Source organism: Sporosarcina sp. G11-34 (assembly GCF_026931025.1).
This window is the reverse complement of the sequence record NZ_JAHNZW010000014.1, coordinates 1-57,671: the sequence shown is the minus strand read 5'-3', so window position 1 is coordinate 57,671 and position 57,671 is coordinate 1. Positions and strand designations below refer to the sequence as shown.

Here is a 57,671-nt window from a genome sequence, read left to right as displayed (position 1 = left end):
ACACAACAACTGATTAGCGGAACACATATAAAACACCTTAATATGTCTGACGAGACGACACAAATGATTATCGATGCTTATTTCGGCCTATAATTCAAAAATTAATAATTCCAAATGACTTTTTCAGAACTTCTATGTTTAAAATGTTGTAAGTCTGGGTATTCTATACTCTATACGTGAAACAATTTGGAGGCGTTCATATGACTGGAAAGAGTTACTCTGACAAAGCAAGTGGCGAAGAAGGGACTACTCCCAATTGGAGTGAAATTGCCGACAACGCTGCAAAAAGGGCAGAAGATGAATTAGCTAAAATCAAACGTGAAGCACGACAAATGGTTAATGAGGGTAAAGAAAGCTTTAACAACCCAGACGAATAAAAAAGGTCCAGCACATTTTGTGCTGGACCTTTTTTACTCTCTTACCAAATGAAATGGAACTTCCTCGGGCCAATGTGAGAAATCGGTAATAATCCCGTCTACGTTATATCGATATGCTTTATCGACTAGTCTTGGTGTTTTGACAGACCATACTAATACTTTCCCGCCGTAATTATGTATTTGATCGACAATGCGTTCATTGACATATAAAATATTAAAATTGATATATGTAGCAAATGACGTCAAATCTTTAACCCTTTGTAACGAGGGAGGAATAGCAGATGCCTTCATAAGTATCGCTATTTGTAACTCTGGAACTAAATGATGCATTTTACGCATCGATTCTATATCAAACGATTGAACAATGACTCTGTTTAGATTCTCATAGTTTTCCAAGAGTAATGCTACTTTTTCTTCTATTCCGGGATAGAGTAATGGTTTTTTAATTTCGATTAATAAACCGATGTGACCGTAAAACTCTTCAAGCAATTCATCTAATGTAATGATTGGTTCCCCAGTAAAATCCCTATGAAATTTTCCACCCGCATCTAGTTTTCTTAACTCTTCAAGTGTGAAGTCTTTTATAAATCCTTTTCCATTGGTCGTTCTATCCACTTTTTCATCATGCATAATTATAAGCTGTCCATCCTTTGAAAGATGCACGTCGCACTCAAGTATATCTGCCCCCAGTTCAAGCCCCTTTTGAAAGGCAATCCTTGTATTTTCGGGTGCGTATACTGCTGCCCCACGATGTGCAATACTTACGAGCCCCTCCAATTTCGCATGATTCATAGGATACTCTTCTTTATACCCTACAAGGAGAAGTAAACAAGCTGTTACTAAGCTGAAAATCTTAAGCTTTCTTTTATTCCAGGAATTATCCATATCTTTAACCTCATCTTTTCCCTTGTAACTGATAATTACATTTATTGTTCTTCTATTCATCCTATCATATGTGAAAGCGCTTGTAACCGTTATCTTTTGGAATTATTATCGTTTGAGTAAATCAAAAAAGTTGCCCCACATCACAAATTCGTGACATGGAACAACTTTTATTTCACAACTTTAGAACTCGCCGTCTTCAGTAATGTAAATTGGATTCCAACTATCAGATTCAAATAAGTCGGTAATAGTAATTCGTTCCCCATGTCCAAAAACAACTTCATCTTGGTCAATTACAACGATCATTGCTTTTATTCCATTGTCCAAGTTTATATACATGTCACCAAGAGAAGGTCTAATTGCTGCATTTTTCTTTGTTTGTTCTAGCAACTTTTTATCTTCTTCTTGTTGATGCTCCGTTATGATTGTGTCATCGAAATAAGATATATTTTTGCTTCCCGGTTCTTCTTTAGGAACCATTACCAAAAACTCTTTCTCCCCGACTGTATTGTTAAGCGTAGTATATACGCTTCCATCTTTTAGTTTATCTACTTTTTCAAATTCGTTCAAAGAATAGTGATCCAAATACCCCGGGTCAGGTTTGGTAATTATAATATAGCCGTCTACAACAGCCTTTTGATCTTGCCGAAGTGTGTACATCGCCCCCATAAACATAAACGAATCCATATGCTTCGGTTTATATAAATCAATCTCATCCGCCCTGCTTACTACTTGTTTCATGTCTTTGATGCGATACATCTGAACAGATTTCTTAGAAAGTGGTTTTATTGAGTAAACTTTATGGAGTTCATTTTGATAGTAAACAAACTGACCTTTCCTTACTTGAAGTAGCTTCATTTTTATCTCTCCAGTACGTATATAATAAGTGCCTTCATTCTATAAGATAGGGGCTTAGAAGTCCATTTACTGATTTAAGTAAATAATTTTCACTCTCTGTTTCCTAGGCTATTCCAATACTTTATTTTCAAGTAATACAAATTCAAATCCTTTTTCGCGTATGATTGATACGGCTTGTTGAACCCCTTCGGCTGTACCGCTTTGGGGCTGATTCATATGTAGCAGTGCTATTGATCCTTCTTTGGCATTTAATAATGCATTTTTTACCTGTCCACTTGAAAAAGTAGCTCCTGCATCGCCAAGTACATCAAAGTTCACAACTTGATAACCAATTGCTTCTGCTAGCTGAACAGCTATTTCATCATAAAAGGCTGTACCTGATCTAAATAATGTCATTTCCCGACCTGTTAGCAACTTAACGGTTTCATGATTATCCATAATCTCGTCATGTGCCTCTTGCGGTGACGATGTCGCTTGAATCCCCCATGCTTCTCCCCCCGCTACTGACAGAGGCGAGTGATGCGTACCATGATTTTCAATTTGAAATAAGGGATCCGCTGCAAGCTCCAGGAACAGTGCTTCATTCGATTCAATCCAACGTTGGTTTATAAATAATGTAGCGGGCACTTTTTCTGCTCTTAAAAAAGATATCAACTCTTCATCATAGCCGCTTCCATGGGCGCCGCCACACGCATCAAATGTTAATGCAATTTGTTTTTCCTCAGTTTTCATCCTTGTCTTTACACCATCAACATATTCGCCCCACTCTGTTGGTGTATGGCTGAATTGACTTAAATCCAGTGGCTCTGGATCCTCTACTCGTGTTTGTGTTGGTGCTTTAACGTCTGCTGGCTCTGCAACCACTTCTTCCACAACTAGTGCAGGTTTTTCAACCGCCTTCTCACCACACCCTTGAAGGATCCCTAACGTAAAACAAATACAAACTAAGAAATAAAACTTATTCATGAGCATTACCCCGACTTTCGAATTTATATACGTTGAATTAAAGATTCTAACCTGAAAAAGTCCAATGATGACCGCTTTACCGAACCTTTGATTTCCGTTCCGAGCGGACGCTTTCCGCTACAATCAGCTAAAGAATGTGAATAACAGCGAGGCGAATTTGACAATTTTCTTTATTGTAGCGTATCTAATTGATTAACTCTTCACCCTATTATACAACAGAATAGAGTAGCGACGAGGAAACTTGCAACGGAAATCAATCGGATATTTTATACTTATCTTTGTAGAATGTTGAATTATGAGATCGATTTATGTAGGCAAAACAAAAAAAGTACCCGTTCACAAAACAATCCAACGTTGTTTTGTGAACGGATACTAACTTGCTATACAAAGCGGCGGGATACTTTGTTTCCCCCATACGAATAGACAATTTTCTTTCCTTCTACGTACGTTTCCAAATGGACAATTCGCCCCCATAATCGTTGGAGATACGGCAAGACATTTTCCAAATAATGAATGTCTAATTCCGTTTCTTCATAGCTATGCACTAAATACAGTTCTCCGTTTCGTAAATAATCGCCATCTTCAACGTAAAGATATGGAAAACCACCATTCACACGCATAGAAACGAGTTGGTCCCTTATATTTTCATAGTCTTTGTCCGTAACTTTATATTCCCGACCCTTTTTTTCAAATAAATATAGGTCCTCCTGTTGAATCAATTCTTTCGTTAAATAGTTTCGAATAAAAGATATATCCGATTCTATCTCTCTTACTTCAAAAATCTTTTCTCTACCTGTATTTCGCTCGATACCAAATTTCATCATTTCTTCTGTCGGATCATTATATCTTTTTTCAATGTCTTCATATATTTTCAACCCAAGATGATATGGATTGATGCTCGTTTTTGAAGGTTGCAGAACGCTTGCATTTAAAGTGGCGAATTCAATTGTCTCATGTGAAGTTAAATCCAATGCTCTTAACATTTTTTGGTGCCAATAAGATGCCCAACCCTCATTCATAATTTTCGTCTCAAGCTGTGGCCAAAAGTACAACATTTCTTCACGCATCATCGTTAAAATATCTCTTTGCCACTCTTCAAGTTCACGGCTATTTTGTTCGATAAACAGTAAAATATCTTTTTCAGGTTTTAAAGGTATTTTTTTTCTTGCTCGGCTTGTTGATTCTATTTGAGGTAGTTGTTTTTTATCTATATTCCATAAGTCGTCATAAGGAGTTTTTCGTACAAAATCTTTGATTTCTTCATCTGATTCATCATTAGCTTGTTTACGCCCTAATATAGAAGGATCAATATGCTCCTGGACTGCTAGTACAGCATCTAAAAAGTGTTCTACTTTTTCCTTACCGTAAATCATTTCGTAACTTGCAATGCGTTCGGCTGTTGCTGTCATGCTTTCTACCATATCCGGCCGCGTATTAGAAAACCGGACATTATTTTTGAAAAAATCACAGTGAGCAAGAACGTGGGCAATAATAAGCTTATTTTGAATCAGACTGTTCGTATCAAGTAAAAACGCATAACATGGATTTGAATTGATCACAAGTTCATAGATTTGGCTTAATCCAAGGTCATATTGGAGCTTCATTTTATGAAACTGCTTTCCAAAACTCCAGTGGCTGAACCGAGTAGGCATGCCATATGCACCAAACGTATAAATAATATCGGCCGGGCAGATTTCATAACGCATCGGATAATAATCGAGGCCAAATCCAGTTGCAATTTCTGTTATTTCTTCAATTGCATAGTGAAGCTCCTTCATATTTGTCAATCGAACCCCTCCGATTTATTTAAGAAAAAGCTTTTCAAGGCAAAGTATACATCTCGATTTTCTTTTAAAATATAGTGACGGAATTTTGGATCGTTAATTGTTTTATAAGAAGACATCATTGTGGAAAAACGATTGTATGCATTGACTTCTCCGTAACCGAACATATTCGAAACATCCATTAAACTTTGAACGAGCTCCATGCACTTCTTATTATCGGATGCCATATTTTCGCCATCTGAAAAGTGAAATGGATAAATATTAAAGCTCGCTGGATTGTACTTTTTATCAATTAGATCTAGCGCCACTTCATATGCAGAGGAACATCTTGTACCTCCACTCTCTCCTTTTGAAAAAAAGTCCTCTTCCGTAACAATTTTTGCTTCCGTGTGATGCGCGATAAATTCAATTTCTACCGTTTCGTATTTGGAGCGTAAAAACTTTGTCATCCAGAAAAAGAAACTTCTTGCGATATACTTTTCAAATGACCCCATTGATCCGCTCGTATCCATCATTGCAAGAACGACTGCCTTGGATTCGGGATGTTCCACTTCGTTCCATGTTTTAAAACGTAAGTCGTCATTGTGTATAGGTGTGATTTCAGCTTTCCCTTTGATCGCATTCCGTTTAATGGCCGTTAAAATTGTCCGTTTCTTATCAATATTTCCGATGAGGCCTTGTTTTCGAATGTCATTGAATTCAATTTTCTCATCAGTTATTTCAGCTTGTTCTTTCTGTTCCAAATTCGGTAATTCAAGTTCTTTAAATAACACTTCTTCTATTTCAGTCATCGAAATTTCTGTTTCACTATAATCTTCGCCTGGTTGATCTCCCGCTTCATTGCCTTTTCCAGGACCTTTTTTCCCTTGGCTGCCATCGCTTGCGACCACGTCGCCTACTTCACTATCGCCGTCTCCTTGGCCCACATGTTTCGACTTATCCGTATTGTAACGAATTTTGTATTCATCCAACGAACGTATCGGAATTTTGATCACTTCGCGACCATTTGACATAATAATGCTTTCTTCACTTATTAAATCAGGTAAGTTACTATGAATCGCCTCTTTTACCTTCTCCATATGGCGTAGCTGGTCTTGATGGCCTTTGCGATGGAGGGACCAATTTTCCCGCGAGACGATAAAACGCTCATTTTGTTTGTCATCCATTTTTATCCCCGCCTATCTCGTCAAAGCTTTTTACAGATATTCCATTCATCATATGCACTTGGACGCTTATTATTGCTATATATAAGTGGAAACAAAGATTCTTACTAAAAGAAAATCGTTGAAACGGCTCCCTTTCCGCGGGCATTGCCTTAGTCTCCTACTCTATGCTGCGGGGTCTTCAGCTAATAAAGAGGGCGGTGAACTTTCTCCCTCTATCTTGGCTATGCTATTCCCGCTGGAGTGTCGCCTTATTCAACGATTTTCAGATGTGCTGAAATAAGGCGTTCCTATTAAAATAACTTCTGTTCACCTTCAATATTCAGGTTTGAATCTTTAGTTCAACCTATATAGTTAATTTAGATAAAAAAACAAGACCAATGCTTTATCAGTCTTGTTTTTTTACTGTTCCTATCGGTTAAGCAAGCTACCAACGTATCGTAATAATTCATTCGCTGAAATAGAGTTATAGCCATATTCATCAATGAGGCTCGCCACGACTTCATTAATCTTTTTAAGATGCGACTCGTCGGGTGTTTGGGTAGAAGTAGTAATTTTAACGATATCTTTCAAATCGGCAAACATTTTCTTTTCAACGGCTTCCCGTAAACGTGCATGAGAGTTGTAATCAAAACGTTTTCCTTTTCTCGCATAGGCAGAGATTCGAATTAGAATTTCTTCTCTAAATGCTCTTTTGGCGTTTTCAGAAACACCGATTTGCTCTTCAATTGAGCGCATAAGTTTTTCGTCCGGGTTCATTTCTTCACCTGTTACAGGATCTCTCATTCTGTTTTTATTACAATACGCTTCCACGTTGTCCAAATAATTATCCACTAATGACTTTGCAGATTCCTCATACGAGTAAACAAATGCTTTTTGAACTTCTTTTTTAGCAATTTCATCGTACTCTCTTCTAGCAATTGCAATGTAATTGATATACTTATCTCTGTCCTCCTGCGAAATAGATGCATGCTGATGGAGCCCGTCTTTTAAAGAGCGCAAGACATCCAATGCGTTAATCGCAGGGACTTCTTTCCGAATGATTGCCGAAGAAATTCGGTTAATGACATACCGCGGGTCAATTCCATTCATCCCTTCGTTCGGAAACTCCTTCTTCAATTCTTCTACATTTATTTGATTAAACCCTTCGACACTTTCCCCATCGTATAGTTTCATTTTCTTAACAATATCGACCCCTTGTTTTTTAGGGCTTTCTAATCTTGTTAATACGGAGAATATAGCTGCCACTTTAAGTGCATGCGGGGCAATATGAACATGTGCCATATCACTTTCGTTAATCATTTTTTCATATATCCGTTCTTCTTGGTGTACTTTTAAATTATAAGGAATCGGCATTACAATAATCCTTGAGTGAAGGGCTTCATTCTTTTTATTTGATATAAAGGAGCGGTACTCCGTTTCGTTCGTATGGGCAATAATAAGTTCATCGGCACTAATTAACGCAAATCGACCTGCTTTGAAATTTCCCTCTTGCGTTAGTGATAATAAATGCCAAAGAAATTTCTCGTCCAACTTCAACATCTCTTGAAATTCCATTATCCCTCTATTGGCCTTATTAAATTCACCGTCAAAACGGTATGCACGTGGATCTGACTCAGACCCAAATTCGGCAATCGTAGAAAAGTCGATACTTCCCGTCAAATCGGCGATATCTTGCGACTTGGGATCGGAAGGCGTAAACGTTCCAATACCGACTCGTTTATCTTCCGAGAAAAAAATACGTTCCACCAGGACATCTTCTACCCGACCATCATATTCTTGTTCAAGACGCATCGTATTCAGCGGCGACAAACTACCTTCCAGACGAATTCCATACTCTTCGAAAAAGGCCTTGTGTAAATGCGTAGGTATTAAGTGCAGTGGATCTTCATGCATTGGACACCCTTTAATGGCGTAAACCGCGCCTTCATCTGTTTTGGAATATTGTTCAAGACCACGCTTCAGCAATGTCACAATTGAAGATTTCCCACCACTTACGGGACCCATTAATAAAAGAATTCGCTTGCGAACATCGAGCCTTTTCGCGGCAGGATGAAAGTATTCCTCCACAAGCCTTTGGATAGACTCATCAAGTCCAAATATTTCTTTCCCGAAAAAGTGATACATTTTAGCTTCATTTTTTTCAGTTAAACCTGAACTTTTAATCATATTATAAACACGTGAATGTGCAGTTTGTGCGACTTCTTTTCTTTCTCTTACAATGTCCAAGTATTCCTGAAAAGTGCCTTCCCATTGAAGCCTGTTTTCTTCTTCTCGAAAGCTTTTCACTTTATTTAATATGTCCATTGAATCCCTCCATCTAGGGCGCGGTTTTTATATAGTATGCACAGGGACACCTTATCATTCCGATCCATCCACTTGAAAAGTCTAGTTGTCCATTTTAACGACAACAAAAAAAGCAGATAGAAAGCTTTTTCATAGCATTCTGTCCGCCTCTTGTCCTCGTAAAGTCTTATTCAGCTATCAAAACGATTGTTTCTTCTACATTTTTTAAAAGTGTATCCATATCTTCTAATCCAAAGTAGCTTACGTAGATGACGCCTTTTCCTTTTCCGGCAAATACTTCTTTGAATCCATCGTCTTCACGAATGATAAGGATATCAAAAACTTTACTCTCCAGCCTTTCTACATCCTCTTCAGCAAAGAAAACATCATTTTTAGCAATCAAATCTGAAATCAGCCCTTCTTTCAGCGAAGGGAAACGAAGTTTGTACATAAGCGTGGTCACACCAGGTGAATATGTACTACCATCTTTCCAAACTTGGTCAGGAACAATACCATGTTCGTTTGTTTCATATTGAATCGGCGCAAGCAGGCTCCAATTGTACATAATACGATTTCCTATATCCACACTTCTAGAATCAAGGATTTCATCTCGGACGAAGCTGGAATTTTGCTCAATGTCCGCGAGTCGGACAATCGGGAAGTCTACTTCTCCTAAAGGCAACGTTTCTTCCTTTTGCATGATGAGTTGTACCCAAGGAAGCACTGCGGAAACAGCGGCGATAGCAAGAATTGTAGTTGTAACGATTTGATTGATTCTGTAATGCTTTTTCCAAGGGGCTTTATGGTTGATTGGGCTTCCTGCCAAAAGCGTTGCCCTCAATTTCCGTATAGACAAAGTCCCCCGAAGCATCACATACATTCCGTAGGCATACACGAGAAGTGAGCATACGTAAAGAACCCCTTCTCCTTCAACCAAAGCAAGCGTAGGCGCCTTGTAAAAAAACCAGAGCATCGAATACACCGCTAAAGCAAGCGCGCTCAATACGGCAAGAATATATGTATTTGTCCGCAACTTTTTGTCTAAATTCTCTAGCGTATAAGATTGTTCAGCCGGGTCCGTATGTAATTCGGGTACATGTAATTCTGCTGGGGATGAAAACACATTAAATTCACCAAAAGTTGAAATATGTTCCCAGCCATTTTCCTTATAGAACTCTTTTTCCTCTTCCGAAACGGTTTTATTTGATGATGTATCAATTCTATATCTTGTATCTTTAGGTTCACCTTTTTCAAAATGGGCAAATAATAAGCCTACTTTCTTCAAATGTAGTCCGTCCAGTGCCATATTTGAAAACCAATTTTCATGCTCCCCGATACGCCAACTATCACCAGCAAGAAATTTTCGAACCGTCCTACTCATTCATTTCACCTTCTTTCAAAACTTTTCCGTCTTTTATTAATGCCTGCAACCGACTGTATTCATGGCGTAGAGCTTGTTCACCGCCGGATGTAATTTCATACGTTTTTCGCCTGCCATCACTTTCCATCAATACTATGAGCCCTTCTTTTTGCATGCGTGCAAGAACCCCGTAGAGCGTTCCAGGGCCCATATTCACTCTTCCATTAGAAACCTCCGCAATTGCATTCATCAGCCCATAGCCGTGACTCGGATTCATAAGCGTTAATAATACATAGTACATCGCCTCGGTCATTGGCCCACCCGTATACTTCATCACAAACACCGCCCTTTTTAAACAGTTCACTATTACGCATTGCGATATAGCGTATGACATAACACTAAAATATTTTCAAGGTACTGTCAAGATGCAAATAAAAAAGTATTACAAGCTAAAACAATATCGTTTTAGTTGCAATACTTTTATTTTCAACTTATTCGATCAATCGGTTCTTTTCCGGTTAATACAGCTACCGTATTCTCGGCAGCACGCATAGCCATCGCTTCTTCTGTTCTTGCTGTCGCTGACCCAATATGAGGGACTGCAACGACGTTTGGCATTTTCAGTAATGGATTATCCACTTCAACAGGCTCTAGTTCAAATACATCCAAACCTGCACCGTATATCTCTTTGTTTTCCAAAGCTTGAATAAGTGCATTTTCATCTACAGTTTGACCACGAGATACGTTTATGAAAATTGCCGATTCTTTCATCAGCTTAAATTCCTTTGCACCTATGATTTGAAATGTTTCAGGCGTTAGTGGCGTCATTAAAACGACAAAATCAGAGTGTGTTAATAATGATTCCAAGTCACAGTACTCAGCACCGAACTTTTCCTCAGCCTCTGGTTTTCTATTCCGATTATAATAAAGGACATCCATATTGAATCCGAATTTTGCTCTTCTCGCAATCGCTTCACCAATTCGTCCCATACCGATGATGCCCAGTGTGGAGCTATGTACGTCCTTCCCATATGTCTCTTGATACTTTGTATCCGATTGCCAATTGCCTTCTTTTACGTAACGATCTAATTCTACGATACGTCTCGCAGTCGATAGAATTAAAGAAAAAGCCAAGTCCGCAACTGTTTCATCCAATACTTCTGGCGTGTTGGTTCCAATGACTTCGTGTTTGTTCATCGCTTCTACATCGAAATGATTGTATCCAACAGATACGGTACTTATAACTTTTAAATTGGGCGCATTAATTAGTAGTTCCTCGTCAACAACACCGCCCGTATTACGTGATGTATATAACCCTTCCACATCTGAAATTTCTTTTAAAAGAAGGTCCCGGGGGATTTCCCCATCTCCTTCCCACTTCTGAACGTCACAACTTTTCGAAAGAAATGCTTCGACCTCATTTGAAATTGGATATGTTACATATACCTTTGGTTTCATCTAATTTCCCCCTAGAAATTATGGTTTTCGTCGTGCTTGGACATGTTGTTCAAATGCATACGCGTAACTAATTAGCTCAAGTTCAGAAAACGCTTTTCCTGAAAATGTAATGCCGAATGGTTCCCCTGATTCTGAATACGCGGCCGGCACAGTAACCGATGGATACCCAGCAGCGGCACCGAAACTACACCCATGATCCTGTGGAAATGCGAGCACTTGGACATTATGTTCATCCAAGGCTTTTCCAAGTGCAATTTCTCCCGACAAATGGCGATTTCGGGTAAGCGCTTCGATATATGCCCGTTCCGTTAGCTTTCCACTTGTCCGCTCCACTCTCTCCAACATTGCCTGTCCATACTTTAGTGCTTCTTTCGGGTGTTCATGATTATATCGAATTACATCTGACAACTGACGAATTGGATTTGTTGCTGGCGTTTTCCCCAAATACGCATTCAAAGCGGCTTTAAATTCGTATAGCAGGACATTATAACCAAGGTCATTTTCCATCGTTTGAAGATCAATAGGATCGATAATAACGGCACCCGCCGCTTTAAGTTTTTGAAGTGCGGCTTCGAAGAGCATCAAACGTTCCGTAGATGCTTCCCTTTCAAAAATGCTTCGCGCTACACCTATTCGGACATCTTTAAGCGCTTCTTTATTAAGAACTTCGTCCCAATCAATGACATCAAACTTCGATGAACCCATCGTTACGGGATCTTCGGGATCAACACCAGTTAGCAGACCAAATGTAAGCGCGGCATCTTCAACAGTTCTAGCCATTGGACCCGGTGTGTCTTGCGTAATAGAAAGGGGAATGACTCCCGTGCGGCTAATAGACCCGACTGTCGGTTTAATACCGACGAGTGAATTTTGTGCAGATGGATTGAGTATAGAACCCGTCGTTTCCGTCCCGATTGCTACCGCCGCCATATTTGCCGCAATACCCGCCCCAGCACCGGAGCTTGAACCTCCGACATCAAACAACCCATACGGATTATTCACCTGTCCACCTCGTGAACTCCAGCCATTTGTCATACGATCTGACATGAAATTTGCCCATTCTGTCATATTCGTTTTCCCAAGAATAATCGCGCCGGCAGCACGTAACTTTGTCACTAGAAACGCATCTTTATCCGCGTAATAGTTTTCCAATGCTAATGAACCACAACTTGTATGCATCATATCCTTCGTACCAATATTGTCTTTCAACAGTACTGGAATACCATGCAATAAAGACCGTGGCCCTTTTTCTTTTCGTTCCACATCTAAACTTTTAGCAATTTGCACCGCTTGAGGGTTAAGTTCTAGCACAGCGTTGATGTTCTGATTACGATGCGAAATCGTTTCCATATACATAAGTGTCAATTCTTCGGCTGTTAACTCACCTGTTTTCATTTTCACTTGCATCTCTTGGATTGTTGCTTCGTCAAGCCATCCCATACGCAACTTTTCTAGTTTTTCATTCAATGCCCATTCCTCCTTCCACTTATTTTTCCCCTCTTCCCCAATTTAGTCCATACTAACAATTACTAATTTAGCATAGTTATTTTGTATTATTCCACTACATATTCATATTATCTCATTTAATTGAATAATGGAATCTTGTAACTTATTCCTATGTTTATTCTATCCAAATCACACCGTAATCTTCACTAATTAGCTGTTCCATTTTCTATGATAATAATAAATCGTCAGCAGTACGATGAATTCCGACATAGGTATAGCTAGCCAGACACCTGTCACGCCAAGTAGTTTCGGTAGGATAGCAAGAAGGATAAGCAAAATGACAATTTCTCTAGATGCAGTGATCCACGTTGCCATCCGGATTTGTCCGATGGATTGATAGTACGTCATCATAACAAAGTTCATGCCCATGAACAGATAAGCGATAAAAAATAGTTTGATTCCCGGAATGGCAAGAGCCATCACTTCTTCTGGGAAATCACCGAACAAGCCCGCAATCGGTGCGGATGCAAATAAACCGATAAGGAAAAAGAGAATACCCGCTCCTACTGATGTTTTAAGCGCCATTTGTAACGTCTTCCTCATTTTCTCCTTATTTCTTGCACCATAGTAGTAACTGATTAACGGCTGAATTGCTGCCCCCATTCCTAAAAATAGAAGAAGCATAACACTATGAACATAATTCAAAATCGTAAATGCAGACACACCAGCGGTTCCGGCAAGTCGTTCAAATGTGATATTATGCGAAACTGTAAAGACCGAAAATCCAATTTCGGCGAGAAAACTTGGGAATCCAATAACTAATATAACTAAGAAAAGCTTCCGATCGAACTTGAAGCGAACGAAACGCAAGTTACTTTTCTTCCCGAAAAAATGTGTACTCAAGATAAGAAGTCCGACAAATGCACCAATGACTGTCGCTGCAGCCGCACCCGCTACTCCATAATCAAGCACGAACAGGAATACATAATTCAAAACGATATTAACGATCGATGTTGTAATAAGTGCAATCATTGATAAGTTTGGTCCACCGTCATTCCTCACCAAAATGCTAAATGCATTTTCTATCGTGAAGACAAATCCAAACAGTAACATGACCTTCATATAGTCCGCAACATACGGAAATGTATCCGCATTCGCACCTAATAAATACGCAAGTTTTGTCCTAAAAAGAAACGCAAAAAGCCCAATAATTATCGTCAAAACAAATATAGATACCACCGCATGTGAAAATATAACGCGTGCTTCTTCTGGTCGTTTAGCCCCCATCGCAGCGGAATAGCGCGTCGCCGCACCGATTCCAATCCATAGCGACATCGCTACGAATAGCGTATAGACTGGAACCGAAATACCAACCCCACCAAGGGCGACTGGGCCCAAACGGTTTCCTACCATGATTCCGTCGATTACGATATTGATAGCCATTAAAAGCATCCCAATCGTCGAAGGGATTAAATACCTCATAAATGATTTTCCGACGGATTCCGTATCTAGGCGGTTTACTGATTGTTCTTTCCCCATAATTATTCCTCTTCCTCAGCTAAATCGTTTCCTGAAACAAGGAAACGGTTTTAGTTTTTATAGTTTATTTCGTTATAAAAATAGACTGGCATATAATGTGCCAGTATGTCGACGATTATTCCCTCTTCACAATCCCCATTAAAAACACTTCTACAATGGTCTCAAACGCTTCTGTTACAGATATACTATGATCTAAAAAAAACTGCCTATCGAGCGTTGCATTTGCAGCATCGATAATAAGTTTTAAGAGCAAGTCAACGTTTCTGTCTACAATGAGCCCCGTATCGATGCCTTCTTCAAGAAGCCCCCGTAGTTCTTCCCATTGGTGCAGTTCCCGATCCACTCGTTCCCACTGCGCGGGATACGTTCGTTTCAATTGCTCCAAAATACGGAGATCGTAAAACTCATTATATTTTGGCATGACAACAATTACTTTACTTATTTTTTCCAACAGTGTAAGTTCGTTATTTTCAATAATACGGCGTGCCTGTTCATCAAACTCTTCAAGTGTTATATCGATAATCGAATCAAGAATATCGACCTTGGATGAATAATGCTCATATAACGTACGCTTACTAATTCCAAGCCGCCTGACTAAGTCATCCATCGTGAACTTAATGCCATTATTTCGCGTTTCTTCAATGAATGCATTTATGATTCTCGTTTTCAATTTATAACCTCCTCTAAAACTATAAACACACTTTTAGTTTCATTCGTTTCGTTATACAACATTCGTTGGAATTATGTCGATAAAAAGATTAAAAAATGCCAGGTATGCAAACAAATTTAACGTGTTTGCATAACTAGCATTTTCGCTTTAAATAATGCCAAGCGTATTCAAAAAGACAATGATAATTGTAGCAGGTACTATCCATTTCATTAAAATCGACCACGTTGAAAATAACACAGGCGATACTTTACTACTTAAATAGAATTCCTCTTTTATAAGTACTTGGTCCATCTTATGAACGATGAATATGGCGATTAACAAGTTGCCAAATGGTAACATCAAGTTACTTACAAGATAATCCGTTCCGTCAAATATACTTTTGTCGAAAATTGTAAACCCAGAAAGACTACTTGAAGACAAAGCCGCCGGAATCGCTGCAAAAAAGATGACTAAACCCGTCAACCAAGCTGCAAATTTTCGTGACCTTTTGCCACTTGCCGTAATCGCTGCAACGATAATTTCATATAAACTGAACGAAGAAGTTAAAGTTGCGAATAGGAACAGCAGTAAGAATAAACTTAAAAATAATCCGCCTAATGGCAACTGAGAAAAGACTGAAGGTAAAACGATAAATAACAAACCAGGCCCTTCTGCCGGTTCATATCCGAAAGCGAAAACAACAGGAAAAATTGCAAGACCTGCCAATAATGACACAAAAATATTCAGCCCAACAACAGTCCCTGCGGAAGAGGTAAGGCTTACATCTTTCTTTAAATAGGAACTGTATGTAACCATACAAGAAAATCCAACAGCAAGTGAAAAGAACGATTGTCCCAATGCATATAATATTGATTGACCTGTTATATTCGAAAAGTCAGGTGATAGGAAAAACTTGACCCCTTCCATAGCACCTTCGAGCGTCAAAGAACGCACAACAAGGATGATAAAGAATACAAATAACAAAGGCATCATATATTTATTTGCTTTCTCAATCCCGTTTTGAACTCCCGAAGAAATGACAAGCACATTTGCAAGTGTAAACACGAGTAGCCCCAATATCGTGATCCACGGTGAACCGATGATTGAGCCAAATAATTCCGGGTAGTTTGCACTTTCACTAATAATTTTTCCAGGAATTGATAAAACACTATATATTAGCACCCATCCGCCTACAACGCTATAAAAAGATAAGAGCAAGAAACAACCAACAACTCCAAGACGACCTACCCAAACCCATAAACTATCTGGAGCAAGTTTTTTGTAAGCGCTAATTGCTTCTTTACCCGATCCTCTTCCAATGATGAATTCAGATATAAGCATCGGAAGCCCGATTAATAATGTAAACGCGACAAAGATAAGGAAAAAGGCTCCCCCGCCACTCATCCCTGTTACGTATGGAAACTTCCATATTGCGCCTAGCCCGATGGCCGCCCCCGCCGAGGACAAGATAAATCCTAATTTCGATGACCATTGATCTTTTCTTTCATCCATCAGACATCCCCCACTTCACACCCGTTTTTTTATGTAAAATCCACCACCAGCTACCCCTAGTCTGGCGATGAATTCCATGCTTACTTTTATAGTTTTGTTCGTAAATCCCAAAGTTCGGGGAAGAACTGATGATCCAATACTTGTTTCAAATAGTTCACGCCTGAAGAGCCTCCAGTTCCTACTTTGAAACCGATAATCCGTTCTACGGTTTTCATATGACGGAAACGCCATTGTTGTAACCAGTCTTCCACATCGACTAACTTTTCGGCAAGCTGATACAACTCCCAATGTTTATCGACATTTCGGTATACTTCCTCCCATGCCGCTGCGACAGTCGGATCCCCACTATACGTCTGTGAATAATCACGCGTCAATAATTCGGGGTTAATGGAAAATCCTGCTCGGGCAAGTGCCTTAATGGCAACGTCATAAATACTTGGTGCATGGTATGCTTTTTTCAGTATTTCATGTACTTCGCGGTCTTTCTCATATATTTTAAGAATATGAGCTGTTTTATAGCCTAATGCAAATTCAATCTGTCTGTATTGATACGATTGGAAACCAGACGCTTTCCCAAGGTCATCACGGAACTCCAAGTATTCAGCAGGTGTCATCGTAGACAACACGTCCCATGCCTGAATAATTTGTGACTGAATCTTGGTCACACGTGCCAACATTTTAAATGCCGATTGCATCTCTCCCGCTTCAATTGCCTGAATAGCTGCATTCATCTCATGTAAGGTAAGTTTCATCCAAAGCTCGCTTACTTGATGAATAATGATGAACAGCATTTCATCATGATGCCCGGAAAGCCTATTCTGACTGGATAACACCGAATCCAAGTTTAAATACTCGCCGTAAGTCATAGTATCTTTAAAGTCGGTATGGATATTCTTTTCTGCTTCGAGCTTTTTATGAAGGTTTGCGATTGATTTTGACATGAGTAATGCCTCCTTTAAATATAAAGATGCTTGTGTACTTGTCAATAGGTTCTTTAGAATTAGTTACAAGTACTTCTCCCCGTAGGCAAGTTGCATCTTAACTTATGCGACTACGTCACGCTTGTTCTCAAATTTCTTGTATTGTTCTTCATTCATAATCGTTTTTAGAATTTGAACGACTTCCCATATTTCTTCAAACGTATTGTAAAGCGCAACGGGCGCAAGACGAATGCCGTTCGGTGTGCGGAAATCTGGAATGACATGATTTTCTTTTAGTGCCTTACAGATTCGAGCGGCTTCTGTATGCTCCAAATAGATATGAGCGCCTCTAGTCACTGCATCCCTTGGGTTTGATACGACAAATCCATAGTCACTTAACTCCGCATCGATCAATGTCATAAAGTAATCCGTCAGTTTTAATGATTGTGTGCGAACCGCTTCAATTCCTACCTCATTGAAAATAGCTAAGGAGCCTAGAAGTGGAGCCAAGCTTAGTACATGCGGTGTTCCCATTTGATAAGCACCTGCATCCGGGGCGGCAGTTAGTGTATGTTCCATATCAAATTGCTTATCTTTTTTCGAACTAAACCAGCCGGCAAGTCCAGGAGCTGTCCCGAAATGTTTGTTATTCACATAGAGACCCCCTACAGATCCCGGTCCACCATTTAAATGTTTATATGTGCACCAAAAGGCAAAGTCTACATCCCACTCACTTAGTGAATGAGGAATTGAGCCCACCGAGTGACACAAATCAAAACCTATTAAAATTCCACGTTGGTGCGCTTCTTCTGTTAGTCTTTGAATATCCAATAGTTGCCCGCTACGATATAATACACTCGGCAAAACAATAAGTGCAATGTCGTCTGTCATTGCTTCAATAATATCATCTTCCTGAAGCGTCTGACCATCCCGGCTTTTCACTTGAACAAGATGTTCCTCTGGGCTATAGCCATGTAACTGCAACTGGCTTTTCAATGCATAAATATCCGATGGGAAATTTAATTCATCTGCTAATATTTTAGTTCTTTTTCCTTCAGGTTTATAAAACGTGGCGACTAGCTGATGCAAGTTTGCTGTCGTAGAACCTGTCACAACGACTTCTTCTGGCTGTGCGCCAACAAGTGGAGCGTTTGATTTCCCCAAACTTTCCGACAGATAAAACCAAGGATGATCCCCATTTGTCCAACCGTCAATTCCGTACCGCTTCCAGGAATCGAATAATTGCAACAACGTTGACTCTGCCCGTTTGGATAGTAAACCAAGGGAATTCCCATCAAAATAAATGGTATCCGGTTGGATGTAAAATTCCTCACGATACGCTTTTAACTCATTTTTTTTGTCCAACCTTTTTGCATATTCTTTCGTTAGCTGTTCATTTACTGCCACTTTCGTCCACTCCCCTACTCCTAAACTTTCCTTATATTGCTACTGTAACAGGGCACGCTATTATTCGTCAATGACATCATGTCACTGACACTATATCATTGACCGAATTGCCACTATTGTTTTTATACGTTAAGCTACAAAGAACAGAATTTTAACTAGAAAGGATGATGAGTAATGGAAAAGACGGCCCCGCCTTCCAAACGGCAACTCAAAGCACTGCAAACTCGGGAAAACCTGTTACTCGCTGGTCGCATAATTTTCTTGAAGAAAGGGTTCCAAAAAGCGACAATGACACAAATTAATGAGTATGCAAAAACGGGCTATGGCACAGCCTATTTATATTTTCGTAACAAAGACGAACTGTTCACCGTACTAATGGAAAACATTATGACACAAATGTATGAAGTGGCGGATCTTCCTTTTCATCCGCAAACTAAACAAGAAGCCTACGCACAAATAAACAGGCAAACCCGTCTATTTTTACAATTAGCCATCGAAGAAAAAGACATGATGCGCCTCATAAATGAGGCAACCGGTGTGTCTGCAATCGTTCACGAAAAGTGGAATCATATCCGCACACGATTCATTACCGGCATTACAAAAGACATTACATATGTACAGCAAGCTGGTCTAGCTAGAAAAAATGACGATGCTTCCCTCCTAGCAAGGGGATGGTTTTATATGAATGAACAACTTATGTGGGATCTAGTACTAGACGAAATTTCGGGCGATATCAACAACATCGCCACTACACTCACTAACCTGTATACCGAAGGCGTTTACAGATAAAATAAGGACAAACCATTCGCCATGACAAGGCAAACAGTTTGTCCTACTGTTAATAGAAATTTATTAGTTATCTACATTGCTGTTCCTTTTAAGAACAGTAGTACTTTTGCAAGTAATAATTATTCTGATTTGGAACAATCCTAAACCATAGTTTGAAATGCCATTCAACCTAGATCTATAACGGTTTAGAACACTTTATTTTAAAATGACATTGCACGTCCATGTCTTTCTAAATACTTTTCCTTCTCTTTATAATCTGGCATAATACTTCCGACACGTCTCCAAAATGATCGATCATGATTCATATGAAGTAAATGACATAGTTCATGGATGATCACATAATCGATGACTTCAATCGGAGCCATCGCTAGACGATAATTAAAGGTTAGCTTTTTATCCGAGCTGCAGCTACCCCACTTGACTTTAGACTCTACTATTTCAATGGTTTTAGGCTTTACTTTCAGTTGTTTTTGATATATTTTTATCCGTTCTTCTACAATCGTCTTACAGCTATTAATATAAAACTTCTTAAGATCTCTTTTAAGTGCCTCTTCATTTAGCTCACTGCCATCTATTAATTCATGAAGAAAATACTCTTTCCCAAGGTACAAGAACTTCCCTTGTGCATGATATTCCCTTGCCTGTGGGATTTCTCGAGCTACTCCAATTTCATGGATTTTCTCTAGTATCCATTTCCCTTTACTTTCTATTGCACTGACAATAACTTCTTTACTCGTGTCTTTGGGAACTTTAACAGTCACGAAACCAAACGGGTCTATATGAATCGATAGCTTCTTCCCTTTTCCATACTGAACATTAAATTCGATTATTTCATTTTCAATTTTAACTTTCATAACTAACACCACTTTTGTACATTTAGTTTTAAATAAATCCCGTCAAATCAACATTCAAAAAAATGTCTCTACTATTCGTAGAAACGCTTTGAATCTAGCCTGAAAAAAGAACCGTGATACGCAGCCTTGGCATATTAACGATTCTAATTAAAGGATTGGATAAGAATGCTATCCAACTGTTTCTATTATGTTAACTGCATTGTTGTGATACAAGTATTGTCGCCTTCAAAAGTGGAAATCTCAGATTCGACTGTTTTTCCGTCATACTCGATTTTCACTTGATATGTTTGATCACGTGGTAACCACAAATCAATAAATCCATTTTCTAAAGATGCAATCGTTTCATCCATCACTACATTGCCTTCTTCATCTTCAATATACACATCGAAATCTTTTTCTACTAATTCTCCTTGGCATCCTGTTAAGCTGTGGATCGCACATTCATGTGTGACTTCAACAAACGGTGCAATTGAAACGAAAAACTCTTCGCTTGGAAGGTTAAATGAAGTCTCCTTCCCATTATCCGTCACAACCAGTTCATGTGATGTAATGGACGCGGTTACCTCTCCAAAATCACCAACACTATACTCATGGACTTTTTCCTTAATGTCCTGTGCTCCCTCTTCACTGGGCACACTATTATTGTTACAAGCAACTAACATAAGGCTAAGCAATAATCCGAACGCTATAAGCAAACCCTTTTTCATAAACTTTCCCACTCCTATTTTATTCTCATATTGACTGACTCCAAGCCATAAATGATATCCGTACTAAAATCATATACTAACTTTTACAGCTTGAACGTTTACAAGTTCAACAATTTGATGAATATTTGGGCTCTTCGCCAAAATATGTGCTTGACAAGCAAATACTAATCTAATCCACCGTTGATTTCCGTTGCAGGCGGTCGCTTTCCACTCCAATCAACTAGCATGGTGGATAAAAAATAAGACTACTTAGCATAAGAACAGATTTTGGCGATGAGTCAATATTGGAATTAGATAAGTGGGCTGGCTACTAAGAAATTAAGATTCAGACTTTTAGCGAGCCACGGAAACCTCTTGCCGCATAGTAGGATTCTGCTCCATTGTGGTACACAAAGACAGTGTCGTAGCGATAATCACAGAAGACGGCGCCACCAAGTTTTCTAATATGAGCAGGCGTTTGCACCCAGCTCGATGTTTTCATATCGAAGTTTCCAAGTTTCTGCAGCTCTCGGTATTGTTCTTCTGTTAAAATTTCAATGCCCATATCAGTTGCCATATCTAGCGCGTTGTTTTCTGGTTTGTGTTTTTTCCTTGACTCTAACGCTTCGAGATCGTAACAAACACTTCTGCGACCTTTAGGACTTTCTGCTGAACAATCATAAAAAGTATATTCTTCCTTTGTCACATCATACCCAACAACATCCGGTTCACCGCCGGTTATTTCCATTTCATTGAGCGTCCACAGTTTTTCAGTATGAGCTTCCAGCTTCTCTTGGACTTTAGCCCATTCAAGACCTTCATGGCGATTCATATTTTTCTCAAAACGGGCTTTCAACGTGCTAAACAATTCTTCACTTTGTTCTTGTGATAACTCTTTATTACTTTTCGTCATATTATTTTCACCCTTTTTTTATAATAGGATGTCAGTCACTCAAACTTTCATGACTGAATGAGCGACAGGCACCAAAGTACAATTACAATTCCAACCAAGCCACGCATTCCACATGACTACTATGCGGGAACATATCCACAGGCTGTACTTCCTGCGTGCGATATCCTCCGTCTTCAAGAATACGTAAGTCCCGTGCAAGCGTTCCGGGATTACATGAAACGTAAACGACGCGCTTCGGTTTATATTCCAAAATTGTATTTAACAGTTCTTCGTCGCATCCTTTACGAGGTGGATCGACAACTAATACATCAAATCGTTTCCCATCGGCATACCATTTCGGAATGACGACTTCTGCGGGTCCCGCTTCAAAGTACGCATTGTCCATTCCGTTTAATTCTGCATTGCGTTTTGCATCCTCGATTGCTTGTGGAACAATTTCGACACCATATACTTCTTTCGCTTTTTGGGCGATGAAGAGCGAGATCGTTCCGATGCCGCAATATGCGTCAATAACTGATTCGTCTCCAGTTAGTTGTGCATATTCTAACGCCTGGCCATAAAGAACTTCTGTCTGTTCCGGATTCACTTGATAAAAAGAACGTGCGGATATTTCGAAATCGATGTCCCCAATGGAATCGACAATGAATGATTTGCCGTGTAGACAAATGGTTTCTTCTCCAAAAATAACGTTTGTTTTTTGGTTGTTGACGTTTTGCATAATCGACGTCACATTCGGAACAACTTTTTTAATCAGTTCAACGACTGCATCTTTTTGTGGAAACTTCTTTTTATTTGTAACGAGGACGACCATGATTTCACCCGTTGCGCGACCTTTTCGAACAACAAGATGCCGCAACATTCCCCTGTGTGTCAACTCATCGTAGGCCTCAATACCAAGTCCATGTAGCTCCTGTTTCAGCGCTGTCATAAGATCGTCAGCTACTTCACTTTGAATGATGCAGACGTCCGTATCGACGATATGATGTGTGCGTGTCCGGTAAAAACCGGATACGATATCGCCATTTCGTTCACTGAACGGAATTTGTGATTTGTTACGGTAACGCCATGGATCATCCATTCCTTTTACCGCATGAACAGGAACATGTGGAAGCTTTCCGATTCGGTCCATCACATCACGTACTGTTTTTCTTTTTTGTACAAGTTGACCTTCATAAGACAAATGCTGAAGTTGACACCCACCGCATTCAGAAAACACATGACAAGGTGGTTCAACGCGGTCCGGCGATTCTTTCGTCACGTTCAACAAACGTGCAAAGCCATACTTTTTCATTGTTTTCGTCACGTGTACGTCTACTTCTTCACCAGGAAGCGCCCCCGGGATGAAAAGAGGATAGCCATCCACTTTTCCAACTCCGGCTCCGTCGTGCGTCAAATCTTCCACTAAAACATTCAAACGATCATTTCGATTTACAATATAAGACATTAGGTTTCCTCCAAATTTCTGATGTCTATAGTTTACCATGTAGTAGACGAAAAAACAGACGCCGCATCGACGCCTGCCCAATTCTTATTCTTCTTCAATTTGTTTCTTCACCGCGCCGTCCATAGGTGCGACGATAAAGGCCAGAACGAGTCCGGCGATAAGGACGATGAATGGCGCGTAAAACATTAGAAAGTGATTCACTGGACATTCCTCCTTTATGCATGGTATTTTCCTTTTCCGCGAACGTAGTCTTTATCGAACAAGAACAAGCGCATAAGTAAATACAGTGACGGAATGAGTAGACCGAGCCCTAGAATAAAGACAACAATTAGTGAAATAGCCATCGCTGGATTCGTAAAACTATCGTAAATCGTCAAATATGGGTAAAGCAGATATGGATAATGAGAAGCACCATAGCCGAAGAATGCAAAAACGAATTGTCCAAGAAGCAACAGGAACGCAAGCCCATACTTACGACGTTTCCAAATGAGCCAAACCGTTCCAATGAACATAAGTAGAGAAATCAAGAACATCGGCCAAAAAGTCTGGATGTTGCTGTAATGTTCGGGATTATGGTTTCTTAACTCAACAATAATTCCACCTGCTGTAATCATCGTCGGTAGCGACCAAATGAGCGCATACTTCCGCAGAAGATTTGTTGCTTCCACGTCACGCGCCTTATTTGCATACCATGTGAGAAACACAGCGGATATATAGAGCGTTGCCGCAATACTTAACACAACGACCGCCCACGTCAGCCGGCTCGTAAACAACAGCCAATAATCGAGCACAGGATGGTCGTTCACCATTGTGACGAAACCACCTTCTGAAATCGTTAAGACAATCGACAGCGATGCCGGGATTAATATCCCTGCAAGACCGTACATAAACGAGTATCCTTTGTGCCCACGTGTGCCATACGTTTCAAACGCATAGTAGGAACCTCGAATGGCAATCAGAATAATCCCTATACTAACCGGCACCAATAGAACCGTTCCATAGTAAAATGCTGTTTTCGGGAAGAATCCGATAATCCCCACAAAGAAAAAGACGAGGAACACATTTGTCACTTCCCACACAGGTGATAAATAACGCTGAATAATATTCGTCAAAATGCGCTGGCGACCCGTTAGCAAACTATACGCGTTGAAGAAACCTGCCCCAAAGTCGATTGCACCAATTAGTATATAACCAAACAAGAAAACCCATAGAACGGATATACCAAGGATTTCGAGCGTCATAACACATCACCGCCTTTTTCCATTTCACGGTCTTCAATTTCACGTTCAACCGGGTTGTTTCGGAACATCCTTCTTAGAACAACGACGCTACCTACTCCAAGAACAAAATAAAGAAGGGCGAAAAGCACAAGCATCGTATCAACATGACCGCTTGTCGTAGCCCCATCTTCGGTCCGCATAATTCCCCGAAGAATCCAAGGCTGTCTACCTACTTCGGCCATCCACCAACCCGCTTCTATTGCTAATAGAGACAATGGACCTCCGAATACAATCAACCAACGAAACCACTTTTTCGTAACCATTTTCCAACGTAGCTTGGTGCCGAGCCAGAAAACTCCCGATAAAACTGTCATCCAAATACCAATTGTCACCATAAGATCGAACAGATAATGGATATATAGTGGCGGAATTTCATCTTCCGCGAACTGATCAAGTCCAATTACTTCTGCAGCCGGATTGGCGTGTGCAAGAATACTTAGTGCGAATGGTATTTTAATGGCATACTTTACTTCTCCATCATCAAGCACACCGTACAAAATGAGTGGTGCATTGCCTTCTGTTTCAAAATGCCATTCGGCCGCAGCCAATTTTTCCGGCTGATATTCTGCTAAATACTTTCCGGAGAAATCTCCGATGACAGCCGCTGCAACCGCAAAAATCAATCCGACTTTCATCGTTAAGTAAAGCGCTTTTTTATGATATTCATGATTCGATCCTTTTAACAGACGAAATGCTGCGATTGCTGCAAGAACGAATGCCGCGGTCATATAGGATGTTACAACAACATGCGCAACTTTCGTCGGCATCGCAGGATTAAACATCGCAAGAAGTGGGTTAATATTAATCAGTTCACCATTAACGATATCGAACCCTCGAGGTGCGTTCATAAATGAATTCACAATTGTAATGAAAACAGCCGAGAACGATGCACCGATAGCTACCGGAATCAGCAGTAGGAAATGTTTTTTCTGATTTTCGAACCGATCCCATGTGTACAAATAAATCCCAAGAAAAATAGCTTCAAAAAAGAATGCAAATGTTTCCATGAAGAGTGGAAGTGCGATTACATTCCCTGCTAGTTCCATAAAATTAGGCCATAACAGAGACAATTGTAATCCGATTGCCGTTCCGGTTACTACCCCGACCGCAACTGTAATAACGAACCCTCGGGCCCATCTTCTTGCAAGTAAAATATAATGCTCGTCGTTTTTCTTAATTCCAACCCACTGAGCAATCATGATCATTAGCGGAACCCCTACACCAATCGTCGCGTAAATAATATGGAAAGATAATGTTGTTTCTGTTAAAACGCGTGAAAAAAAGACGGCTTCTTCATTTCCCAACTACATAACCCCCTTCACCCTCCAAATACTCTTCCAATAATAGACAACAGCATAATTCCCGCAATAATAAAAGCTAACCACATGAGGCGTTTTTCATGTACTTTATACATCACGACACGACCTTTCCAATACTATCCTTCCTCTATCTTATACCCACTATACTCCCGGATAACTACAGCAATCTAGATATTTTTTTTATGCAAACCACTTTTAAATTTCGACTTGCATTTAATCAGACTATTCCGTAATATAGAAAGACAAGGAATCAGGAGTGATATATTATGGAGTTCAAAAGAAAAGTGCTAGGTTATATTACAAAAGGAGAAGATCCGAATTGGGAGATTCTTGTATTTAAGCAAAAAGAACACCCCGAAGCAGGGCTTCAAGTTCCAGGTGGTACCATTGAGAGCGAAGAACTTATTATCGATGCACTTTATCGAGAAATAGAGGAGGAAACAGGGATTCCAAGAGATGAACTTATACTGGAAGGGAAAGTAAATAAAACAAGTTTTTATCCTAAAAACAAAAACACATTTTATGAGCGAACAATTTTTCATCTCACCTATATAGGCCCAAACCGGTCCGAATGGGAACATCTCGTCGAAAGTGATGGAGAAGACGATGGCATGACATTTTGTCACCGCTTTATTCCCGTACACGAACTTCCCAAACTTGCAGCCAATCAAGACCAAGCCATTACGCTGTTATGAGAAAAGCGAAAGTGGCCTGACTAGACTCGACAGGCATAAGACGGATTGGCGAAGCGGTTTTTTTCCGCATAGCCAAGTCGACTTATGACCCGAGAGCCTGGCCACTGAAGTCTAGACAATAAAGAAAAGCGCAAGCGCCTAGTTAGCTCGCTATGCGCTAAAATCTAAACAATAAAAAACTGCCCGTGGGATTTACTCCGCAGGCAGTCTTTTTTGTACAATGTCTTGTTCTCTGAGTTCGTCCAGTGGAGCAAAGACTTCGATATGTCGATAAAGATTTTCGAATGTGGCAGGAAGGACTCCGCCGTATTCCCCATCTAAGTTAAGAAGAACTTTATCATCTGATGTGACTACGATTTTTTCCGCCTTACTTGAAACGACAAGCGGATCATCTAGATGTTCTCCTCGAATAGCGAGTGTAACAACACGGATGAATTCCGCAATATTACATTTTTTCAATATTAAAAGTGTAAATTTCCCGTCGTTTAAACTCGAGTTTGGGGCAAGTTTTTCAAAACCACCAACTGAATTTGTTAATCCAACGAGGAACATCATCGCCTCTTCATCAAACACTTCTCCATCATACTCAATCTTCAGATGTGACGAATGGATAGATGGTAGCATTTCAATTCCTTTTAAATAATAGGCAAGTTGCCCAAGCATTGTTTTCAATCGACTTGGCACATCATACGTCAATTCGGTCAAACGTCCGCCACCCGCGATATTAATAAAATGGCGATTGTTCATTAAACCGACGTCTACGGGAACGGTTTCACCTCGGATGATAATATCGAGCGCGCTATTAATATCACGCGGGATACGTATAGCCCGCGCAAAATCATTCGTCGTTCCCATCGGAATTAGTCCGATTTTCGGTCTATTTTCAAACGGGCTAATTCCCTCAACTACTTCGTTTAAGGTTCCATCGCCGCCTGCCGCAATAATAAGGTCAAACCCTCGTTCTACTGCACTTTTAGCCGCTTCTACCGCATCGCCTTCACTCGTAGTTGCATGAGTAGATGTTTCATATCCAGCAATTTCAAGCTTTTCAAGAACCTCACCAAGATGTTTGCGAAAAGCTTCGCGTCCAGCTGTAGGGTTGTAAATAATACGTGCACGTTTCATTCGAAATTTCCTTCCTATTTACACATATTTAAGTAATCATTTTTTGTGAAATGATTACTTATATGACGTTATCCATAATTCTTATGTTGCACAAAACTGCTTTTATGACTGCTTTTGCAATATCGGGAGAAATTTATTTCGAATGTCTTCGTAAACAGTTAGCCAGTACTCAGGCTTGGACGTATATTCAGCTGAAATCCGCTCAACAAACTCCTGTTGTTTTTCCTTGTACTCCGGTGCATCCGCTGGCGGCATCGATTGGCGAAGTCCCATGACGTATTCTTGAATCTGTGCCGCACGCGGTCCCCACGTTTCCTTTACTTTCCCGTCTTCACCAAGGAACAAATACATCGGAATCGAACGTCCGCCATTCGTTAAATACCGATCAATCAGGTCTGTATCTTCATCGCGGTATACTGCGCGCACATCGAGTTCTGCCGCTTCCGCAATTCTTCTAAATACCGGATTGTTCATCATCGCGTCTCCGCACCAGTCTTCAGTAATGACAAGGATTTCGGGGTTTTTCTCTTTCAATAAATCAATAAATTCATCGTCCTGTGGCACTTCGAATTGTTCATAAATACGAAATGAGCTTTCTTTATGTTGTTCCATCTTGTCCATATATTGTGTGAGTGAAATTGCTTCATCGAAATATTGTTTTTCAGTCTTCATTAATCAACACACTCCTTTAATTTAATTGTACGGTTTCTTTCGAATCGAATCAAATTCTAGAATTATAATAGCGTTCGTTATAAGACTGTGGCAGTCATACAACGAACGCTTCAAGTTTTTCATCTAGTTAAGAGCTTTTGAAATTATCGCTTCTCGATTTCCTCGAGGAGAATTTTATTGACTAGAGGTGGGTTTGCTTGGCCTTTGGATGCTTTCATCACTTGTCCAACGAGGAAGCCAAGTGCACGCCCTTTCCCTTCTTTATAATCAATAATGGATTGTTCATTACCATCGAGTATTTCCGCAACCATTGTGCGAAGAGTGCCTTCATCTGAAATTTGGACGAGACCTTTCTCTTTAACGATATCGTCTGCGTTTCCGCCTTTTTCAATGAGTTCTTTAAATACTTTTTTCGCAATTTTCGTAGAAATTGTCCCATCAGTGATGAGTTTAATCATACTTGTAAGCCCAACAGGTGTCAGTTCTGTTTCATTAATTTCCTTTTGTTCGGAATTCAAATAAGCAGACACCTCGCCCATTAGCCAGTTCGATGCAAGTTTCGCATCCGCGCCTGCGCTTACAGTCGCTTCGAAGAAATCGGACATTTCTTTTGTTAATGTCAATACCATTGCATCATATGCAGGTAAGTCAAGTTCGTTAATATAACGTGTTTTTCGTGCGTCCGGAAGTTCAGGAATTTCCGCACGTACACGAGCTTGCCATTCTTCATCGATGTAGATGTCCGTAAGATCTGGATCTGGAAGGAAACGATAATCATTCGCTTCGCCCTTTATGCGCATTAGGCTAGTTTGGCCCGTTGCTTCCTCATAACGACGCGTTTCTTGTTCAATTTTACCGCCAGACAACAAGATTTTCTCTTGTCGCTCTACTTCAAATCCAATTCCACGACGTACGAAGTTGAATGAGTTTAAGTTTTTGAGTTCTGTTTTTGTTCCGAACTTTTCTTGACCGTATGGACGAATCGAAATATTCGCGTCACAACGGAGTGATCCTTCTTCCATACGGCAATCTGAAACGCCTGTATATTGAACAATCGCTTTTAGTTTTTCAAGGAATGCATATGCTTCTTCTGGTGAACGAACATCCGCCTCTGTCACAATTTCAATAAGTGGTGTTCCTTGACGGTTCAAGTCGACAAGCGAATATCCCTCATCTGTATGTGTCAGTTTTCCTGCATCTTCTTCTAAGTGTACGCGTTCAATACGGATTTTCTTCTTTTTCCCGTCGACTTCAATTTCTACCCAACCGTTTTTACCGATTGGACGTTTGTCTTGTGAAATTTGATACGCTTTTGGATTATCCGGATAGAAATAATGTTTGCGGTCAAAATGCATAACAGATGCAATTTCACAGTTCAGTGCCATTGCCGCCTTCATACCAAAATCGACGACGCTTTTGTTTAACACCGGTAAAACACCCGGATATGCTAAGTCTGTTACATGAATATTGACGTTTGGTTCCGCGCCGAAATGAGCGGGAGCCGGTGAAAATATTTTCGTGTCTGTTTTAAGTTCTACGTGGACTTCAAGCCCAACAATTGTTTCAAAGTTCATGTTTATTTCCCCTCCCATATGGCGGGAGTGCGTGTATGGAAATCAGTCGCTTTTTCATACGCATGCGCCACTTTATAAATTGTCGCTTCATCAAAATGGTTTCCGATGATTTGTAAACCGAGTGGAAGGCCGTTTGAAAACCCACAAGGAACCGAAAGTGCTGGTACGCCAGCAAGGTTAATTGGAACAGTCAATACGTCATTTGTATACACCGTTAATGGATCTTTAATAACTTCGCCAATTTTAAATGCTGGTACAGGCGTTGTTGGTCCAATGATTACATCGTATTTAGCAAACACATTTTTAAAGTCTTGCGTGATTAATGTACGTGCTTGTTGAGACTTCTCGAAGTACGTTTCATGGTGTCCGGCACTCAGTGTATACGTTCCTAAAAGGATACGTCTTTTCACTTCGTCACCGAAACCTTCAGCACGAGACTTTTTGTACAATTCTTCCAAGTCTTGAGCGTGTTCTGTCCGGAAGCCATAATGTACGCCGTCAAAACGTGCAAAATTGGAAGACGCTTCAGCTGATGAAATAAGATAATATGCCGGAAGTGCGTATTTCGAATGTGGAAGAGATACTTCTTCCCACTCTGCGCCAAGCGATTCGAGAACTTTTAACGCGTCCATCACTGCATTTTTTACATCTTCGCTAATGCCTTCGCCCATATATTCTTTCGGTACACCGATTTTCATGCCTCTAATATCGCCTGTAAGTGCACTGCTGAAATCAGGCACGTCTAGTGCAGATGATAAAGAATCTTTTGCATCGAGACCCGCAATTGCATTTAGTAGCAATGCATTATCCTCTACAGTTCGTGTCAGTGGTCCAATTTGGTCCAGTGAAGACGCGAATGCAACAAGTCCTGAACGAGATACACGTCCGTATGTTGGTTTCATACCTACTACACCACAATACGAGGCCGGTTGACGGACGGAACCGCCTGTGTCCGACCCAAGCGCGAAAGGTACTTCACCAGCCGCGACAGCTGCTGCTGAGCCGCCTGAAGAACCTCCTGGTACGTGGTCAAGATTCCATGGATTGCGTGTTGTCTTGAAGATTGATGATTCTGTTGAAGAACCCATTGCGAACTCGTCCATATTGAGTTTCCCGATATTGACCATGCCAGCATCGTTTAGTTTATCGACAACAGTTGCATTGTATACGGGTGTAAAGTTTTCAAGCATGCGGCTTGCACATGTTGTCACAAGTCCTTTTGTTACAATATTATCTTTTAGTCCAATTGGTAATCCAAAAAGTGGTCCCCGATTATCCATCGGTTGTTCGTCTAGTTTTTCTGCCTTAGCAATTGCTGCTTCTTCATTCAGTGCAAGAAATGCTTGTACTTCACCATCTATTTTGGAAACTCGAGTAAACGATTCTTCCGTCAATTCTTTGACCGAAACTTCCCGATTATGTAACAGCGTTTGAAGTTCTTTAGCCGTTTTATTGAATAACGTCATCTTTTCCCCTCCTCAATCTAGTTATTAAAGGATTGTCGGTACTTTAATTTGACCGCCTTTATGTTCCTTCACACTTTTCAACATTTCTTCACGATCTAGTACATCATTTGGTACGTCTTCACGCATAATATTTGTAAGTTCAAGCGCATGTGTCATTGGAACCACGTTTTCTGTATTCAGTTCAGTTAATTCATCCGCTATTTGAATGATACCCGCAAGATGCTTTGTAAAAGCCGCAGCTTCCTCATCCGTAATCGCAAGATGTGCAAGATCTGCCACATGAATCAGTTCTTCTTTCGTTAGTTCAGTCATTTTTTCTCCTCCTCATCTTTCAAGCCGTGCTATTTATCATACCATCTTAGAAAAAAGTTGGAAAGTCACACAAGTTTAGTGACCATATATATGAACATAAGGTTCTTCATTTCCCGCTTCTTTTACAATAAGTGCTTCCGGTCCATTAACTGAAGTTATGCTGACTTCCGTTTGAACGTTTGGAAAATACTTAACTACGAGCCCCGTCATATATTGTGTAAACCCAATCGTCTCACTTGTTCCGAAAAACTGGATCGGTATTTCAACCTCAAGTGATCTTAGTGAACCGTCCGTATACAAGCCTCTACCAATTACGTTGACGAAACTTGGAAAGTAATCGTCGATTGCTTGCTTAAAATTACGAAATGCAGTGTCTGTTTCCCTAAACTTTTCATCATTCGTTGCTGCTGGGAATAAAACATACTCTTCATCGACAATTTTCCATCCCGACGGGGTCGCTTTTCCTTTTTCTGCAACTGTTTTTGCAAAATAAGAACCAGGGGCAATTGAGTTCCGTTTTTCTTGTTTAAATAACCCGATAACGATTGGAATGTCACCAAGTCCTTCTTCTGCGCGAAGGCGACGAATGACTTCTTCGCCGAGTTTCATCCCTTCAGCCTCGATTACTTCCTTTGAAATCGTCGTTTCCGTTCCACTCTTCGAATAATGGACAGTATTAAGGGTAAGCCCAATCGACATTCCCGCAAGTTGAACTTTATTATCATCCGTTAATACGAGATAGTTTTGTTCTACAATACGTGCAAGGTAAACTGGCGCATCATTTGCGATATCTTCTTCACTCATCCCTTCTTTTATAGAAGGGTTTAGACCTAATTCATTTTCTTCTGATTTTCTACTAAGCCAAAGCCTAGCTGTTTTCTCGTTAATATACTGCCCTTCTTGAAAGAAATGTGTCTTCGTATCGAAAGTTTGTGCAGATAGACGTAATAGCCCTTCTTCCGCTTCTTTTACATCGTACTTCGTATTTGTGCTTCCCGTATAACCACGGCTTGCACCTTTTTTAAATGGTAAGATCGTTCGGTAATATGCATCTTTTAACTGCACTTCTGGAATAATTACCATCTCTTCCACATCTGTTTCACCATCTTGAATAACCTCTTCTTTTTCTCCAAATGAAGGGATACACCCTCCTATGAGAAGGATTGATAAAAGACTTGGCATTATTAACAATCTTTTCATACTGCGGACTCCTTTTTATCTAACGCTTCGATGAGCTGCGCTTCATTCCAAACGGTAATTTCAAGTTCTTCGGCTCTCGCTAGTTTTGAACCGGCATCTTCACCAGCAATAACGAGGTCTGTTTTTTTACTAACACTGCCGCTTACTTTACCACCTAGCGCTTCAATTTTACTTTTCGCCTCACCTCGGGTCAAGATAGACAACTTTCCTGTTAGGACAACTGTTTTTCCGGAAAATACACTATCCGCCGGAACGTCTTGCCGTGTGAGTCCTTTGTAGAGCAGATTCAAACCATAAGATTCTAGTTTTCGCAATACTTCTAGAACTTCTTCATTGGCGAAGTAAGTTATTAAGGAGTCCGCTACTTTTTCACCGATTTCATGGATTGAAATCAGTTTTTCCGTGTCTGCTTTTATGAGTGCTTCAAGCGAGCCAAATTCTTCAGCAAGAATGCGTGCCGCTTTTTCGCCCACATGACGAATCCCTAATCCAAACAACACTTTTTCCAGTGAATTTTCTTTTGAGTTTTCAATGGCTGTTAGTAAATTCGAAACGGATTTCTCGCCCATTCGCTCCAGTTCAACTAACTGTTCTTTTGTAAGTATATATAAATCTGAAACGTCATGGACAAGGTTTGCTTCATACAATTGTTCGGCAACCCGTTCTCCAATCCCTTCGATGTTCATAGCATTGCGTGAAACGAAGTGGATAATTGCTTCCTTCATCTGCGCTGGACATTTTGGATTGACACACCGAACAGCTACTTCTCCTTCAATCCGAATCAGTTCCGAATCACATGCCGGACAATTTCGTGGCATTTCAAATGGTTGTTCATCATCGGTTCTTTCTTCAATGACAGGCGCGACAACTTCCGGAATGATATCCCCCGCTTTTCGAATGACAACGGTGTCTCCAATTCGAATGTCTTTTTCTTTAATAAGATCCTCATTGTGAAGGGAAGCACGTCCTACCGTCGACCCATCGACGAGTACTGGCTCAAGGATTGCTGTCGGTGTGACGACGCCTGTCCTACCTACGCTTAACTCGATGTCTATTAGTTTTGTGACAACTTCTTCTGCCGGGAATTTAAAAGCGGTCGCCCATCTTGGACTTCTTGCTGTAAACCCAAGTTGTTCTTGGTCTTCAAAAAGATCGACTTTAATAACAATACCGTCGATTTCATAATCCAAGTCGGAACGAATTTCAATCCACTTCTCTACGTATTCAATTACTTCGTCAATCGTCGCACAGCGTTGTCTTTCCTGATTTGTTGCAAAATGAAGTCTATCCAAATAATCCAGTGCGTCTGAATGGCTATCGATGCCATATTCAGTTCCGTCTCCAGCAATTCCGTACACAAAAATGGCTAGATTACGACTCGCAGCTATTTTCGGGTCAAGTTGGCGAAGTGAACCCGCCGCGGCATTTCGCGGGTTCGCGAACGGTTCCTCTCCCGCTTCATCTCGGTTTTCATTTAACTGAACAAAAGCATTTTTCGGCATATAGGCTTCCCCACGCACTTCAATCGAGATGGGTTCTTTGAGTTGGAGTGGAATGGTACGGATCGTCTTCAGATTGGCCGTAATATCCTCTCCAACGGTTCCATCTCCCCGTGTAGCCCCTTGCACAAATTTCCCGTCAACATACCTTAGTGAAATGGCAAGGCCATCAATTTTCAATTCACAAACATAGGATACTTTATCCCCTGCAAGGGCTTGTACTCTTCTATCAAAGTCTCGAAGCTCTTCTTCATTAAATGCATTCGACAAACTAAGCATCGGAAATTCATGCGTTACTTTTCCATAGCCAGATAGAATTTCTCCACCGACACGTTGTGTTGGTGAGTCTGGATAAACCAGGTCGGGAAATTCTGATTCGATTGTTAGTAACTCTTGCATATACGCATCGTATATTGCATCGGTAACGAGTGGCTTATCCTGTACATAATAGGCTTCGCCATATTTGTGAAGAAGGTTATTCAGCTCTTCCACTCGTTCCATGAGTTCTTTTTTTTCCATCTTTTAGTTTCCTCCTTGGCTACGTATGTTGAAATAAATATTTTCCTCCAAATGGAAAACTGTTGAAACGGCTACCGCTAGCGCCAAGTGTTTTTAGGCAGATACTTTATTTCATACTTATATACTTATACTTTTTCGATTGGCGCAAACTTGGCCAGTAGTCTTTTTACGCCGACTGGGTTTGGAAATGCAATATCCAACTCTACGTCATCGGCTGTTCCTTTTACGCTGACGACCATGCCAACGCCCCATTTTTTGTGAGACGCCTTATCGCCAGGGTTCCAGCCCATCTTCTCTCCGCCACTTGACTTATAGACAGGTTTTTTGACTGCGGGACGTACAGGTGCTGCTCCTTTTTTACGTGGTGAAGTACCGATTGAAAAGCTATTATTTGCAGAAAGCACTTCCGTAATATCCTCTGAAATCTCACTGATGAAACGGGACGGATTATTATAGCTTGCACGCCCATATAATGTCCGGTATCTAGCGGAAGACAAATACAGTTTTTGTTCCGCACGTGTAATTCCAACGTAGGCAAGTCGGCGTTCTTCTTCCATTTCATCATCATCCCCCATCGATCTGGAGTGCGGGAAAACGTTCTCCTCCATACCAATGATGAAAACAACTGGAAATTCAAGTCCTTTAGCAGCATGCATTGTCATTAAGACAACTTTTTCTGTATTTTTATTTTCATCTTTATCAAGCGAATCAATATCGGCAATTAGTGCTAAATCGGTCAAAAACGCAACGAGCGACTTGTCCTCAGAATGTTCTTCAAACGAATTTGTTACTGAAAGAAATTCCTCGATATTTTCAAGTCTGCTTTCTGATTCGATGGACTTTTCACGATGAAGCATTTCACGATAACCCGTCTTGTCGAGCACTTCTTCGACAAGTTCAGACACGGATAAATAATCTTGCATTTTTGTAAATCCGGTAATTAAATCGCGGAATTTCGCCACTTCATTAGCCGCACGAGGGGTAAGCCCCATAAAATCAACTTCCTGAAGCGCATCAAAAATCGTCCGATCATGATCCATTGCAAAGCGTGCCATGCGTTCGAATGACGTCGCCCCAATACTTCTTTTCGGTTCGTTAATGACACGTGCGAGTGCAAGATCATCCGAGTTATTGGCGATTAAGCGCAAATAAGCAAGTAAATCTTTAATTTCTTTGCGCTCATAGAATTTCGTTCCGCCTACAATTGTATAATCAAGATTCGATTTTAAAAGATACTCTTCAATGACACGTGATTGGGCGTTTGTACGATATAAAATTGCAAATTGGTCCAACTTTAACTGCTCTTCTTTTTGTAGTTCAAGAATTTTTCCAACGACGAACTGTGACTCATCTTTTTCGTCGTTTGCTTTATAGACGTAAATCGCTTCGCCTTCTTGATTGTCCGTACGAAGTTTTTTGTCGTAACGGCTACGGTTATTTGTAATGACGTCGTTAGCCGCCTGAAGGATTCGTTTTGTGGAGCGATAGTTCTGTTCAAGCATGATCACTTCAGCATCATTATAGTCTTTTTCGAAAGACATAATATTGCCTATATCCGCACCGCGCCATCCGTAAATGGACTGATCCGAGTCGCCTACAACACATAAGTTTTTAAACTTGTCCGCCAGCATATTAACGAGCCTATACTGGGCGTTATTGGTATCTTGGTATTCGTCGACATGTATATATTGAAACTTGTTTTGGTAATATTCGAGGACGTCCGGTACGCGCTCGAAAAGAACGAGCGTCATCATAATCAAATCGTCAAAATCGAAGGATTGGTTTTGTCTCAATCGTTTCGAATAACCATCGTAGACGTCTGCAATTGTTTTTTCGTATGGATTGAAATTGCTAATGCGGCTGCGGTACATTTCTGCATCGATGCATTCGTTCTTCGCTGTGCTAATTGCGTTTAGCATGGCACGTGGATCATTTTGTTTCGGATCAAGATTAAGATCTTTTAACACATTGCGAATGACAGTTAGTTGATCTCCAGAATCAAGTATCGAAAACGTTTTTGAAATCCCAATTCGATCGACATTTCTTCGTAAAATACGTACACACATCGAGTGGAATGTCGATACCCACATGCGCTCGCCAGTTCCAGCACCAAGCAATCCGTCGATTCGTTCTCTCATTTCGCGTGCTGCTTTATTCGTAAATGTAATGGCCAATATATTTGAAGGATACACACTTTTTTCAACGACTAAGTATGCAATCCGGTGTGTTAGGACACGTGTTTTACCTGATCCGGCACCTGCCATAATGAGCAATGCACCTTCTGTTTTTTTTACCGCACGCGCCTGTTCGGGGTTCATGCCTGTAAGTAAGTTTTCCGCTATTTGTTTCATAATCATACCGCCTCTCAGAACGTTCGTTCTTCATCATACACTTTTTCACGCATTTTTGGAAACGGATTTCACTGCATCTACCGTTGAAAGTGCAGCTTTGAAATCATCATAGATGACATTTCCAACAATCACTGTATGTGCAATTTCTCCCATGGTTTTCGCATCTTGGGCATTTGTTATCCCACCGCCGTAAAAAAGCTTCGTGTTTTCGAGTACATTCGCCGCAGCACGAACGATTTCTGGATCACCATATGTACCGCTATACTCCATATAAAAGATTGGCAATTTAAATAGATTCTCCGTCATACGCGCATATGCGATAACGTCTTCTTCGTCAGGCACTTTGCTAACACCTGTCAGCTGTGCCGCTTTACAATCTATATTCATAATGCAATAGCCTTCTGTAATAATTTCATCCCAGTCCATCATATGGCCGTATTCACGTAGGGCCGCATGGTGGATGCCGTTAATCCACTCCGCTTTTGTCGAATTAAGAACGGTTGGAATAAAGTAATAATCGAAACCTGGCGTGACCGATTCAACCGTCGACACTTCGAGTGCAACCGGAACAGCGTATCTACGAATCCGCACGAGTAAGTCAAGTACGTTATCTAGCGTAATTCCGTCCGTTCCACCGACAATAATTCCATCCGTTCCAGATTCCGCAAGAAGCTCAATTTCTTCATCTGTCACTGATTTTGCCGGGTCTAATTTAAAGGCATGACGCCATTTAGTAAAATCCATATTCAACCACCTAGTCCTTTTTTGTTCGTTCCTTTATTATAGCAAAAAAACCGGACGGATTCTTTCTCCGTCCAGTTCTAAATGATCAAAACTTACTTTTTGTCGACAACTTCCTTTATTTCAGGATAAAGTCGGCCTAGTATTTTATTGTATCCACCAGAACCGTAATCCACACAGCGGCGGATTCGTGATATCGTTGCCGTGCTTGCACCTGTTTCATGTTGGATTGTATCATACGTATTTTTCAACTTAAGCATTTGCGCCACTTCAAGCCGCTGACCAAGCGATTGGATTTCACTAATTGTACAAAGATCATCAAAAAACTCATAACATTCATCGAGGTCCTTCAGCTCAAGCATTGCCTTAAATAACTGATTCGTTTGTTCTCCACGGATTTTGTCTATTTGCATACTTTTTACCTCTCTCTAATTGAAGTTTCACTTTATCAAGGGGTGAAGGTAACCAAAGCGTCTAAGTCGGGTTGCGTTGGAACGACATGAATCCATGTCTTACCAGGAACAAGTTTCGCGGTAACTCCATTTTCTATCGGAGTAAGAATGCCATCGATATTTTTCCATTCGATTTCTTTTGCGACCCCCGCCTGGAATAGCAGTCCTTTACCACCCGATTCAAGATCGATTACTTGTCTCCCGGCATCGTCTATTGTCCGATGGGCTGTTTGAAACACAATCACGTTGGATACTTCCACTTCTTTATCATTCAATTGATCGATTGTCACAATGTCGTTGACAGTCCGCCTATACGAACCTTTTTCCTCATTATACGAATATGTACTCGTAAAGTTTGGATGTGAGCCATTGCGAACTTCCATTTCACTTGCACTATCTCCTATTTTAGCACTTTCAATAGATTCATGGAAAGAAAGCGAAGGCGCTTTGTTCATTTCCATCGAAGCATTTGTGTCCTGTTCAGCTTTAAGAATATTTTCCCCTGATATATAGGAATTATGAGGTGCTTTTCGATCCGTCGAACGTTTAAAAAGAGTCCCATCGTATTGCATGCCATTTATACTATCAACATAGCCACTTTGGAGAAGGGCTAACGCATCTGGACTATATCCATGCGCAACGTAAAAGGCATCCAATCCTTTTGCCACTTCGACAAAGTAATCTCTTGCGCTACGAATCGGGCCGATTTGTTCGGGCAACTCACTTTGAAATAATGCAAGAAGCCTCGTCACATTGCCCTCCGCAACAAATTCATAGACAATGTCTGCATCGCTTATACCCGATTGAGGTCTCGCGAGCGGATGATTATTAATCGTTGCAAGAACAGGGCGTCTTGTAGTTTCCTCTTCTGACGAAATTCCTGTAAATGGAAACGTATACGTTGTCCCCATACTTTCTTTATCCTCTTTCGAAGGTAGCGTTTCAGGTTTTTCTCCTTTTCCTTCTGTCGAGCATGCCACAAGTAACAACGTTGCTAGTGCTATAATAAGCCACGTAGTTATTTTCCTTTTCATCGATTTCTCCTATCTTTCCGTAACCGGAATCAGTACTTTATTATTCAATACATCATACATTCCCATTTGTGTAATACGGACGTACGGCAAATGGGTTGATTGTAGAAACAACAGCGTGTACACCGCGTCCACATGATGATATCCGCGCTCTTTCAAAGCCGCTTTCATTTCCAATTCTTGCGGAATAAGGATTTTCAATGGTTCTGCTGATAATCCACCGCCGATTGGGAGTGGAAGCGTTGTCACAATCCCTTCGTTTTCCGCAAGCACCATGCCGCCGCCTATCCGCTTTACTTCATTAAATGCATTCAGCATCTCGCTTTTATCTTTTCCAATTAAAATGATATCCCCAGTGTTTGAATAAGATGAGGCAAAGCCTTCTAAACTTGTTGCAAAACCTTTAATCATCGTGTTTACGCGCCACTTTCCATATTGGTCGATGAGCATCAGAAAACTTTCGTCATGATCATCCGCCAGCTTATTGACAGACGTGTCCACCGTCACATCGTATGGTTTTGTAATGACATCATTCACCATTTCGACCCCTAAAGAATCATTGAAGACAAAGTCCGATTCTTCCAGGCTGAACGCTGGTGCAAACTGTCCAACCGTGGTCCAGTCAATTGTACCAAGTGATTGTGTCGATTCACCGGCTTGTTTCAACCATACTCCTTTTGACAGCACATCTGTCGGTACAGGATCCAACTCATCGTTCAAGACATTTAACGTCGCATAACGCCCCGTTGCAAGAACTCCGTGCAAGTCTGCCATATCATAATAGCGTGCGACGTTGTACGACGCCATTAAATATGCATCGATTGGCGGCACCCCTGCTTCTATTGCCGTACGGATGCACTTATCCATCACGCCGTCCCTATAAAATGACGGTGTAGAGCCATCTGTTGTCATCATCAGATGATCGAACACATTTAGATTTTTGTCGACAATGTCCTTTAATAAATGCGGAAGATCCGGTCTTATGGATGAGTAACGAAGCGTGACGGCATAGCCATGCAGAAGCCTCGATTCGACTTCTTCCACTGTCATCGCTTCATGATCACCGTCCGTCCCAAGTAGTCGCATACGCGCTAATGTCCGTTCAGATGCACCGGGGTAATGCCCTTCAATTTTTTTACCCGCCCGTTTTGCGGCTTGAACGGAAGCGAACATGTTCGGATCCCCATGCATCAGTCTTGGCCAGCCGGTTAATTCGCCGCCCATTAACACATCAGAACGCTCTAGCCATTCAGCAATATCCTTTTCGTTGAATAACTTACTTTCATTTTGAAGGACCGTCTGGGAATCAAAACGTGCCCACCAATAAAATGAAAACGGCAATTCGTTCAATTGATCGAGAAATGAAAACGATGTTTCATTATCAAGGTTCATGAAAAAAGTAAGGTTATCCATAATAAATGTCGTCGTTCCAAGCCCCGCCGCATAATCCGCAAACGTTAGTGGATTGTATAATTGAAATGGATGGACATGAGGTTCGATATAGCCTGGTACGATCTTCTTGCCAACCGCATCGAATATTTCAGTGCCCTCAGTGATTTCTGGCATTTCTTTCCCAACGTAAACAATCCGATTGCCCGCTACCCATATATTTCCTGTCATCCATTTTTTATAAATTGAGTGTAAATAATCGGCATTAATAATGACAAGATCAGGCGCTTTCTTCCCATCGATTACTTGCAGTTGTTCCTTTATTTCAGCATGTCCCCACATGAAATCCACTCCCTTTAAAAAAACAATTCTATTTATTTATCGTAGCATAGCACGAATGAAATAAATAGGGAGTTGGAAAACTCTGATAGTACAAAGGATTCTTCTTTCTTTTGACGAAATAGTATAGTATTACGAATGATTGGATTTGATAACATGACGGAAAAAATGACATTCGATAAAGATATGGCCACAGAGTATGACAAAGGAGTACGGCGAACACTACCGACTTACGATGCCATGTTCAGGCTTGTACAAGCCTATCTCCGCGCGCATACAGAAGAACATGCAGATCTTTTACTCATTGGCGCTGGCGGTGGCAATGAACTCACCGCGTTTGGACCGACAAATCCTAATTGGACATTCACCGCGGTCGATCCCGCGCCACCTATGCTCGACATTGCGAGAATGAAAGCAATCGATTTAAAAATGACAGACCGAGTGGAATTTATAGAAGGAACAATTGATGACGTAGAAATCGGCAAGATATACGATGCGGCGACGTGTATGCTCGTCCTTCACTTTATTCCAGACAACGATGAAAAATTACATCTATTAAAGAAAATTAGACAACATCTATCACCTGGCGCACCTTTTGTGTTGGCGTCCATGTATGGAGATGCAAATACCCCCGCTTTTGATGAGTTATTTGTTTTGTGGAAAACGTATTGGCTCGACTCGACAGACTTGACTGAAGCAGATGTGGATGAAATGGAGAAAGCTGTACTTGGACTATCTTTTCTTCCAGAAGAGGAAATTGCTCGCTTGCTGCAAGAAGCCGGGTTTGGTAAAATTGCCAAGTTCTTCACGACAAACATCTTTGGAGGTTGGATTTGTAAAGCAGACTAATAGAAAAGGGAGGTTCGTAAATTGCGAACCCCCTTTTTTGTTTGTACGACCTACTTTCTGAAAATCTTAGTCAATTCATTCACAACTAGTGGCAAGAGACTTAAAGCGGAAATTAGTGCCCAATCCGTAAAACCAAGTGAATGCACACTAAATAATTTTGCAATCGGTCCAATGGAGACAATTGCTACTTGCAGTGTGATTCCTAGTAAAATCGAATAGATAAGAAACTTGTTTTTAAAGATACCCGCTTTGAATATTGAACGATTTATTGACCTAAAATTCAACGAATGAAATAACTGTGAGAAGCTAAGCGCTAGAAATGCCATTGTTTGTCCGTGCATAATTGCATTTTCAGAAATTGTTTCAGACCCTAGTAATAGGATGCTACCTTCATATGCACCTGATGAATAAACACCAATTGTAAATGCAACCAATGTAATTGCCCCAATTAACAAACCATTTAATAGTAAGAACGGAATCGTTCCATGAAAAATACTTTCATCTCGATGACGCGGTTTTTCTTTCATAACATCCGCTTCTTCAGGATCTACTCCAAGCGAAAGTGCAGGAAATGAATCCGTCACCAAGTTCACCCAAAGAATATGAACTGGACGTAGGATTACGGGCCAACCGAGAAGAATGGCTGTAAACAGCGCAATAATCTCACCCAAATTACAAGACAATAAGAAAATAATTGCTTTTTTAATGTTACGGTAAATTGTACGCCCTTCTTCAACGGCCTTTACAATAGATCCAAAATTATCATCTGTCAAAATCATATCCGAGGCACCTTTGGCGACATCCGTTCCTGTAATTCCCATCGCCACGCCAATATCCGCTGCTTTTAAAGAAGGCGCGTCGTTTACGCCGTCGCCCGTCATCGAAACGGTATTTCCTTTTGCTTTGAGCGCTTGCACGATTTTCACTTTATGTTCAGGAGAAACCCGAGCATAGACATTCGTATACCCACTTTTTTCAATCAATTGTTCTTTCGTAAGCGATTCAAGCGTTTTTCCATCAATCACTTCTGATTTGTCTGCCGCAATGCCAAGTTCCTGCGCAATCGCAAATGCTGTATCTCGGTGATCTCCCGTAATCATTACTGTTCGAATGCCTGCTTTTTTTGTTACTTTAATCGCTTCTTTCACTTCTTCACGGGGAGGATCAATCATCCCTACAAGACCGATGAAGATTAGCTTCTCTTCAATACTTTCCGGGTCCATCGAATGCACTTGTTCTATTTTTTTATATGCGGATCCCAATACACGAAGGGCCTTATTAGACATCCTCGAAGCATGTTCCAAAATGAGCTTTTCGGCATCTTCATTCAATGGCTTGGGGCCTTCCGCTGTTTCATAATGGGTACATTTTACTAGCAATCCATCGATTGCACCTTTTGTATGCACATAAGAAATCCCGTCGTACGCATTAATTGTCGTCATAAGTTTTCGATTGGAATCAAAAGGAATTTCATCTATCCGGGGATGCTTATCGTTAAGCTCATTCTTTTTAAGTTCAAACCGATTTGCCGCAACAAGAAGAGCAATTTCAGTCGGATCCCCCGTTTCAGTTTCACTGGAATATGTGGCGTCATTGCATAAAGTGATATTTTCAAAAAGCAGTTGGTGAACATGATCGTCCTCGCTTGCTTCCGTCAAATTATAAAAAGAACCGTCTGTAAAAAACTCGATGACTGTCATTTTGTTTTGAGTTAATGTTCCTGTTTTATCTGAACAAATTACGTTCACTGAACCAAGTGCTTCAACCGCTGGTAGTTTTCTTATAATGACATGTTGCTTAATCATCCGTTGAACACCGATTGCAAGGACGATGGAAACAATTGCGGGCATACCTTCTGGAATTGCAGCAACTGCAAGACTCACAGATAGCATAAACATGTCAAAAATTTCACGCCCTTGTAAAATACCGATACCAAAAATCAAGGCACAAATAAGGATCGCGGCGATACCTAAATATTTGCCCAACTGGGCGAGACTTTTTTGAAGAGGCGTTTCGTTATCCGATTCTTTCTCGAGCATTGCGGCAACTTTTCCAATTTCGGTCGCCATACCCGTTGCTACAGCAATCCCGGTCGCGCGTCCGTATGTTGCGAGCGTCGACATGAACGCCATGTTTTTCTGATCTCCAATGGGCAATGTACGATTTCCAGTGAAACCCGCATCTTTGTCTACAGGCACGGATTCACCCGTCAGTGCAGCCTCATCTATTTTCAAATTGACGGATTCCGTGAGTCGAATATCGCACGGAACGTATCTGCCTGCGTCAAGTACGATAACGTCTCCAGGAACAACATCTTCGGATGGGACTTCTTGCTGTTCCCCATTCCTGCGTACAAGTGCTTTGGGTGTAGTCATACTTTTCAATGCTTCCAACGCTTCTTCAGCTTTCGATTCTTGAATGACTCCGACAATCGCGTTGATAACGACGACCAGTCCAATAATGATTGAGTCCACGAGTTCACCAAGTAAGCCGGATATTACCGCCGCGACAATCAACACATAAATGAGCACATTGTTAATCTGAGAGAAAATCCGTTCAAGTAATGAGCGACTCTTTGCGCCTACCAACTTGTTCGCGCCGTATTTCTCTAACCTATTACGAGCTTCTTCTTCACTTAATCCAACTAAAGGGTCTGTTGTCATCCATTGCTCTTCGTTTTCAAGCGGCATTTTTTCTATTCCTCCCTAGAATACTTGTGTCATCAATAAAGCTATCTTTAATATTAATTATACGTTATCGGAAACGATTTCTCTTTGTTTCAACGAAAAAATCGAATCTTAGATCATCCAAGACTTGGGATAAAGTTCAGTCTTTCATTCGTCTATTGAAAGCGACTGTCGCCAGTATGAAAATCAATACCCCCATACAATAGTAACTCCAAAATAGGACCATACATCAACAAGTCCTGCTCCATTTTCAAACTTTATTGCAATTTCTATAAGTCGAGGGAGGTTTATGTATAGATGTCTTGATTAATCCTGCAATTACGTATTCCATATTTCCGATCAAAAAACCACCTTCTCACAAACGAGAAGGTGGTCCTGTTTTATTTATTCAAACGTACGCCAGCCAATATCCTTCCGGTAGAAGAATCCGTCCCATTCAAGTTGGGACAAGCCTTTGTATACGTCTTCTTGTGCTTGTTTTAGTGAATCAGCTTTCGCTGTAATGAGAATCACGCGACCGCCGTTACCGACAAATCCAGTGTCACTCGCTTTTGTGCCAGCATGGAAGACATCTAAGCCTTGTGCGGACAAAACATCTAAATCTGGAAGTGCTGCACCTTTCACAACATCCCCAGGATAGTTATCCGCCGCAACGACGACGCCCAACATAGCCTCATCATTCCATTTCAACTCATATGGCTTGCTATCCATAAGCGCCATCATGAATTCACCGAAATCGGATACCATTCGTGGCAGAACCACTTGTGTTTCAGGATCTCCGAAGCGCGCGTTGAATTCAATCGTTTTTGGACCATCTTCAGTCAGAATAAGTCCCGCATAAAGAATTCCTGTGAACGGAACACCTTCTGCCGCCATCGCTTTAACCGTAGGAACAACAACTTTGTCATACGCTTCCTGAACGACTGCATCTGAAATTTGAGGTACCGGTGAGTATGCACCCATACCGCCCGTATTCGGTCCTGTATCCCCGTCATACGCTCGTTTATGGTCTTGCGCGACAACCATTGGATAAATCTGTCCGTCATGGACGAACGACATGTATGAGAACTCCTCGCCGTCTAGGAACTCTTCAATAACAACCTTAGAAGATGACTCTCCGAACTTCTGGTTCCCGATCATATCGTCGACTGCTTCAAGGGCTTCATCCAATGTCATTGCAACGATAACGCCTTTCCCTGCTGCTAAACCATCTGCCTTTACAACAATCGGCGCTCCATTTTCACGGATAAATGCTTTCGCCTCTTCCGCGTCCGTGAATGTTCCATATCCGGCTGTCGGAATGTCGTACTTCGCCATCAATTCTTTCGCGAATGACTTACTGCCTTCAATTTGTGCCGCCGCTTTCGTCGGACCAAACACTTTTAATCCGCGCTCCGTGAAATAATCCACAATTCCTTTTGCAAGCGGCTGTTCTGGACCGACAAACGTCAAGTCGATCGTGTTTTCTTTCACAAATGAAGCGAGTGCTTCAAAATCTGTCGCGCTAATTTGTACACATTCAGCATCGTTTTTCATGCCATCATTGCCTGGTGCAACAAATACTTTATTTACTGAAGGAGAGACATTGAACTGTCTAGCAATCGCATGTTCGCGACCACCACTCCCGATAACGAGTACTTTCAATGCAGATTCCCCCTTAGTGTTTGAAGTGACGTACGCCAGTGAATACCATCGTAATGCCGTATTCGTTTGCTTTTTTAATCGAATCTTCGTCTTTCACGGATCCGCCCGGTTGGATAATTGCCGTAATGCCTGCTTTTGCGGCAGCCTCGACTGTATCATCCATCGGGAAAAATGCGTCCGATGCAAGTGCTGCGCCTTTTGCACGTTCGCCTGCTTGTGTAAGTGCGATATTCGCTGCTCCGACACGGTTCATCTGTCCAGCACCAACGCCAAGTGTCATATGATCGTCTGAAACAACAATCGCGTTCGACTTCACATGTTTCACAACAGCCCATCCAAGTTTCATCGCTTCCCACTCAACTTCTGTCGGCTCACGGTCTGTCGCAACTTTGATGTCTGCATCCGCAAATCCATATGCATCTGGTTCTTGCATTAAAAGTCCACCTTCGACAGAAACTGTATTCCACTGGTCTTTTTTGTTTTGATCAAATGAAATCGTCATCAAACGAATATTTTTCTTCTTCGTCAAAATTTCAATCGCTTCTTTGGTAAATGACGGTGCGATAATAATTTCAAGGAAAATTCCTGAAAGTTTCTCAGCAGTTGCCGCATCTACTTCACGGTTCAATGCGATAATGCCACCGAAGATTGACGTAGAGTCTGCTTCGTATGCTTTTGAAAACGCATCGAAAACAGTTTCGCCTGTACCAACACCACAAGGATTCATATGCTTCACTGCAACTGCTGCTGCAATATCGAATTCTTTGACTATTTGAATGGCCGCGTTCGCATCTTGAATATTGTTGTATGAAAGTTCTTTACCATGTAATTGTGTTGCAGATGCGATTGAGAAATCCGAACCGAGTGGACGGCTATAAAACGCTGCTTTTTGATGTGGGTTTTCGCCGTAACGAAGCGGCTGTTTCAATTCGTATGTATACGTTACTTGTTCCGGGAATTCTTCGCCCGAAAGATCTGTTAAATAGCCTGAAATAAGTGCATCGTATGCTGCCGTGTGACGGAATACTTTTGCCGCTAAACGTCTGCGTGTTTCAAGAGTTGTTTGGCCATCTGCAGTTAACTCGGAAATTACTTGATCATAATCCGTTGCATCGACGATAACTGTGACATACGCATGATTTTTCGCTGATGCACGAAGCATCGCTGGACCACCAATGTCGATATTCTCAATTGCATCATCAGCCGAAACATCCGGTTTTGAAATTGTTTCTTTAAACGGATATAAGTTTACACAAACGATATCAATCGGCTGAATACCGTGCTCTTCCATTTCCGCGATGTGAGATGGATCATCTTGTTTTGCAAGTAGCCCACCATGAATTAATGGGTTCAGTGTTTTCACACGGCCTTCCATTATTTCAGGGAAACCAGTGACAGCGTCAACAGCCGTTACGCCAACACCATTGTCCGCTAAATGTTTCATCGTTCCGCCAGTAGATAGAAGTTCATAACCAAGACCTTCAAGCACCTTAGCAAATTCCAATATTCCATTTTTGTCCGACACGCTTAGCAATGCACGTTTTTTCACGAATAAAACCCTCCATTTTTCATCAGTTAACACTCGTATATGTTGAATTAAAGAATTCCTTCCAACTTGCTTCGGCTGCCCCAGTAAGGCACCTACGCTAGGTTTATACACATATTCACCTAGTCAACCTATATACTTATCGGCTAAAAAGTTCACTCAAAGTATCTTTATATAAATAATGTTCAACGGCGTGAATCGCTTGAGCTGTTTTTTCGGCATCCCCGTCAACTACATCAACGGCATACTGGGCAAGAATAGGCCCCGTATCCATTCCCGCATCGACTAAGTGAACGGTCACGCCCGTTACTTTCACACCATGTCCAACTGCTTGTCCAATCGCGTCTTTTCCCGGAAATGAAGGGAGAAGCGATGGATGAATATTAATGATTTTCGAAGGATATGCCGACAATAAAACCGGTCCAATCAGACGCATATATCCCGCTAAGACGAGCCATTCAGCTCCTGATTCACGGAGTGCATTCAGTATCGCTACTTCATACGCATCTTTTGATTCGAACTCTTTTGGTCGGAATACCAAAGCTGGAATGCCAGCCTTTTTTGCGCGTTCAACTGCGTACGCTTCTGGTTTATTCGTCACCATAAGAACGATTTCAGCATTCAATTCACCGTTTTTGCACGCTTCTTCAAGTGCCGCAAAATTACTGCCGCTTCCAGAAGCGAAAACGGCAATCTTTACTTTACGGGTCATTCTGTAAGGCTCCCGTCATGCTCACCTATAAATTGAACGCCTTCGCCTGCTGTAACACGTCCAATTTTGAATGCTTTCTCACCATGTTCTTCAGCGATTTTAATCGCAGCATTGGCTTGTGCCTCAGGTAACGCAATCACAAAGCCAACACCCATATTAAATACGCTATACAAGTCTTTATCCGTCAGCTCGCCTTTTTCTTTCAGCATGTTGAATACGGGAAGTACTGGCCATGAACCGAGGTCAACTTCCGCCGCAAATCCTTCAGGAAGCATACGTGGTAAGTTTTCAAAGAATCCTCCGCCTGTAATATGTCCCATTGAATGCACATCAAGTTCTGAATGCATTTGAAGTACAGGCAACGCATAAATTTTTGTCGGCTCAAGAAGAGCGTCTCCTACTGTACCAAGATCTTCATAACCTTCGATAACGCTATCGATTGTATTTCCTTGATCTTCAATGACGATTTTACGCACAAGTGAAAAACCGTTTGAATGAATACCGCTTGAAGCAAGTCCAACTAGAACGTCACCTTCAACAACTTTTTCACCCGTTACGATATTGCTTTTCTCACATGCACCAACGGCAAAACCAGCTAAATCATACTCATCGATTTTGTAGAGACCTGGCATCTCAGCCGTTTCCCCACCGATAAGTGCTGCACCGGATTGCACACAACCGTCTGCAATTCCTTTAACAATTGCTTCAACTTTTTCAGGCACTGCTTTTCCAAGCGCGATGTAATCGAGGAAGTAAAGTGGCTCTGCACCTTGTGCAACAATATCGTTGACACACATAGCGACACAGTCAATACCGATTGTGTCATGCTTATCTGCCATAAATGCGAGTTTCAACTTCGTTCCGACACCATCCGTACCGGAAATAAGTACCGGCTCTTTATAATTCAAGGCAGAAAGATCAAACATTCCACCGAAACCACCGAACGTTCCTGCCACACCTTTACGCACAGTGCGTTCAACATGCGATTTCATCCGTTCAACTGACTCATAGCCAGCCTCAATATTGACTCCTGCTTTTTCATACGCATTCGACATAGAAAAGTCCCCTTTATCTAACGATTTCTTTTTCGTGCGGCATTGCCGTATCCGCGTAAATATCTGTCGGATATTCTCCTGTGAAACATGCAAGACATTGGCCACAGTTTTTTGTAGTATCTGGTCGTCCAATCGATTCAAGCATGCCTTCTGGTGATAGGAATGTAAGCGAATCGGCTTCGATAAGATCTCGAATTTCTTCCACCGTGCGATTAGTTGCGATCAGTTCCGAATCCGTACTAATGTCTACACCGTAAAAACATGGACTAACAAGCGGTGGCGAAGCAATCACAACGTGAACTTCTGTCGCGCCTGCTTCTTTCAACATTTTCACAATTCGTCTGGACGTCGTACCGCGAACAATCGAATCATCTACCATGACAACTCGTTTGCCTTTGACAACTTGACGCACTGGAGATAATTTCATCTTAACGCCTTGTTCACGTAATTCTTGTGATGGTTGAATGAATGTCCTACCTACGTAACGACTTTTAATTAAACCAAGTTCGTAGGGAATTCCGCTCTCCTCAGAAAAACCAATCGCCGCGGAAATACTTGAGTCAGGTACTCCAGTAACAACATCCGCTTCGATTTTCATTTCGCGCGCAAGTCGTTTCCCGCAGCGCTTCCGTGCAGAGTGAATATTAATATCGTCAATGTCCGAATCCGGTCGTGCGAAATAGACATATTCCATCGAGCACATCGCGGAGTCTGCAGCAGGTGCAAATCGTTCGGACTGAAGGCCTTTATCATTAATAATGATTAGTTCCCCCGGCTCAACTGAACGAATCCATTCTGCCCCTATAATATCAAACGCACATGTTTCTGAAGCGACAACCCACGCATCCCCTAGTTTTCCAAGTGATAGTGGACGTATGCCGTTCGGATCCTGTGCAATCATCAATCCATCTTCAGTCAGCATAACAAATGCGAAAGCACCCTTTAACATAGCTAATGCTTTCTTCACACGATCACGTTGATTTAACGAACCGCTGCTTCTTTTTATTAAATGCGCAAGCACTTCTGTATCTGAATTGGTCTGAAAAATACTTCCTTGACGTTCAAGATGCTCCCTTAGTTCGACTGCGTTCACAATGTTTCCGTTGTGAGCAACGGAAAGACTGCCTGTTGTTGAACGGAAAACAAGTGGCTGAACGTTTTCGATTCCACGGCCATTCTCCGTCGTATAACGTACTTGAGCAATTGCAGAGTGTCCTTTTAAAGTAGTGATTTCATCACCTGAAAACACTTCATTAACAAGTCCCTCGCCTTTTACTACATGAAGCCCTTTTTCGTCTTTTGTGACAATACCGGCCCCTTCTTGCCCCCGGTGTTGCAATGCGTGCAGCCCATAATAACTGATCTGCGCCGCATCTTCGTGACCCCAAATGCCGAACACGCCGCACTCTTCGTTTAGGCCTCTAAGTTCAGCAAGCATTCAATAGCGCCTCCCCATGCGGATTGGAACTCTTCAACTGTTCCATCAATTAGTACCGAATTATCGTCGCCTTGAATAACAATTCGGTTATTTTCTGTAACTGTACCAATTTTCACTGCATCTTCCACTGCTTCTTCAAATGCTTGCACATTTTCTTCTTTCACGGTTACAAGGAAACGTGATTGTGTTTCACTAAATAGAGCCGTTACAGCAGATCCAGAAATTGTTACTTCCGCACCTAAACCTTCCGTGCCAAATGCTTTCTCACAAAGTGCTACTGAGAAACCGCCTTCTGACAAGTCTGTTGCTGACTGAACAAGATGACTTTGAATTGCTGAAAGAAGTGCTTTCTGGCGTGCCGCCTCGATATCAAGATCAATCGCTGGCGCTTGACCAAAAATCTTTCCTTCTGTCATTTGTTGAAGCTCACTACCGCCAAAATCAAGTGAAGTTTCACCAATTACATAAATGAGATCGCCTGCATGTTTAAATTCAGTTGTCGTTACTTGGGACAAATCATGCACAAGACCAACCATACCAATTGTTGGTGTTGGATAAACCGGAACGCCGTTCACTTCATTGGATAATGAAACGTTGCCGCTAATTACTGGCGCATTCAACTTAAGGCATGCATCCGAAATTCCTGCGGCTGACTTTTCAAACTGCCAAAATACTTCCGGCTTGTCCGAGCTACCGAAGTTCAGGCAATCTGTAATTGCGATTGGTTCAGCGCCGGAACAAATAATGTTACGTGCCGCCTCGGCAACTGCAATTTTTCCACCAGTTTCTGGATCCAAATACACATAACGAGAGTTACAATCAGATGTCATCGCAAGACCTTTGTTTGTACCCGTTACACGGATAACGCCCGCAGAAGAACCTGGTGCAACAACTGTATTACGACGAGCGTGTGTATCAAACTGATTATAGACCCATTCTTTTGAAGCAATTGTTGGACGTTTTAGCAATGCTTTTAGCGTTTCAGTCAAATCTTCAACGACAGGTTCTGTCATTTCCATCGCTTGGAATTCTCTAAAGTATGCCGGTTCTTCAGATTTCTTATTGTAAACTGGAGCATCTTCAGCGAGAGCATCTGCTGATACTTCTGCAACAACTTCCCCTTTATGAAGAAGACGAAGCATTTTATCGTCCGTTACTTTTCCAATAGAAACTGCTTCAACGCCATATTTTGCAAAGAGATCTGTTACTTCTTGTTCACGGCCTTTTTTCACAACAATAAGCATACGCTCTTGAGATTCAGACAGCATCATTTCATATGCCGTCATTCCTTCTTCACGTTGTGGAACAAGGTCAAGGTTCATCTCAACGCCGTAACCCGCACTAGATGCCATTTCTGCTGAAGCTGATGACAGTCCGGCAGCACCCATATCTTGAATACCGATAAGCGCATCCGATTTCACAAGCTCTAGACAAGCATCCATCACCAATTTCTCAAGGAATGGATCTCCGCCTTGCATAACCGGTAATTCTGCATCTTCATCCACTGCTACTTCAGAAGAAGACATTGTCGCTCCGTGTATGCCATCCCGTCCTGTTTTTGCTCCCGCATACATAACTGTATTGCCAACACCTGCAGCAACACCTTTTTGAATATCTTCATGGTTTAACAATCCGACAGCCATCGCATTGACGAGTGGACGTCTTGAATAACAATTATCAAACTGCACTTCTCCCGCGATTGTCGGTATACCGATGCCATTTCCGTAACTAGCGATACCCGCTACTGCTTCTTCAAACAAGAAACGGTCACGTGCATCTGTTAAGTCTCCAAACCGAAGCGAGTTAACGAGTGCTACTGGACGGGCACCCATTGAAAATACGTCCCGTAGAACTCCGCCCGCTCCCGTTGCCGCACCGATGAAAGGCTCGATTGCTGATGGCGAGTTATGAGACTCCATTTTGAAAACAGCTGCTTGATTATCGCCAATATCGACAATACCCGCACCTTCACCTGGTCCTTGAAGAACACGAGGTCCATCTGTAGGGAATTTACGAAGCACTGGTTTTGAACTTTTATACGAACAATGCTCAGACCACATAGCGGAAAACAAACCTGTTTCCGTATAGTTTGGAAGACGACCTAGTAGTCCCACTGCAAGGTCAAACTCTTCGTCGGTCATTCCCATTTGACGATAGATTTTTTCATCTTTAATTTGTTGTGTAGTCGGTTCATGATTAGTTGACATTATTTTCACTCCACCTTTTCAAGATTGAATTGAATAAAGGCAATCCATCTACCCCACCAATTATTTCCTCAACTGCACGTTCTGGAAGTGGCATAACGCCAAGAACATTTCCTTGTTCATTCAATACGCCTGCAATGTTGCCGGTGCTACCATCGACGCAACCATCCGAATATGTAAAAGCGATACGATTTGTATTTTTTAGTTCAGCTAATGTATTTTCATCCACAAAGTAGTTCCCGTATTGATGGGCAAATGGAATCGTAATTTCTTGTTCTTGTTCATAGCTAGACGTGAATGCTGAGTCTGTATTTTGGACCGTTAATTTAGTTTTTCCTGATCTAAATTTCAATCCTTTATTTTGAAGGAACGCACCTGGAAGAATCCCATTTTCCGTTAGAATTTGAAAGCCATTGCCCACACCTAAAACAGGCTTACCCGATGCGGCAAAGCTTTTCAATTCCGCTATTGCTGGTGAACTTTTCGTCAGTGCACCCGGACGAAGGTAATCGCCGTATGACGCACCGCTTGGAATAAGTACGGCATCGAATGACTCCAGTTTTGCTTCTGTATGCCAAACGTACTCAGCTTTTTCACCAAGTACTTCTGTTACCGCGTGATGCATGTCAACGTCTGAACCCGACCCTGGAAAAACTAGAACTGCGAACTTCATTTGCCCGCGACCTCCCCGATTTCGTATCGGTAATCTTCGATAACTTCATTTACGAGAAGTTTTTCGCACATCTCTTTAACCCGAACTTCAATATCTGCAGTTGAACCTTCTAGTTCAAGTTCGATTAGCTTACCGATTCGAACGTTTTCAACTTCGCTATAGCCCATCGTCTGTAGCGCTTCTTTTGCTGCCGTCCCTTGTGGATCAACAACACTTTCACGGAGTGTCACGTATACATTTACTTTTGTCATGTTTAATTCCTCCCAAATGGTAGTAGATTTAGTTGAAACGTCTTTGTCAATCAAGTCTGAGTCGTTTATAATATTTAATACTCTTCGGACCAAATGCCCGTAGATTCAATTTCGACTAATACTTTTTCAATATCATCTGTCATAATTGTTACATGTCCCATTTTACGCTTTATTTTCGCTTCAGCTTTACCGTATAAGTGGATTGACCAATCTGGATAGTTTGTCACAATCTTTTTCAGTGGCGCAACATGTTCTCCAAGAACGTTTACCATTATAGAAGGTGCCCATAATCTCGGCTTTCGTAAAGGCCATCCGCAAACCGCACGAATATGCTGATGAAACTGTGAGATATTACATGCTTCAATTGTGTAATGACCTGAGTTATGTGGTCTGGGCGCAAGTTCGTTAATGACAATCTTATCGTCTTCAAGAACAAACATTTCTACTGCAAGCGTGCCAACAAGTTGTAGATGATCCGCTATTTTCATGGCGGCTTCTTCAGCTTGTGCTAAGACGCTTGCATGTACCCGTGCCGGAACAATCGATTCGTGTAAAATATGATCTTTATGAATGTTTTCCGCAACTGGTAGGCAGTACGATTCGCCCGCAGCATTGCGCTGGATAATGACAGAAACTTCTTTTTCAAAAGGGACAAAAGCTTCCGCTATACAAGCCGAGTGCTCAAAAAGCGATTCCGCCGTGTGGATCTCTTCTATTGAATCAATCTTTACTTGCCCTTTACCGTCATAACCGCCAAATGCAGTTTTGACGATGCATGGGAACCCAACGTCGGCTATTTTCTCCTTCAGTTCTTCGTAAGTCTGCGCAGTTATATACTTGGCAACCGGAGCACCCGCCGCAGTTATTTCTGCTTTTTCATTTATGCGATTTTGAGTAATACGTACAAGTTCGGCGCCTTGTGGAACATGCGCTATTTCAGTAAGGTGTTTTAATCCTTCATAATCGATATTTTCAAATTCATACGTAATCACGTCACTTACTTCACCAAGTTCTTCGAGTGCAGCCGCATCATTATATGGGGCAACAATTCGAATATCCGCAATTTGACCGCATGGTGAATCCATCACAGGATCAAGAACTGCGATTTTAAATCCAGCCTCTTTTGCTGCCAACCCCATCATTCGTCCGAGTTGACCACCACCGATAATACCAATCGTTTGTCCAGGCAAAATGGTTTTCATAATAAGTCACCACTGCTTTCAAGGGATGCTTGACGCATCGTTTGGCGACGATTTTCAAGACGTTCCATTAATTCGTTATCCGTAATCCCCAATATTTGAGTTGCAAGAAGACCTGCGTTAATGGCACCTGATTTTCCAATCGATACAGTCGCGACTGGAACTCCGCCTGGCATTTGTACAATGGATAATAAAGAATCCATTCCGTTTAACGCCTTCGACTGAATCGGAACACCGATGACGGGAAGCAGTGTTTTCGACGCGACCATTCCCGGAAGATGGGCCGCTCCGCCCGCACCAGCAATAATAACTTTAATTCCACGTTTTCGGGCTTGTTCTGCATATTCAAACATTAAATCTGGTGTACGGTGTGCTGAAACGACCTTTTTTTCATAAGGTACTGAAAGCTCATCCAATATGTCACAAGCATTTTTCATCGTTTCCCAATCACTTTTACTTCCCATAATAACGCCAACTTTTGCATCCAAGTGTAACCCGCTCCTTTAGATAAATCTCTGATATCTGCTAAATGAAATTAAAAAATCCTCGAATAAACTACTTCTCATATGCATGAAAAGCAGATTATTCGAGGATGTTGAGATATGCGTTAAGATGATTGTACCCATTGGTCCGCACACACCTTTCGCTACATTCCTGAAAGTCGCTTTCCCGCATAGTCCGGACATTACGGTGTCCTGGTAGAAACACTAAGGCCAATTCCTCAGTATATATGGGGATTCCTATTTACTATCTATATATTATCAAGACCAGGACCATTCGTCAATGGCAAAAGGCGAACGATATTATATTATACTTTTAAATCGTTCGCCTTTTAAATATTTCCTTCTATTAGTATGCCTTTGAATTTGATAAGCTGTCGGATTGGCACATATTCGCCATTTACTTCGGCAAACAGCGGCTCTTCTTTTCGTCCAGCAACCAAGTAGCCTTCATCAGCAATTCGCTTCAAACAATTTTCTATCGTTTCTTTTTCTTCTACTTCAAACCAAACCGTTTTTTTTTGACTCACTTGAACAACTTCCCCTTCTTCACGTTTTTCACCCAGAAGCCACCATGTATAGTCTTCGCTTCATATGCAATAATAAACGCTTTGGGATCTACTTCTTTAATCGTAACGTATAATTTCAATTCATATTTCCGTGGAGTCAGTATTTGTATGGCTGAACGATCACCGTCTAACCCATTTGCCGACCAATCCGTTACACCATATCCTTTTTCTCTTAACACACTTGGTAGTTTTAAATTCTTTTCCGCTGTAATTACATTTACAGTAATATAACCAAGCGCCATTTTTTCTTCAATCTTGGAACCGATAATGACACCGCAACCATACCCTATTGCATAAGCAACTAGGTTTTGGATTTCATTCAAATTATCTAGCACTAGACCGAGTCCGATGACATAGACAACAACTTCCACTACACTAATTATGGCAGCCAGATACCTATACCCTTTCAAAGTCATAATCATGCGCACCGTGAAGAATGTAACGTAAATAATATTAATTGTAAAAATAATGAGCACCATTTGCACAATGATCACACCTTTCCCTATATAGATATTATCCTATCCTTGATCTTAACTAAATTCAAGCGGTTTATGAAGCTAAGGCTTTTAACAAATTGAATAAACAAAGACATTGGAAATCCAAAATTAACTTTTAAAATTAAAGGGTTATATGGACCTTTTTCCAAACTTAACCACCCAGGAAAAAGATTGAAATGAGCTATATATATTGAATTAAAGATTCTATCTAGGTTGAACTTATGATTTCCACTTATACATACTATATAATTTCCCACTAAAAAAATAAAAACTAAAAAAGCCATTACCTGTTGGTAATGACCTTAATGCCTGGCAGCGTCCTACTCTTGCAGGGGGATACCCCCAACTACCATCGGCGCTGAAGAGCTTAACTACCGTGTTCGGTATGGGAACGGGTGTGACCTCTTCGCTATCGCCACCAGACTTCTTTGAGCTTATTCGCTCAAAACTGGATAAAACAGACATTAGTGTATTAAAGTTTGTAACCAACTAGACCTTTTTAATTGTAGTGGTTAAGTCCTCGATCAATTAGTATCCGTCAGCTACGTACGTCGCCGCACTTACACCCCGGACCTATCAACCTCATCTTC

The 57,671-nt window shown here is 41.3% G+C and carries 52 protein-coding genes, 1 rRNA gene and 1 riboswitch (1 of these 54 running past the window's edge); of the genes, 5 read left to right on the top strand and 48 right to left on the bottom strand.

Annotation, left to right across the window (positions count from 1 at the left end; genetic code table 11):
- Together KSU66_RS17290 and KSU66_RS17285 are read left to right on the top strand one after the other, a co-directional pair.
- A protein-coding gene (locus tag KSU66_RS17290; RefSeq protein ID WP_269052710.1) for an SDR family oxidoreductase crosses the window boundary here: on the top strand, positions 1-93 show its final stretch. It extends 954 nt beyond the left edge of the window; 93 of the gene's 1,047 nt are visible here — the last part of the coding sequence; its start codon lies off the left edge, out of view; the stop codon is at positions 91-93.
- Positions 94-200: 107 nt separating this feature from the next.
- On the top strand, positions 201-377 hold the full coding sequence (locus tag KSU66_RS17285; protein WP_269052709.1) for a hypothetical protein: 177 nt from the start codon (positions 201-203) through the stop codon (positions 375-377).
- A gap of 33 nt (positions 378-410) precedes the next feature.
- Here the strand turns inward: KSU66_RS17285 and KSU66_RS17280 are convergent, their stop codons facing one another.
- From KSU66_RS17280 to kynU, 15 genes are all read right to left on the bottom strand, one after another.
- The gene (locus tag KSU66_RS17280; protein ID WP_269052708.1) at positions 411-1,262 is read right to left on the bottom strand and encodes a glycerophosphodiester phosphodiesterase; all 852 of its coding nucleotides are present in this window, start codon (positions 1,260-1,262) and stop codon (positions 411-413) included.
- A 180-nt stretch (positions 1,263-1,442) separates the two neighbouring features.
- Entirely contained in the window at positions 1,443-2,117 is a 675-nt protein-coding gene (locus tag KSU66_RS17275) for a hypothetical protein (RefSeq protein WP_269052707.1), read from the bottom strand.
- Positions 2,118-2,225: 108 nt separating this feature from the next.
- Positions 2,226-3,083, bottom strand: coding sequence for a polysaccharide deacetylase family protein (locus tag KSU66_RS17270; protein ID WP_269052706.1), 858 nt, complete (start codon positions 3,081-3,083; stop codon positions 2,226-2,228).
- A 380-nt stretch (positions 3,084-3,463) separates the two neighbouring features.
- Positions 3,464-4,861 (bottom strand): SpoVR family protein, encoded by a 1,398-nt coding sequence (locus tag KSU66_RS17265; RefSeq protein WP_269052753.1) that lies wholly within the window; start codon positions 4,859-4,861, stop codon positions 3,464-3,466.
- A gap of 5 nt (positions 4,862-4,866) precedes the next feature.
- Positions 4,867-6,033, bottom strand: a complete 1,167-nt coding sequence (gene yhbH, locus KSU66_RS17260) for a sporulation protein YhbH (protein WP_269052705.1) — start codon at positions 6,031-6,033, stop codon at positions 4,867-4,869.
- A gap of 408 nt (positions 6,034-6,441) precedes the next feature.
- On the bottom strand, positions 6,442-8,337 hold the full coding sequence (locus KSU66_RS17255) for a PrkA family serine protein kinase (RefSeq protein ID WP_269052704.1): 1,896 nt from the start codon (positions 8,335-8,337) through the stop codon (positions 6,442-6,444).
- Between the two features lie 166 nt (positions 8,338-8,503).
- Positions 8,504-9,697, bottom strand: coding sequence for a DUF2812 domain-containing protein (locus KSU66_RS17250; protein ID WP_269052703.1), 1,194 nt, complete (start codon positions 9,695-9,697; stop codon positions 8,504-8,506).
- A complete protein-coding gene (locus KSU66_RS17245; RefSeq protein WP_269052702.1) occupies positions 9,690-10,010 on the bottom strand; it encodes a PadR family transcriptional regulator in 321 nt (106 codons plus the stop codon). Before KSU66_RS17245 ends, KSU66_RS17250 begins: the two co-directional genes overlap by 8 nt.
- A gap of 152 nt (positions 10,011-10,162) precedes the next feature.
- Positions 10,163-11,134, bottom strand: a complete 972-nt coding sequence (locus KSU66_RS17240; RefSeq protein WP_269052701.1) for a 2-hydroxyacid dehydrogenase — start codon at positions 11,132-11,134, stop codon at positions 10,163-10,165.
- 18 nt (positions 11,135-11,152) lie between these two features.
- Positions 11,153-12,601 carry an amidase family protein gene (locus KSU66_RS17235; RefSeq protein WP_329958845.1) on the bottom strand — a complete coding sequence of 483 codons (1,449 nt, stop codon included), beginning with the start codon at positions 12,599-12,601 and terminating at the stop codon, positions 11,153-11,155.
- Between the two features lie 189 nt (positions 12,602-12,790).
- Entirely contained in the window at positions 12,791-14,119 is a 1,329-nt protein-coding gene (locus KSU66_RS17230; protein WP_269052700.1) for an MATE family efflux transporter, read from the bottom strand.
- A gap of 115 nt (positions 14,120-14,234) precedes the next feature.
- A complete protein-coding gene (locus tag KSU66_RS17225) occupies positions 14,235-14,789 on the bottom strand; it encodes a TetR/AcrR family transcriptional regulator (RefSeq protein WP_269052699.1) in 555 nt (184 codons plus the stop codon).
- 147 nt (positions 14,790-14,936) lie between these two features.
- Positions 14,937-16,280 carry a sodium-dependent transporter gene (locus KSU66_RS17220; protein WP_269052698.1) on the bottom strand — a complete coding sequence of 448 codons (1,344 nt, stop codon included), beginning with the start codon at positions 16,278-16,280 and terminating at the stop codon, positions 14,937-14,939.
- A gap of 86 nt (positions 16,281-16,366) precedes the next feature.
- Complete coding sequence (gene kynA / locus KSU66_RS17215; RefSeq protein WP_269052697.1) at positions 16,367-17,221, bottom strand: tryptophan 2,3-dioxygenase; 855 nt, start codon at positions 17,219-17,221, stop codon at positions 16,367-16,369.
- A gap of 102 nt (positions 17,222-17,323) precedes the next feature.
- Positions 17,324-18,607, bottom strand: coding sequence for a kynureninase (kynU, locus tag KSU66_RS17210; RefSeq protein ID WP_269052696.1), 1,284 nt, complete (start codon positions 18,605-18,607; stop codon positions 17,324-17,326).
- A 174-nt stretch (positions 18,608-18,781) separates the two neighbouring features.
- On the opposite strand from kynU, the gene KSU66_RS17205 reads away from it, so the two are divergent.
- Positions 18,782-19,396: a TetR/AcrR family transcriptional regulator gene (locus tag KSU66_RS17205; RefSeq protein ID WP_269052695.1), complete on the top strand. Its 615-nt coding sequence runs from the start codon at positions 18,782-18,784 to the stop codon at positions 19,394-19,396.
- A gap of 200 nt (positions 19,397-19,596) precedes the next feature.
- Here the strand turns inward: KSU66_RS17205 and KSU66_RS17200 are convergent, their stop codons facing one another.
- The 7 genes from KSU66_RS17200 to KSU66_RS17175 form a co-directional block, all read right to left on the bottom strand.
- Positions 19,597-20,250 carry a M48 family metallopeptidase gene (locus KSU66_RS17200; protein ID WP_269052694.1) on the bottom strand — a complete coding sequence of 218 codons (654 nt, stop codon included), beginning with the start codon at positions 20,248-20,250 and terminating at the stop codon, positions 19,597-19,599.
- Between the two features lie 185 nt (positions 20,251-20,435).
- Positions 20,436-20,957 (bottom strand): CueP family metal-binding protein, encoded by a 522-nt coding sequence (locus KSU66_RS17195; RefSeq protein WP_269052693.1) that lies wholly within the window; start codon positions 20,955-20,957, stop codon positions 20,436-20,438.
- 325 nt (positions 20,958-21,282) lie between these two features.
- Positions 21,283-21,849 (bottom strand): DUF4256 domain-containing protein, encoded by a 567-nt coding sequence (locus KSU66_RS17190; protein WP_269052692.1) that lies wholly within the window; start codon positions 21,847-21,849, stop codon positions 21,283-21,285.
- A gap of 82 nt (positions 21,850-21,931) precedes the next feature.
- Entirely contained in the window at positions 21,932-23,293 is a 1,362-nt protein-coding gene (rlmD, locus tag KSU66_RS17185) for a 23S rRNA (uracil(1939)-C(5))-methyltransferase RlmD (protein WP_269052691.1), read from the bottom strand.
- An 84-nt stretch (positions 23,294-23,377) separates the two neighbouring features.
- A complete protein-coding gene (gene cydS / locus KSU66_RS21465; protein ID WP_443029004.1) occupies positions 23,378-23,494 on the bottom strand; it encodes a cytochrome bd oxidase small subunit CydS in 117 nt (38 codons plus the stop codon).
- A 14-nt stretch (positions 23,495-23,508) separates the two neighbouring features.
- Complete coding sequence (locus tag KSU66_RS17180) at positions 23,509-24,534, bottom strand: cytochrome d ubiquinol oxidase subunit II (protein WP_269052690.1); 1,026 nt, start codon at positions 24,532-24,534, stop codon at positions 23,509-23,511.
- Positions 24,531-25,877: a cytochrome ubiquinol oxidase subunit I gene (locus tag KSU66_RS17175; protein ID WP_269052689.1), complete on the bottom strand. Its 1,347-nt coding sequence runs from the start codon at positions 25,875-25,877 to the stop codon at positions 24,531-24,533. Before KSU66_RS17175 ends, KSU66_RS17180 begins: the two co-directional genes overlap by 4 nt.
- Before the next feature lie 281 nt (positions 25,878-26,158).
- Here KSU66_RS17175 and KSU66_RS17170 point away from each other — a divergent pair, with 281 nt between their 5' ends.
- The gene (locus KSU66_RS17170) at positions 26,159-26,587 is read left to right on the top strand and encodes an NUDIX hydrolase (protein WP_269052688.1); all 429 of its coding nucleotides are present in this window, start codon (positions 26,159-26,161) and stop codon (positions 26,585-26,587) included.
- A gap of 192 nt (positions 26,588-26,779) precedes the next feature.
- On the opposite strand, the gene KSU66_RS17165 is transcribed toward KSU66_RS17170, so the two are convergent.
- The 12 genes from KSU66_RS17165 to KSU66_RS17110 form a co-directional block, all read right to left on the bottom strand.
- Positions 26,780-27,712 (bottom strand): diacylglycerol kinase, encoded by a 933-nt coding sequence (locus KSU66_RS17165; protein WP_269052687.1) that lies wholly within the window; start codon positions 27,710-27,712, stop codon positions 26,780-26,782.
- A 102-nt stretch (positions 27,713-27,814) separates the two neighbouring features.
- Complete coding sequence (locus KSU66_RS17160; protein WP_269052686.1) at positions 27,815-28,384, bottom strand: thioredoxin family protein; 570 nt, start codon at positions 28,382-28,384, stop codon at positions 27,815-27,817.
- A gap of 143 nt (positions 28,385-28,527) precedes the next feature.
- On the bottom strand, positions 28,528-29,958 hold the full coding sequence (gatB, locus tag KSU66_RS17155; protein ID WP_269052685.1) for an Asp-tRNA(Asn)/Glu-tRNA(Gln) amidotransferase subunit GatB: 1,431 nt from the start codon (positions 29,956-29,958) through the stop codon (positions 28,528-28,530).
- 2 nt (positions 29,959-29,960) lie between these two features.
- On the bottom strand, positions 29,961-31,424 hold the full coding sequence (gene gatA / locus KSU66_RS17150; RefSeq protein WP_269052684.1) for an Asp-tRNA(Asn)/Glu-tRNA(Gln) amidotransferase subunit GatA: 1,464 nt from the start codon (positions 31,422-31,424) through the stop codon (positions 29,961-29,963).
- A gap of 24 nt (positions 31,425-31,448) precedes the next feature.
- Complete coding sequence (gene gatC / locus KSU66_RS17145) at positions 31,449-31,736, bottom strand: Asp-tRNA(Asn)/Glu-tRNA(Gln) amidotransferase subunit GatC (RefSeq protein ID WP_269052683.1); 288 nt, start codon at positions 31,734-31,736, stop codon at positions 31,449-31,451.
- A 75-nt stretch (positions 31,737-31,811) separates the two neighbouring features.
- Complete coding sequence (locus tag KSU66_RS17140) at positions 31,812-32,936, bottom strand: CamS family sex pheromone protein (RefSeq protein ID WP_269052682.1); 1,125 nt, start codon at positions 32,934-32,936, stop codon at positions 31,812-31,814.
- Positions 32,933-34,954 (bottom strand): NAD-dependent DNA ligase LigA, encoded by a 2,022-nt coding sequence (gene ligA, locus KSU66_RS17135; RefSeq protein ID WP_269052681.1) that lies wholly within the window; start codon positions 34,952-34,954, stop codon positions 32,933-32,935. The genes KSU66_RS17140 and ligA overlap by 4 nt, the downstream gene beginning before the upstream one ends.
- 125 nt (positions 34,955-35,079) lie before the next feature.
- The gene (pcrA, locus tag KSU66_RS17130) at positions 35,080-37,305 is read right to left on the bottom strand and encodes a DNA helicase PcrA (protein WP_269052680.1); all 2,226 of its coding nucleotides are present in this window, start codon (positions 37,303-37,305) and stop codon (positions 35,080-35,082) included.
- Positions 37,306-37,350: 45 nt separating this feature from the next.
- Positions 37,351-38,049: a heptaprenylglyceryl phosphate synthase gene (locus tag KSU66_RS17125; protein WP_269052679.1), complete on the bottom strand. Its 699-nt coding sequence runs from the start codon at positions 38,047-38,049 to the stop codon at positions 37,351-37,353.
- Between the two features lie 92 nt (positions 38,050-38,141).
- Positions 38,142-38,459: a YerC/YecD family TrpR-related protein gene (locus KSU66_RS17120; RefSeq protein WP_269052678.1), complete on the bottom strand. Its 318-nt coding sequence runs from the start codon at positions 38,457-38,459 to the stop codon at positions 38,142-38,144.
- A 35-nt stretch (positions 38,460-38,494) separates the two neighbouring features.
- Positions 38,495-39,532, bottom strand: coding sequence for a DUF3048 domain-containing protein (locus tag KSU66_RS17115; RefSeq protein ID WP_269052677.1), 1,038 nt, complete (start codon positions 39,530-39,532; stop codon positions 38,495-38,497).
- 9 nt (positions 39,533-39,541) lie between these two features.
- Positions 39,542-41,260, bottom strand: a complete 1,719-nt coding sequence (locus tag KSU66_RS17110; protein ID WP_269052676.1) for an adenine deaminase C-terminal domain-containing protein — start codon at positions 41,258-41,260, stop codon at positions 39,542-39,544.
- Positions 41,261-41,395: 135 nt separating this feature from the next.
- On the opposite strand from KSU66_RS17110, the gene KSU66_RS17105 reads away from it, so the two are divergent.
- Positions 41,396-42,106, top strand: a complete 711-nt coding sequence (locus KSU66_RS17105; RefSeq protein WP_269052675.1) for a class I SAM-dependent methyltransferase — start codon at positions 41,396-41,398, stop codon at positions 42,104-42,106.
- 50 nt (positions 42,107-42,156) lie between these two features.
- Here KSU66_RS17105 and KSU66_RS17100 read toward each other — a convergent pair whose 3' ends face one another.
- The 14 genes from KSU66_RS17100 to rrf form a co-directional block, all read right to left on the bottom strand.
- On the bottom strand, positions 42,157-44,796 hold the full coding sequence (locus KSU66_RS17100; protein ID WP_269052674.1) for a cation-translocating P-type ATPase: 2,640 nt from the start codon (positions 44,794-44,796) through the stop codon (positions 42,157-42,159).
- 381 nt (positions 44,797-45,177) lie between these two features.
- Positions 45,178-46,437, bottom strand: a complete 1,260-nt coding sequence (gene purD, locus KSU66_RS17095) for a phosphoribosylamine--glycine ligase (protein WP_269052673.1) — start codon at positions 46,435-46,437, stop codon at positions 45,178-45,180.
- A 13-nt stretch (positions 46,438-46,450) separates the two neighbouring features.
- A complete protein-coding gene (gene purH, locus KSU66_RS17090; RefSeq protein ID WP_269052672.1) occupies positions 46,451-47,986 on the bottom strand; it encodes a bifunctional phosphoribosylaminoimidazolecarboxamide formyltransferase/IMP cyclohydrolase in 1,536 nt (511 codons plus the stop codon).
- A gap of 136 nt (positions 47,987-48,122) precedes the next feature.
- Positions 48,123-48,695 (bottom strand): phosphoribosylglycinamide formyltransferase, encoded by a 573-nt coding sequence (purN, locus tag KSU66_RS17085; RefSeq protein WP_269052671.1) that lies wholly within the window; start codon positions 48,693-48,695, stop codon positions 48,123-48,125.
- Complete coding sequence (gene purM / locus KSU66_RS17080; RefSeq protein WP_269052670.1) at positions 48,692-49,750, bottom strand: phosphoribosylformylglycinamidine cyclo-ligase; 1,059 nt, start codon at positions 49,748-49,750, stop codon at positions 48,692-48,694. The genes purN and purM overlap by 4 nt, the downstream gene beginning before the upstream one ends.
- 13 nt (positions 49,751-49,763) lie before the next feature.
- Positions 49,764-51,188, bottom strand: coding sequence for an amidophosphoribosyltransferase (gene purF, locus KSU66_RS17075; protein WP_269052669.1), 1,425 nt, complete (start codon positions 51,186-51,188; stop codon positions 49,764-49,766).
- Positions 51,164-53,395 carry a phosphoribosylformylglycinamidine synthase subunit PurL gene (gene purL / locus KSU66_RS17070; RefSeq protein WP_269052668.1) on the bottom strand — a complete coding sequence of 744 codons (2,232 nt, stop codon included), beginning with the start codon at positions 53,393-53,395 and terminating at the stop codon, positions 51,164-51,166. The genes purF and purL overlap by 25 nt, the downstream gene beginning before the upstream one ends.
- Positions 53,385-54,065 carry a phosphoribosylformylglycinamidine synthase subunit PurQ gene (purQ, locus tag KSU66_RS17065; protein WP_269052667.1) on the bottom strand — a complete coding sequence of 227 codons (681 nt, stop codon included), beginning with the start codon at positions 54,063-54,065 and terminating at the stop codon, positions 53,385-53,387. The genes purL and purQ overlap by 11 nt, the downstream gene beginning before the upstream one ends.
- Positions 54,062-54,316 (bottom strand): phosphoribosylformylglycinamidine synthase subunit PurS, encoded by a 255-nt coding sequence (gene purS, locus KSU66_RS17060; RefSeq protein ID WP_269052666.1) that lies wholly within the window; start codon positions 54,314-54,316, stop codon positions 54,062-54,064. Before purS ends, purQ begins: the two co-directional genes overlap by 4 nt.
- Positions 54,317-54,390: 74 nt before the next feature.
- Positions 54,391-55,521: a 5-(carboxyamino)imidazole ribonucleotide synthase gene (gene purK / locus KSU66_RS17055; RefSeq protein ID WP_269052751.1), complete on the bottom strand. Its 1,131-nt coding sequence runs from the start codon at positions 55,519-55,521 to the stop codon at positions 54,391-54,393.
- A complete protein-coding gene (gene purE / locus KSU66_RS17050; RefSeq protein ID WP_269052665.1) occupies positions 55,515-56,003 on the bottom strand; it encodes a 5-(carboxyamino)imidazole ribonucleotide mutase in 489 nt (162 codons plus the stop codon). The genes purK and purE overlap by 7 nt, the downstream gene beginning before the upstream one ends.
- 166 nt (positions 56,004-56,169) lie before the next feature.
- A riboswitch (purine riboswitch) is annotated at positions 56,170-56,269 on the bottom strand.
- Between the two features lie 78 nt (positions 56,270-56,347).
- Positions 56,348-56,545, bottom strand: coding sequence for an NETI motif-containing protein (locus KSU66_RS17045; RefSeq protein ID WP_269052664.1), 198 nt, complete (start codon positions 56,543-56,545; stop codon positions 56,348-56,350).
- A complete protein-coding gene (locus tag KSU66_RS17040) occupies positions 56,542-57,063 on the bottom strand; it encodes a DUF2179 domain-containing protein (protein ID WP_269052750.1) in 522 nt (173 codons plus the stop codon). The genes KSU66_RS17045 and KSU66_RS17040 overlap by 4 nt, the downstream gene beginning before the upstream one ends.
- A gap of 325 nt (positions 57,064-57,388) precedes the next feature.
- Positions 57,389-57,504 (bottom strand): 5S ribosomal RNA (gene rrf / locus KSU66_RS17035).
- Between the last annotated feature and the right edge of the window lie 167 nt (positions 57,505-57,671).

Coding starts and splice junctions, on each gene's coding strand:
- KSU66_RS17255 (WP_269052704.1), bottom strand. CDS start 8,337: ATGGACATATTAAATAAAGTGAAAAGCTTTCGAGAAGAAGAAAACAGG.
- KSU66_RS17170 (WP_269052688.1), top strand. CDS start 26,159: ATGGAGTTCAAAAGAAAAGTGCTAGGTTATATTACAAAAGGAGAAGAT.
- KSU66_RS17140 (WP_269052682.1), bottom strand. CDS start 32,936: ATGAAAAGATTGTTAATAATGCCAAGTCTTTTATCAATCCTTCTCATA.
- KSU66_RS17250 (WP_269052703.1), bottom strand. CDS start 9,697: ATGAGTAGGACGGTTCGAAAATTTCTTGCTGGTGATAGTTGGCGTATC.
- KSU66_RS17110 (WP_269052676.1), bottom strand. CDS start 41,260: ATGTGGGGACATGCTGAAATAAAGGAACAACTGCAAGTAATCGATGGG.
- purQ (WP_269052667.1), bottom strand. CDS start 54,065: ATGAAGTTCGCAGTTCTAGTTTTTCCAGGGTCGGGTTCAGACGTTGAC.
- KSU66_RS17240 (WP_269052701.1), bottom strand. CDS start 11,134: ATGAAACCAAAGGTATATGTAACATATCCAATTTCAAATGAGGTCGAA.
- KSU66_RS17165 (WP_269052687.1), bottom strand. CDS start 27,712: ATGAAACGTGCACGTATTATTTACAACCCTACAGCTGGACGCGAAGCT.
- KSU66_RS17280 (WP_269052708.1), bottom strand. CDS start 1,262: ATGGATAATTCCTGGAATAAAAGAAAGCTTAAGATTTTCAGCTTAGTA.
- KSU66_RS17125 (WP_269052679.1), bottom strand. CDS start 38,049: ATGGATTTTACTAAATGGCGTCATGCCTTTAAATTAGACCCGGCAAAA.
- ligA (WP_269052681.1), bottom strand. CDS start 34,954: ATGGAAAAAAAAGAACTCATGGAACGAGTGGAAGAGCTGAATAACCTT.
- KSU66_RS17160 (WP_269052686.1), bottom strand. CDS start 28,384: ATGAAGACTGAAAAACAATATTTCGATGAAGCAATTTCACTCACACAA.
- KSU66_RS17230 (WP_269052700.1), bottom strand. CDS start 14,119: ATGGGGAAAGAACAATCAGTAAACCGCCTAGATACGGAATCCGTCGGA.
- KSU66_RS17220 (WP_269052698.1), bottom strand. CDS start 16,280: ATGGATGAAAGAAAAGATCAATGGTCATCGAAATTAGGATTTATCTTG.
- purN (WP_269052671.1), bottom strand. CDS start 48,695: ATGACCCGTAAAGTAAAGATTGCCGTTTTCGCTTCTGGAAGCGGCAGT.
- KSU66_RS17245 (WP_269052702.1), bottom strand. CDS start 10,010: ATGAAGTATACGGGTGGGCCAATGACCGAGGCGATGTACTATGTATTA.
- KSU66_RS17195 (WP_269052693.1), bottom strand. CDS start 20,957: ATGAAAAAGGGTTTGCTTATAGCGTTCGGATTATTGCTTAGCCTTATG.
- KSU66_RS17265 (WP_269052753.1), bottom strand. CDS start 4,861: ATGAAGGAGCTTCACTATGCAATTGAAGAAATAACAGAAATTGCAACT.
- purM (WP_269052670.1), bottom strand. CDS start 49,750: ATGTCGAATGCGTATGAAAAAGCAGGAGTCAATATTGAGGCTGGCTAT.
- purF (WP_269052669.1), bottom strand. CDS start 51,188: ATGCTTGCTGAACTTAGAGGCCTAAACGAAGAGTGCGGCGTGTTCGGC.
- pcrA (WP_269052680.1), bottom strand. CDS start 37,305: ATGAAACAAATAGCGGAAAACTTACTTACAGGCATGAACCCCGAACAG.
- KSU66_RS17115 (WP_269052677.1), bottom strand. CDS start 39,532: ATGAAAAGGAAAATAACTACGTGGCTTATTATAGCACTAGCAACGTTG.
- KSU66_RS17120 (WP_269052678.1), bottom strand. CDS start 38,459: ATGCAAATAGACAAAATCCGTGGAGAACAAACGAATCAGTTATTTAAG.
- purS (WP_269052666.1), bottom strand. CDS start 54,316: ATGACAAAAGTAAATGTATACGTGACACTCCGTGAAAGTGTTGTTGAT.
- KSU66_RS17275 (WP_269052707.1), bottom strand. CDS start 2,117: ATGAAGCTACTTCAAGTAAGGAAAGGTCAGTTTGTTTACTATCAAAAT.
- KSU66_RS17100 (WP_269052674.1), bottom strand. CDS start 44,796: ATGCCGCTTGAAAACGAAGAGCAATGGATGACAACAGACCCTTTAGTT.
- kynA (WP_269052697.1), bottom strand. CDS start 17,221: ATGTCAAAATCAATCGCAAACCTTCATAAAAAGCTCGAAGCAGAAAAG.
- KSU66_RS17205 (WP_269052695.1), top strand. CDS start 18,782: ATGGAAAAGACGGCCCCGCCTTCCAAACGGCAACTCAAAGCACTGCAA.
- KSU66_RS17285 (WP_269052709.1), top strand. CDS start 201: ATGACTGGAAAGAGTTACTCTGACAAAGCAAGTGGCGAAGAAGGGACT.
- rlmD (WP_269052691.1), bottom strand. CDS start 23,293: ATGTCTTATATTGTAAATCGAAATGATCGTTTGAATGTTTTAGTGGAA.
- gatA (WP_269052684.1), bottom strand. CDS start 31,424: ATGACGTTATTCAATAAAACGGCTAAAGAACTTCAAACGCTGTTACAT.
- KSU66_RS17190 (WP_269052692.1), bottom strand. CDS start 21,849: ATGACGAAAAGTAATAAAGAGTTATCACAAGAACAAAGTGAAGAATTG.
- gatB (WP_269052685.1), bottom strand. CDS start 29,958: ATGAACTTTGAAACAATTGTTGGGCTTGAAGTCCACGTAGAACTTAAA.
- KSU66_RS17200 (WP_269052694.1), bottom strand. CDS start 20,250: ATGAAAGTTAAAATTGAAAATGAAATAATCGAATTTAATGTTCAGTAT.
- yhbH (WP_269052705.1), bottom strand. CDS start 6,033: ATGGATGACAAACAAAATGAGCGTTTTATCGTCTCGCGGGAAAATTGG.
- KSU66_RS17270 (WP_269052706.1), bottom strand. CDS start 3,083: ATGAATAAGTTTTATTTCTTAGTTTGTATTTGTTTTACGTTAGGGATC.
- KSU66_RS17180 (WP_269052690.1), bottom strand. CDS start 24,534: ATGACGCTCGAAATCCTTGGTATATCCGTTCTATGGGTTTTCTTGTTT.
- purL (WP_269052668.1), bottom strand. CDS start 53,395: ATGTCAACTAATCATGAACCGACTACACAACAAATTAAAGATGAAAAA.
- KSU66_RS17105 (WP_269052675.1), top strand. CDS start 41,396: ATGATTGGATTTGATAACATGACGGAAAAAATGACATTCGATAAAGAT.
- gatC (WP_269052683.1), bottom strand. CDS start 31,736: ATGACTGAACTAACGAAAGAAGAACTGATTCATGTGGCAGATCTTGCA.
- KSU66_RS17040 (WP_269052750.1), bottom strand. CDS start 57,063: ATGGTGCTCATTATTTTTACAATTAATATTATTTACGTTACATTCTTC.